Here is a 57,671-nt window from a genome sequence, read left to right as displayed (position 1 = left end):
TAGATGGCACAACAAAAAAGAGACTCTATGTTGATAGGGTCTCTTTTTTTATGGCTAGTAAATGGTTGCTAAAACGGTTGCTTTGAGGATAGCTATTTCAAAAGTAAAAGGCTTTACTCAGCTTTTTCTGTCTCTGCAACGTTAGATTCATCTTCATCTACCATTACGATGGCCACATCCTGCTGTTGCCGCTCGTCAATAGCATCTTGTTCTAATACTTCTTCAGTTGCCAGGATCGCACCGTCAGATTTTTGCGATTGGTACTTTAAGGTAGCGAGCGCACCAAGGACACCGACGACAAGTATGATGATAAGAATGACAGGATTCTTCCATAGTGGTGTAGAAGCTTCATACTCGATGGGCTTTTCACTAGTGGTGGTCGGTGTATTGTCATTATTGCCGCCGATTAATCCCAAACTTACTAAAGGCGGTTTAGGCGGATTGGCTGGTTCAGAATTAACGCGCAGTCGATTTCGGCTGAGATAGATATCTGAGATTTTGGCCAACTGTAACAACCAACGTTGATGTGGTAAGGCAACGGCATGCATCTCCGTAAATACCAGCATATCGTTATGACGACCTTGCTGTAGATTGTCAGGTGAGCGCCCAATGGCTTTTAAGTAATTGCCTGTTGCCATTTGCATATCTTGCACAGGTTCATAGTTTTCAGGTTTGAATCCAGTCAGCTCATACCAGTAAGGATCAAAAGAAGGTGGAGTGCTTGATAACTGAGCAGCATTTAATAACGTACGCTCCGCATTATTCTCTGAGTTGTTTTCTATCGCTTCAACAGCTTCAGTAGTTGATTCGGGCAGGTCACTATTGCTTTCTGTCTCAGCAGATGAGGTATGTGTATGCTCTGGGCTAAATCGTGCCACTGATAAAAACTGTGGTTGTAGCGCAAACCATTTATTGATCTCATCACTGTCTAGCTGACTGTATTCTGTCAGAATAGCCAATTCACGCAGCACAATCACGCACAAGGAGGTGAGTAGAGTTTGAGCCTGCTGCATCGTTGCATCAATCTTCTCAGCGATATGTTCGCTTGCCTTTATGACACGGGCGTTATCACTAAATACGGCATCTGCCGCATCGTGACGATGGTAGAGTGTGGCACTGATGGTTGCAAAGTTCATTGAGTTATACTGTCGTAACTCTTTGACAGCACCACGACCAAACAGCTTTTTGCTGACTGCTTGTCCCTGATGACGCTGCTGATAGGCGAGCAATGCACTTACGATGGCTTGTAGACTGGCATCCATCCCTAAGCGAGCTTGCGGTAGAGAGAGATGTGCTGCATCGGCCAAAAGTGACAGCATAGGCTTGGTATCATGATATAAAAAATCATACATCGACACACGTGTCGGTGAAATAGTCGTCATAATCTGCTAGCATCAAAAAGTGTGCCCCTATATTACGGTGCCAAAAGCGTTGACACAATCCCTTGATAATAGAAATTTTCAATCATTTTACTAATAACTTTGATAGTAATCTGATGAATGACTGATAGCTGGAAGCCTTTATGACAAATAATAAAACGCTTGATAAACAACTCGTGATTAATGTCGCTGAGCAAACATTAACGATATACCAGCAGCAAACTGAGGTTGGGCAGTATGTGATATCTACTGCAAAAAATGGTATTGGCAGTCAGCAAGATAGTGGCTGCACACCGCTCGGTAGGCATATCATTGAACAAAAAATAGGCGGTAATGAGCCGATAAATGCTGTATTTGTTGGGCGTGTACCGACTGGCGAGATATATGATTCCAATCTTGGTGAGCTACATCCCAATCGTGACTGGATATTAAGCCGTATTCTTTGGTTAAGCGGTCTTGAAGAAGGGTTAAACAAAGGTAGTAATGGCCAAGGTGGTTGCGATACTTATGAGCGCTATATCTATATTCACGGTACACCAGATACTGAACCAATGAGTATTCCGCTATCACATGGCTGTATCCGTATGCGTAATGAAGATATTGTAGAATTATTTGAGCAAGTAGAAGAGGGTATGCCTGTTACGATTGTGGCTAATTAGGACATGTTGTACATTTAGCCATGGCGCTGACAGAAGCTATTTGAACACAATAAAAAAGACAGCCTGTTATATAACAAGCTGTCTTTTTTATGGAGCGGTTTTATTCTATGAAAGCAGTATCCGTCATAAAAATAATATTTCTACTTCTACCAAAACGTTGAGCTGTCTGCAAATTTTTCTAAACGTGCATCAATGTGACTTTGTTCATCAGTCAGTATGGCCGTAAACCAACCCGAACCATATAAAGCATTAGCATCTGTTGTTGATTTAAATTCATAAAACTGCTGATATTGATTATTATCGTTCAGTTGTTCTAACGCTTTTTGCGCTTTTATCAGCCGTTTTAGCCAACGTTTGGTTTTTTTCTTAGCTTTTTTCTTACTTAGTAAAGATGCGGAAAATTCACTGATGTAACGCAAATCTCTTAACTGGTTGAGCAGCTCGCTTTCAGGTTGGTCATTATCAGCAATATCTGTGTTTGCATTTAGATCTATGTCATTGCTCACATGCTCAGTATCACCTACTTCGTCACTTACTTCGTCAGCTTTTTTATTGGTTTTAAGGCATTTTTTATATTGTTTAGAGAGGACTTTCGTTAGCTTATCGCGGGCAAGCTGGTCAGTCTGAGGTTCAATGCTAGGGTCGCTCATAGTAAAGGCAATCAGCTCTAGCAAGGTTATCTGAAAGTCATTAGCTTGCAGCGTATTGATAGGTGTGATTTTGATATTTTCAATATTTGCTGTCCAGTCGACGGCAGGCGCGCCACATGCTTGTAGCTCAGGTTCGATTTGTGCCTTAATATAAGCAAGTTGATAGTAATCGCTAAGCAAGGTTGCAGTTTGCTTTAGTATCGGCAGCCATTCAGGATTAATCTCATCAGAGAAGTCAGCAAATGCTTTCAACGCAGTACGCAAGCGATCAATACCAATCCGCAACTGTAGAATATGATCGTCATCTTTGCTGCCAGCGACGATAGCACTGCTATTTGGTAGTATCTGCAATAAGCAGTTATGTACGACCGCACGTATAAAAGCAGGTGCACTACTGTCTTTGTCTATTTGCAATTGACTTAGGTTTGCGTTGACCGCTGGACTGTGATTTTGTCCGTTAATAAGTAAACCGCCGTTTTCAGCTTTGGTAACAGTAGATAGACACAGCTTATAGCGCTTGCACCATGTTTTGGCAGTCGTAAATAGAAAATCTAAATCTCCTGACACCAGTTCAAACTCTATCTCTTGAATGGCTTTGCGTAGCGAGTCATCAGTACCATGAATAATCTCTCCTTGATCGTAAGCCATTTCGATACAGTTGTCGGTTTCATCCTCATTACTTTCTGTTAGCAACCGCGTAGTGCGCTCGACGTCAGTAACATAAAGTCGTGTCAGATTTTTCGCTAACTTTTTGAGTTTAAAATCAGCCAATGCCGCAGCGATTGGAGTGTCTTCATATATCGTCAAATCAGGTATCAGCTCATTATTATCGAGCATCGCTTGTACTTGAACATTATCGAGTACAGCATTGTGCTCCAAGCGTGCAGCAATTCCATCACCACCAGCTTTAATGGTTTGTACCCATGTATCGCCTTCTTTGCGAATACGCAGACCGATACCTGCCTGTGCAAGCTGTTGGTCATGCGTATCGTAATAATGTGCAGCCAGTTGCGTCACTTGTGAGGATTTAACGTGCGTCTGACGCATTAATCCCTTCAGTCGTGACTCTGGTACCAAAAACTTCAGCTCTATCTCTTGCATATTAGCTCCTAATAATTCTGACTGATGGCTCTGATCGGTAGTTGTGATAAACAGTTATTAGTCTACCATTCTCTTATTATTTAAACCGCAATAAAAAACCGCCCTACATGATGTAGGGCGGTTTTTTGATAAATACTGCTAGTGTGTCGGTTATTAGAACTGGTTCATCGTGTTCTTGCCGCCGCCAGCTTTCAGAGCGTTATCGCCTGAGAAGATTTCTTTGTGGTCATCGCCAAGGTCAGAACCAGCCATTGCTTGGTGTTTAACACAAGAGATGCCTTCGCGGATTTCTTTACGCTGTACGCCAGCTGCATAAGCAAGCATGCCTTCTTCACCGAAGTAGCCTTTAGCAAGTTCATGAACGCTAAGAGCAGTTGTGTGGTAAGTCGGTAGCGTGATTAAGTGATGGAATACACCAGCTTCACGTGACGCATCACGTTGGAAGTTCTTAGCGGCTACGTCAGCTGCTGCATCAAGCTCAGTACCGTCATAATCAGCACTCATCAAGTCATCTTTATTGTATGCAGAGATGTCTTTGCCTTCTTCTTCCCACTGAGCGATAACTTGCTTACGGAAGTTAAGCGTCCAGTTGAATGATGGGCTGTTGTTGTATACTAGCTTGGCTTTAGGCTGTTGCTCTTTGATACGGTCAACCATCATTTTGATGTGTTCTACGTCTGGAGTCGGTGTTTCGATCCATAGTAGGTCAGCGCCGTTTTCTAGAGCAGTGACACAGTCAAGTACAACACGGTCAATGTTAGTCTCTTCACGGAACTGATATAGACCGTTAGGTAGACGAACTGGACGTACTAGTTTGCCATTGTGCTTAAGTAGGCTGTCATTTTCTTGAGCATTTTCTAGCGTTACTTCTTCCATTTCGATGAAATCGATGTATTTAGAAGCAAGGTCGCCTGGCTCATTTGATACTGGGATTTTTTGCGTTAGTGATGCGCCTTCAGAGTCAGTACGAGCAACGATAACGCCGTCTTCAACACCAAGCTCTAAGAATGCATAACGGATAGCGTTTAGCTTAGAGATGAAGTCTTCATGCGGTACAGTGACTTTACCAGCCTGGTGACCACATTGCTTAGCATCAGATACTTGGTTTTCAACCTGAATGGCACAAGCACCAGCTTCGATCATTTGCTTAGTCAATAGGTAAGTAGCTTCTTCGTTACCGAAACCTGCATCGATATCAGCGATGATTGGCACAACATGTGAATCAAAGTTTTCGATTTTTTCTAGGATAGCTGAAGTATCTTGGCCAGCTTCTTCAGCAGCGTTTAGCTCACGGAAGTAGTCGTTCAATACTTTAGCATCTGCTTGACGCAAGAAAGTGTAGATTTCTTCGATTAGCTTAGGTACTGACGTTTTTTCGTGCATAGATTGGTCAGGTAGTGGACCAAACTCAGAGCGTAGGGCAGCTACCATCCAACCTGAAAGGTAGATGTAAGTTTTAGAAGTTGTACCGAAATATTTTTTCTTAGCGTACATAGTTTGCTGTGCAACAAAACCATGCCATGCACCTAAAGACTGCGTGTACTGAGACGTATCATTGTCATAATCTTCCATGTCTTGACGCATGATTTTTGCAGTATATTTTGCGATATCCAAACCCGTTTTGAAACGGTTTTGTGACATCATACGTGCAGCATCAACTTCGCTAATGTTCTGCCAGTTGCCGTGCTTTTGCTTTAATTCACGTACTAAGTCGATCGCTGATTTATATGCAGTTGACATTTATAGTCTCCTTGGTGGGGTGTAAAAACAAATAAATTAATTGTTAAAATAATGGGTCTGTCGTTTTACTAAAATCCGCTTTACTAAAACCTTTGTACTAAAAAGCAATATTCAAAATTTGGTCTATCATTTATCTATCGAAGCTCTATTTACCCTAAACAAACCGCTAGGCTATTACAAGAAATTTGCTGAACTCAACAGTTGAAAATAATTGATGATTTATAAATATTTATTGATTCTCACTATATGTCTAAAAGGTATCTGAATACTTAATAGGCAGTGATGTCATAATTGGTAGCAAGAGATGTTACAATAATGAGGTCAATTAACCGTATTTAACGACTGATAAAAACCATTAATATATTACTTAGCGACAATATTTAATCGGATGAAAACAGCTTATGAACCTAAAGTTCGTCCTCTATGCTGCAAATCCTTTATAGAACTCACTATAACCACCTTACCAAGATTTATCTAATTTATGATAGTTATCTTTGGTATTTCTGTATGATATAATGTTTATATAACAGGGTCTTACGATAGGTTGAAATGAGTTATCATACCTATCTATCAGAAAAAACTAGAACAAAATTAGTAGAAAATAATGAAATTATGCTGTTACAGCGCACAAATCATTGTAGCAGCACTACAAATGCCAGCCTTAATATGGCGTTTATTCAAAAGCCAAGAGAACCAAATATGAATTTGCAGCGGGTTGATTTAAATTTATTAGTCCATCTAGATGTGTTGCTACGAGAAAAAAACGTCACTCGCGCAGCCGAGCAGCTTGGTATTACCCAGCCTGCTATGAGTAATATCTTGCGCCGTTTGCGTAAGCTGTTTAATGATCCATTATTGGTACGCTCATCTGAGGGTATGACACCGACTGAACGCGCCCTTGAGTTACAGCCACGTATCCGCGAGATACTTGCTGACTTGACTCAAGTGTTGGAGCCACGTACTGAATTCCGTCCTTATAGTACCTCTCGTGTGTTCCGTATCATGACATCAGATTATGCCGAAGCGACCCTAGTACCTAAGCTGGTGAAAGCGCTACGTTCTGAAGCGCCTAATGTTATTTTGGACTTTTTGACTCCATCGGACGTCTCTTACCGAGATATGGAGCAGGGACGAGTTGATTTAGCGATTAACCGTTTTAATGAGATACCTCAAAGCTTCCATCAGGTTCTGGTATGGCGTGATACTTTTAGCTGCCTATTATCTTCTGACAGTCCTTATGCCAATCGTTTTAATTTGAAAAACTACCTTAAAGCACAGCACGTTTGGGTATCTAAAACAGGGATGGGCGTGGGCTTTGGGGTCAATCCAGAAAAATCTGGTGGACTAGGGTCTATCGATCAGGCCCTGCAGCGTCTTGGGCAAAAACGCCAAATCAGTGTCTTTACTCGACATTATCAAATGCCTGCTATGCTTGCAGCAAATAAAGATTTGATAGCGACTTTGCCCACGCGTGTGGCAAGAATGCAGGCAAACAATGACAGTATCATGATGGAAGATCCGCCGTTTTTTATTCCTGAGTTTGAGCTCACGATGGCATGGTCTCCTTTGTTGCAGCATCATCCAGCCCATCGCTGGTTACGTCAGTTAATTATGCATGTAGCGCGCCAAGTCGTTGCTGAAGAAGAAAATCCACCACAAGAGATACCTGTCATTAATCATTTGTTTTGATTGGTTTGTGTGAGTTGAACTTATCTACTATTAAAGTGACATGTTTCTTATTATTTAATTTTTTAATAAAAAAATTTTTCTTTAGCTCCCACTCTATATAGTTATTAGACCAGCCACTAGGCTGGTTTTTTTATGTCCTAAGGGTTAATAGTTAATATGTTGAATTTAGCTTTACTTAATAAGTCAGTCACACTATTAACATCTTCAACACACTTCACAATATATTGTAAAACTCTTCATCAAATAGCTTGTTAAGATAACGGCAGATAGAAAACGAGCTACCAATAGATTGTGCTATCGACGTAAATTTAATAATTAAAACTGTCACAGCAAAATAACTACAAGTGACAATAAACCCGATTATAAATCCCAAATATAAATTCGAATAATAAGGACAGTAACTATGTCAGACATTACTACTATTAACCCAACCACGGGCGAAGAAATCAGTAACTACAATTATATGAGCAACGATGAAGTCAACAAGATTGTCGACGCTTCACATAACGCATTTCTAGAATGGCGTACAGTAAGTCACGAAGAGCGCGGCCGTGTCATCAAATCTATCGGTGACAAGCTGATGGAGTATAAAGAAGAGCTGGCTAAGCTAATGACTGAAGAGCGCGGCAAGTTGTATAACCAGAGCATGCAAGAGATTGATCTCTGTAAAGCTATCTGTGATTACACTGCTGAAAACGGCGTTGCTTCTTTGGCTGATGATGTACGCGATATCGAAAGCATGAAGAAAGGGCTAGTGACGTACCAACCTATCGGTATTATCTATGGCATGCAGCCTTGGAACTTCCCAGCGTATCAGGTATTCCGTTATACCATCGCAAACTTGATGGCAGGTAACAGTGTTTTGCTAAAACACGCATCTAACGTCACGGGTTCTGGTCTATTGATTGAAAAAATTCTTCATGAGTCTGAATTACCAAGTGATTTGTTCCGTACGATTATTATTGATCATGACCAGTCAGAAGCATTGATTGGCAATGACAAAGTACGCGGCGTGACATTGACAGGTAGTGACAGTGCAGGTGCCCTTGTTGGTCAGCAAGCAGCTAAAGCGATTAAGAAAGCGGTATTAGAGCTAGGTTCAAACGATGCATTTATCGTATTAGAAGATGCTGATATCGAAACTGCTGTAGAAACTTGTACTCAAGCACGTTTAATTAATAACGGTGAAACTTGTGTAGCAGCCAAACGCTTTATCGTAGTCGATAGCGTATATGATGAGTTCCGTAAACGTATCGTTGAGAAATTTGAAGGTACTAAAGCGGGTGACCCAATGGATGATAGCTCAGATATCGGTCCATTAGCACGTGCAGATCTACGTGAGCAGCTACATGAGCAAGTAGAGCAAAGTGTGGCTAAAGGTGCAACGATTGCTGTTGGTGGTAAGGTACCTGAAGGTAAAGGCAGCTTCTATCCAGCAACTATCCTAGAGAACGTTGAAAAAGGTCAGCCTGCATATGATGACGAACTATTTGGCCCTGTCGCTTCATTGATTCGTGCCAAAGATGAAGATGACGCAATGCGCATCGCTAACGACAGTCGTTATGGTTTAGGTGGCGCGATTTTCTCTAAAGATGAAGAGAAAGCCGTTCGTCTAGCACGTGAGCAATTCGATACAGGTATGGTCTATATCAATGGTTATGGTCTTGCCAATCCTGCACTGCCATTTGGTGGCGTGAAAAACTCAGGTTATGGTCGTGAGCATGGTGGCTTCGGTATCAAAGAGTTTGTCAACATTAAAGCGGTTCATGTATTCTAAGAATGAACTAACTAGACAAATTAGCTAAATAGATAGTTATTTACGGTTTCAAATGATAGTAAATAATAAATAGTTATCAAATAAAAACGCCCAGTTACTCATTACGAGTAGCTGGGCGTTTTATTGCGCTATATAAAGTGGTATTAAAAGCAGCTTAATAAGCTGAAATTTTTATCCGTCTATAAGCAATTGCAAAGGCAACTTAGGCAAATAAGTTTCCGTTTGCGATGATGTATTATTTGCTTCAAGTGATAATACATTTTTTGCTAGTAGTAAAATCGTCCAAGGCAGCAATTGATGTTCAAGCTTCTGCACCCGTGACTGTAAGATCTCTGCGGTGTCGTTGATATCGACATCTAATACAGCTTGAGTCAATACCTGACCTGCATCAAGCTCCGCTGTCACTTTATGAATACTACATCCGTGACGACGTTCACCCGCTTGTATGACTCGTTTATGAGTATCTAAACCCTTATAAACCGGAAGTAGAGAAGGGTGAAGATTAATCATGGGCGCTGGTACATTATCGATAAATGAGCCACTTAGTACACGCATAAACCCAGCCAAGACGATCAAGTCAGGTTGCCATGCTATTAACTGCTCGTTGGCATGGGTTTCAAACGTCTTGATACCCATACGTTTACCACTAGCAACGTGTGACAATACCGCAACTGGAATATTGGCATCTTTAGCACGTGTCAACGCATAGGCATCTTCACGGTTACTAATGACACCAACGATTTCAATCGGTAGCGCACCTGCTTGCATGGCATTGATTAACACTTGCAGGTTGCTACCACTTCCTGAGACTAGAACAGCAATACGCAATGGTTTGATAGGCTGGCTTGCGTTATCAACTGACATTAACGGTACACCACTGCATCCGCCTGATCATCAGTGCTGCGTTTGACCATTTCACCTAGTTGCCAAGCTGTTTCGCCCGCATCAGTTAAAGTCTGGATAGCAGCTTCTGCTTTGTCTTTTGGCATAACGATGACAAAACCAACGCCGCAGTTAAAGGTACGGTACATCTCGCTCTGCGCGATATTACCTTGGGTCTGTAGCCAAGTGAATAGCTCTGAGAACTGCCAGCTATTAGTATCGATGCTAGCCGCTAGATTGTCAGGTAGTACACGTGGTAAGTTATCCGTTAGACCACCACCTGTGATGTGTGACATCGCATGTAAAGCTGAACTACCAAGCGTATCTTGTAATGCTTTGATTGCTTTTACATAGATACGGGTAGGAGCCATTAGAGCGTCTTGAATAGGCTGACCGTCTAGTTGCTCGTCACTACTTGTAACATCCACACCACTAACTTCGATGACTTTACGAACCAATGAATAGCCGTTTGAGTGCGCGCCACTTGAGGCAAGTGCAATCAGTACATCGCCTTCTGCAACATTTTCACCAGTGACGACTTCTGCTTCTTCAACCACGCCTACACAAAATCCAGCTAGATCGTAATCGTCGTCTTGATACATGCCTGGCATTTCAGCAGTTTCACCGCCGATAAGCGCACAGTTAGCTAATTTACAACCATCACCAATACCAGTCACGACAGTCGCCGCTACATCAACATCCAGCTTACCAGTTGCATAGTAGTCTAAGAAGAATAGTGGCTCTGCGCCGCAAACCAATAGGTCATTGACGCACATCGCGACCAAATCAATACCAATCGTGTCATGACGGTTCAGCTGTAGCGCCAATTTTAGTTTGGTACCGACGCCATCAGTACCAGAAACCAATAATGGTGAGGTATAACCTGTTGGGATACGGCATAATGCACCAAAACCGCCAAGTCCACCCACGACTTCAGGACGAGTAGTGGCTTTTGCAACGGACTTGATTCGCTGAACCAAAGCATCGCCTGCATCGATATCAACACCGGCATCTTTGTAGCTTAAAGAAGGCTTGTCACTCATAGTCATCTCACAGTTGGGGATAGATAATTGGGATTAGAAGGTAAAGTAATTGAGCACGCAAAAATTAGCGTTATAAAGTTCAAAAGCAAAGTTTAAAGACAGTGCGCGCATTATACCCAAAAACAGACCGTACTCGCAAAGCAACTTGCCAATATTTGACTAAGATTTGCATTAAGTGCCAAATAAGCGGTTAAGAAACAAAAAATGACTGATTTTTTATTGTACTCTGCGATAATAGAACGCTAAATTTATTGTCAATAATGGCCTTAATAAAAGTTCAAATGTGATTAACAGAATAAAGACTAATAAACATAAATTTATCAAAAATTAGATTTTTTAGGAACGTTGATACGTCTCAGTTTATCTAGCTAAAACTAATGAGAAAAAAGCAATTCGCCTAGTGACACATCGTGATGGCTATAGTTATATCATTTAGAAATCGCTATCACTGACTGACTCCCTGTCACTTTTTCAAACCTGTCAATTTTTAAACCTGTCCAACTATAGGATTACTTGCCATGATGAACCAACCAATCGATCCTTTTTTTCGGCGTTTATTTATTGTCGTGGCGTTAGTGGTGGCTGTGTTTCTTTTGTACTTGATGATGCCCGTCATCGTACCTTTCGTTTTTGCCTTTATGTTGGCTTACCTATTTAATCCTCTAGTCAAGCGCCTATCAAAATACATCAAGCGTTGGGTCGCGATTATTATCGTCTACTCGACGATTACCTTGGGGATGACGTTATTATTATGGTGGTTAGTACCGACATTGTGGCATCAGTTGCAAGCGGCGTGGGATTATTTGCCAAAGATATTTAATTGGTACAATCAAGTAGTACGAGAGTGGTTCAATAGTAATACTCGTATCAAACTGCCCGAACTAGAATCTAAAGAGTTTTCCGATACTCTTGTCGATTATATGCAAACGAACTATAAGTTTGCTGATGCTAGCACCATGATGAGCCAAATACTGACCTCAAGTATGAACTTCATCAATAATGCAGGTCTCATTGTATTGGTGCCTATTTTGACCTTTTACTTCCTATTTAATTGGGATCAGCGTTTGCATAACTGGAAGATGGCAATACCAGGTGCTTACTGTCAAAAAGTGACTGAAATAGCTAAAGAGTGTGATCTGGCATTGATGGCATTTATTAAAGGTCAATTGCTGGTGATGGTGTTGCTAGGCGCTATTTATGCTGTACAGTTACAGCTCATTGGGCTAGAGCTTGGGCTTATCATTGGTATGGTAGCAGGCATTGCCAGTTTTGTGCCTTACTTAGGATTCGGTATTGGTTTTATCGCGGCTATTATCGCGTGCTTATTTCAGTTCGGATTGGACTGGACGTATTTGTCATTGGTCGTAGGTGCGTTCTTGATTGGACAAGCAGCAGAAGGTTATATTCTACAACCATTGCTGTTAGGTGATAAGATTGGTCTATCGCCATTGTGGGTCATATTTGCTGTATTGGCAGGAGCCAGTCTATTAGGTTTTGTCGGTATGTTAATCGCCTTACCAGTATCCGCTGTCTTAAACGTCCTGTTCCGCCATGTATACAGCTATTATCGAACCACTGACTTTTATAAAGGTCGTAAACAACTGGCATTGTTTGAAAAAAGATAATTATCTTATTATTGAACATGCTAGATAAAGATTGATATGTAATATTAGGATAGGAACGCAATGATTGATAAGGCTTAATGGGTAAAAGACTTGTCAGTCATTTTGTAAATATGTTATATATAGGCGCAGTGTTGATAGTATCAACCGTTTTGGTACCAGTTTTGCTAACGTTGTTTTCGACAAAGTGACTGACCGATTTCTGCAAAGGCTATAGGGCCATTACTTACAGCTGTATCGACTAGTATTAATAGTAATGAATACAGCTCAAAGCAACCTATCTTTTTTATTATATTTTTTCATTGCACTACGCAACACGAGTTGATGATTCATGGCAGAAGCACAGCTAAGTCTCAATCTGGACATTAAGCATGATGCAAGTCTCAGCGACTTTGCCGGTCCCGGTTGGATGTCGATTATTGATGCAGTACGGCAGTTACATGTCGGCCTGATCGGTCAACTATATCTGTTTGGTAGCCCTGCTACAGGTAAGTCCCATTTGCTGTCTGCTATTTGCGAGTCATTTATCGAAATGGATAAATCGGCTATCTGTTTGTCCCTTAATGAGTTGATTCATACAGATGTTCACGTACTATCATCGTTAGAAAACTTTGATCTTATCGCCATTGATGATTTGGAAGTGCTTGAGCAGAGCAGCCAGTGGCAAGAAGCTTTATTTCACCTGATCAATCGTAGCCGAGAAGGGCAACGCCAGTTATTGTTTGCCGCTAATAAACCAGCCGACGACTTACCATTCCAGTTAAGAGATTTAATGACGCGTCTGGCACAGGCACCGACCTTTAAAGTGCCTACTGGTCATGATTTGGCAGACAGACAAGCATTATTACAGTCTATTTTGCGTCGGCGCGGATGGCAGTTTGACGATCGAATTATTGATCACTTACTAACTGATGGACCGCATCGTATCGGTGCGATGATGGAAGTACTTAATTATATTCAACCAATGTTTTCTAACCTTGGTCGCAGTAATATCTCAAAAGCAGTCATAAGTGATGCTCTGCGTACCATCGATGAGCAGACGCTAGCCGCGGAGCTGGCGGATATCGCTCAAGAGACGCAAGTGGATAACGACACGCCTGATCAAGACCAACATACGATGCCACTTGATTTTTAGCAGTAAGACTTTTAGCAGTAAGACTTTTAGCAGCAAAAAATGAATAACCGTAAGAATACAAATATTTTGTCCAACTCGCTTTTACTATTAATGGAATAACTTATGAAATCGAATGCTTCTTTGCTAAAAAAATTAACGATAGGTACGTTGTTGGCAGGGGCTGCCTCGGTCTCTATGTTGTCACAGGCAGCGGTTACTCTACAGGTTGATGACCATATAAAAGTAACTGCTATTAATGGGCAGGAAATTCAGCAGAGCGCTTTTCAGCCGCTACAAAAAACTTTTACGTTACAGCCTGGACAACATGCTATTACTGCTAAGTATGACCGTTTATATAACTTGCGTCGTGATGAGCATGATTATTTGCGTTCAGGTAATGTCAGTGTGACGGCACAATTGGCCGACAATCAAACGTATCGTTTGACTATGCCTAATCAACCAGAAGATTATGAAGCTGCTAGAGAATATGCCAAGCAGCCAACACTCGCTGTGCAACAGAACAATACTGTCATTGCTAGCCAGCAAAGTATGGCCGGTAACCAAGGTGGTCTATTTTCAGGCCTTGGTAAAGCGCTAGGCGGCGTATTCGGCGGTGCAGGTGATGCAGAGCTACAGAATCAACGTGCTATTGCCTCTTTAGATCAACCAGCAGTAAATACTACTAGCAACGTCAATACTAGTACGACCACTGTTAAGCAAGCTACTAGCGTAAGCACTTCTACTAGTACACTAGATACGTTTATGCAAGTATGGCTACAGGCCACACCTGCTGAACGTGAAAAAATGCGTCAATGGATCCAAAAATAAAACAGCCTTCTCTAAAAGATAGACAATAAAAAAGCACCTAATTAGGTGCTTTTTTATTTTTTAGAATTTGATGATCATTAGGCTTATTAAAATTTAGCCTAGTAAAATCTAACGACTATTAACCCAAAAACGCGTTGTACATCCATACCAGTTTTTCTTGCTCTTGTACATAAGCATCAACTAGGTCAGCTGAACCTTGGTCTTCGCTCTCTTCTGCTAGGGCTGATACTTGGCGCTGCTCTGCAATTAACGCTTGTAAGCCAGTGACCACACCTTTGACACAGCTTGTACCATCTTTAACGTTTTTATCTTCACTGATACTAGTATGCTGCGTAAAATCGCTGTAAGCGTGAAGTGGTGTACCACCCAAGGTTAAGATACGCTCAGCAATTTCATCAATTTGGAGTTGTAGTGACGTATACAGTTCTTCAAATTGTGGATGCAAAGTAAAGAAATGCTCACCTTTTACATTCCAGTGATAGCCACGTACGTTTAGATAAAACACGTGATACGTCGATAGTAGATTGTTTAATTGGGCGATGACTTCGCTCATGTCTGCTTTTTCTAGACCGATCTGGTTAGTAGCATTATTAGAATTACTCATAGTATTGTCCTTATAGTGTGAGTGTAGTTATATGATAATAAATAAAGAAGAATAAAGGCTCTAATGAATTGAAATACAGCGAAAAATACTTTAGTTTTCATCTGTATCTATCAATATAGACTCTATCTCTTCCTTTGATGCTTATAATAATAGCAAACTATTATTAATAAGTTAAATTTAATAAATACAATTTTACGATTGGTTTTATAAAACTTAAATCAAGTCTCTCTACTATTTTTCTAAACGATAGAGAAACCCCATTACATTTACGCTGGTGGCTGCAAGTTTTCAGGGTTTAAGCCTTTCATAGGAACCACTTCTTGTAAGTGTTGACGTATCGTATCGATAGGAAACTTCTGTGCTTGCAAGCGTTTCGGTACGATTTGGCTACCTTGTTGACCTTTTAGCTCAAACATCATAAAGATATAGTCGTCAGTCTCGTCCCAGCTCTTGATAGAGGTCCAAGGAATAACCGCTTGTTGAGTAGCGCCTGCACGCATCTGCATACCGCGCATTTGCGAGTTTTTCATCATATCAGGCTGGTTGCTTGGCATCGCCATGACTAGACCATGCTTTTGCACACCTAACTTCATCTGGCGCATTTCATCTGGCATCTCTTGGTCAGCCACTTGTTTGTCAAACTCTCTTTTTACGTACCATTTAAAACCTAAAGTACGTGCCAATAGATAAATCACCACACCAACCAGCATTAACCAAAATATAATGGTTGAATAGCCTGTGACAAAGATAAGTCCTGCAATAGCGAGTACCACAACCACGGCCATGATGATCCACTCTTTGGTCTTAAAGCTTGATAAACCAAAAGACGGGCTGGCACTGGCAAACAGTTCATACTGTGCTTGGTGAAATTCAGCCTCAGTTAGGTTTAAGGCGACAGGTTGGAGCGTGTAGGGGTACAGGGCCATAAAGGTTTCTCAAATACTTATATTAAAAGCGTTGGATTAAAACTGCCAAAGCGAAGCAGCGATGCTGTACTTGGCTAGAAGTGAATAAAGGTATGCGCTTATCTTACCGAAAAGTACTCCTAAATGAAACATATAAGCAAGACTGTTCACGGATAGATGTCATATTAATGACGTAGTTCACGCTCTATACTCAGCTTATTCAGACTAGACGAAAGTAAAAGTGAGAAATTAAAAACAGAATAATTTGCTATAAGCGATTAGCATAATGAACAAAAGCTAGTGAACGTCAGTTAAAAACAGGGAAAAGTAGCCAAAGATATCCAAAACATGGTCAAATCTGCCGTGTCTTGGTATTATAGCGTCTACCAGATATGTTGATTTAAACATAACGTCATAGCCAGTTATCACAAAGACCGTGATAGCGATACGCTAGGCAATTACTCTATTAATAATACTTTTAAACCTTTTACTCACCTTTAGTGTTACAGGCAACTACTATGATTGATCCGAAACTCTTACGCGGCGATTTAAGCGACCTACAGCAGCAGCTAGCCACCCGTGGTTATGAGCTTGATATGGAGTTCTGGCAGACGATTGAAAACGAGCGTAAGTCTCTACAAGTCAAAACTGAAGAGTTGCAATCGCGCCGTAATGCTGGTGCTAAGCAAGTAGGTGCCCTAAAAAAATCAGGCGAAGATGCCAGTGAGCTATTGGCTGAGATGCAAAGCGTTAGCGGTGAGATTAAAGCTGCGGAAGACGAGCTACGTACGCTACAAGAGCGTATCACTCAAGCGGCTTTGCAAATTCCGAATATTCCGGCGGCGGATGTACCAGTCGGTACGTCAGAAGATGATAACGTAGAAGTGCGCAAATGGGGCACGCCGCGTACGTTTGATTTTGAAATTCAAGATCATACGCATATCGGTGAGACGCTTGGTATGCTGGACTTTGAGGCAGCGACTAAGTTGACTGGTAGCCGTTTTAACGTGCTTAAAGGACAATTGGCGCAATTGCATCGTGCACTAATTCAATTTATGTTGAACACGCACACGATGAAGTACGGCTATCTTGAGACCTATGTGCCTTATATCGTTAATAGCGATAGCTTAAAAGGTACGGGTCAGTTGCCTAAGTTTGAAGATGATTTGTTTAAGCTAAGCAATCACACGAACAACGATGAGATGGATTTTTATTTGATCCCAACGGCTGAAGTACCAATGACCAACTTGGTACGCGGCGAGCGTTTGGATATCAAAGAGCTACCGCTAAAATTCACCGCGCATACGCCATGTTTCCGCAGTGAAGCGGGCTCACACGGGCGTGATACTCGCGGCTTGATTCGTCAGCATCAGTTTGAAAAAGTTGAAATGGTCAATGTCGGTACTAGCGATCAGTCTGATGACCTATTAGAAGCGATGACAGGGCAGGCCGAATATATTTTGCAGCAGCTTGAGTTGCCATACCGTACTGTACAGCTATGTACGGGCGATATGGGGTTTGCCGCACAAAAAACCTATGACATCGAAGTATGGCTACCAAGCCAAGATACCTATCGTGAAATCTCTAGCTGCTCTAACTGTGGTGATTTCCAAGCGCGCCGTATGGGTACGCGTGTCAAAGATGGCAAGCAAACCAGCCTCGCGCATACCTTAAATGGTTCAGGTTTGGCGGTTGGTCGTACGCTACTAGCAGTGATGGAAAATCATCAAAATGCGGATGGTAGCATTACGATTCCAGAAGTATTGCGTCCGTTTATGGGCGGTGCTGAGCGTATTGAAATTTGAGGGTAATGACGTTATGAATACTTTGTCTATAGTTGATAAATTGAATTACTCACAATATCTCATCTATGGTCAAAGTAGTGGCGACAGCTTGTTAGGCTTTGAAATGGATGCCAATATATTTTTCTGTTGTAAGGAAAACAATGTTGGCTGTGATTTTATTTATCAGGAACGTCATGATGACGCGAACTGCATGCTTACGTTGTATTGTAAATTTGCAAATAATATAACCTATCAGCAAATCGCAGATTATTTAGAGGAGAGATGGCTTCAGTATGTTTGCTATCAAGAATTTGAGAAACATTATATTGAAGTCGTTAACGATCAATTGATTTTTTATTATGTGACCCGATCAAGTCATGGACTAGGAGTAACAGGGAAAATTGTTGCTACTTAGTTTATAATGAGCCACCTATTTAGATATCTAAGCAAATTCAGTTCAATAACCTTTTTCATTCAAATAAATTTTCCTTTAATATTAGGACACGCTATGCCCACCCCAATTAACGAACGTAAACTAGCCAATGCCATCCGTGTACTGTCGTTTGACGCGGTTCAAAAAGCCAACTCTGGACATCCGGGTGCGCCAATGGGTATGGCTGATATTGCCGAAGTTTTGTGGCGCAAATTTTTGAAGCACAATCCAGCAGATCCTAATTGGCACAACCGTGATCGCTTTGTACTGTCAAACGGTCACGGCTCGATGCTTATTTATTCACTGCTACACTTATCAGGCTATGACGTCAGCGTTGATGATCTTAAAGGTTTCCGTCAGCTGCATTCAAAAACCCCAGGCCATCCTGAACTTGGTTATACGCCTGGTGTCGAGACGACGACGGGTCCACTAGGACAAGGTATTGCCAATGCTGTTGGTTTTGCGATTGCAGAAAAAACGCTCGCTGCTCAATTCAACCGCGACGGTCATAACGTCGTTGATCACCATACCTATGCATTCTTAGGCGATGGCTGCTTGATGGAAGGTATCAGTCATGAAGTGTGCTCGCTCGCTGGCACGTTGGGTCTTGGCAAACTGGTATTCTTTTATGATGACAATGGTATCTCAATCGATGGTAATGTCGAAGGCTGGTTCACTGACGATACCGAAGCGCGCTTTGAGTCGTATGGCTGGCAAGTGATCAAAGTCGACGGACATGATACTGATGCCATCACGCAAGCAACTGAGCAAGCGATTGCAGAGACTACTAAGCCAAGCTTGATCATTTGTAAAACCACCATCGGTGCTGGTAGCCCGAACAAACAAGGTCTTGCGGCAAGTCATGGCGCGCCACTTGGTGATGATGAAATCGCCTTAACCCGCGATGCGCTGTCTTGGAAACATGCACCGTTTGAATTAGACGACGAAATCTATGAAGCGTGGGATGCTAAAGCCAAAGGCGACGTACAGCAAAAGAACTGGGATGCAGGCTTTGAAGCGTACAAAAAAGCCTATCCAGAGCTTGCAGCAGAACTATCACGCCGTCTAAATGGCGAGTTGCCTGCTGACTTTGCTAGCCAAGCGCAATCCTATATTCAGCAAACGCAAGAAGCGGGCGGTGATGTCGCTAGTCGTAAAGCGAGTCAAAACGCTATCAATAGCTTGCAGCCATTATTGCCAGAATTGCTAGGCGGTTCAGCAGATTTAGCTGGCTCGAACCTCACGCTATTTAAAGGCGCTAAAGGCATCGAAAAAGACGCTGACGGTAACTATATCTATTACGGCGTACGCGAGTTTGGTATGACTGCGATTGCCAATGGTATTGCATTGCATGGCGGCTTTATCCCTTACGTAGCGACGTTCCTGATGTTTATGGAATACGCACGCAACGCCGTACGCATGGGCGCACTGATGAAGCAGCGCGTCATCCACGTCTATACTCATGACTCTATCGGTCTGGGTGAAGATGGCCCGACGCATCAGCCAGTTGAGCAATTGACTAGCCTACGTACTACGCCAAACCTACGTACGTGGCGTCCGTGTGATGCGACTGAATCTGCCAGCGCTTGGGTAGAAGCAATCAAATCAGAAAACAACCCATCAGCATTGATTTTTAGCCGTCAAAGCTTGCCACATCAAGCACGTGACAGCGAGCAAGTTGCAAACATCACTAAAGGTGGTTATGTACTGGCGAAAGAGCAAGGCGAGCTACAAGCTATCATCATCGCCACTGGTTCAGAAGTTGGCCTAGCGATGGAAGCGTACGAAACATTGAGCGCAAATGGTGTTGGCGTCCGTGTAGTGTCTATGCCATGTGCTGAGATTTTCGTGGAACAAGATGCTAGCTATCGTGAAAATGTATTGCCTGCCAATATCCGTGCTCGCGTAGCAGTTGAAGCCGCGCATGTAGATTACTGGTATAAGTTCGTTGGTCTAGATGGCAAAGTCATCGGTATGACCACTTATGGCGAATCTGCACCTGCCAGTGATTTGTATAAAGAGTTTGGTATTACGACTGATGCTGTGGTTGAAGCGGTAAATAGTTTGGTGTAATTAACCTGACTTAGTTTGTGTTTAAAAAGAGCTACTGGAGAAATCTGGTGGCTCTTTTTTTTAGACATTAATCATTTTATTTTATAATTAAATCAGTCTTGTCAGAGGTATTAAGATTATAAATAATATTAAAATATTTAAAGTCAATGTATAATAGTTACATTTCGTTTGATATTTGATAAAATAAATTTATTTAAAGTAGTTAATTAGTAGTCGCGTATCAATTTCTATAGGTTGGTATATCTTTAGTATATATACAAGTAATTAGTAAGTATATCTTAGATAAATAAAAAATATGAATCTAAGATATACTTACTAATTTTATACCTCAGTGTAATTTTCTAATAAAATTTAATAGTATTAAGGATAGAAGTATGACGAATAATAAGGTAATAGGAAATCGAATAATTCTTGGTATTCTTGATGAATTTGAATATGATTTTGAATTTAAGGATGATAAAGAGTCAAAATCTTTTGAAAAATTAGTAAATTATGTAGTGCTATCTAAAATAGATCCTGAGGTTTTTTCGGATTCATGCATATTCGATAGTGTCGATGTAGATAAAAAAGGTACTTTCGGTATTGATACATTTGCTTTATTTATCAATGATAATTTGATAACTAGTATAGCTGATATTGAGCAGCATCAAAAAACTAAGCGAATGGACATTCGTATTGTTTTTATTCAAACTAAAAGATCTTCATCTTTCGATTCTGGTGATTTCTTAAAATTTACTACAGCAGTAGAAAATTTCTTTTCAAGTGAACCTTCAATTCTTCTTTCTGAAGAACTCTCCTATTGTAAAGAACTAGTCGATGAACTTTTTCAGCCAAAAAATGCAAGATTGTTTTCTAATAGAAAACCGAAATGTGATCTATATTTTGCTATAACAGGCAATAATACTTGTGAAGAAAGTGTTTCAGGAATAATAGCGCAAGAAAAGAAAAGTCTTTGTCATAACGTGCCGGAAATGAGTGATTTTGATATTCGACTTATTGATGCGGACTATATAATTGATTCTTATAACGAACTCGAAAATAAACATAATGTTACTATTAATTTCGAGAAAAATATATCGTGTGGGAGCATTGTTAATGTTGAACAGTCGTTTATTGGGTATTTACCTGTTGTAGAGTTTCTGAAGTTGATAACTGGTTCAGATGGAAATATACGTAAAAACATATTTTATGAAAACGTTAGAGACTTTCAAGGACAAGATAATTCTGTTAATTCTGAAATATCTGAGACGTTACTTGATCCGCAAAAAATTGACCAATTTCTTTTACTAAATAATGGGGTAACAATTGTTGCCAAAGAATTTAAAAACATACGTTCAAGTGAATATGAAATCTGTGATTATTATATAGTAAACGGTTGCCAAACAAGTAATGTAATTTATAAGCATGCAAGTAATTTCGATGTAGACTCTAATCTAAATGTCCCCATTAAAATTGTGCATACTACAAATAATAATGTGATTACTAGCCTTATTAAGTCTACAAATCGACAAACTCCAGTTCCAGATGAAGCATTTGTCTCCCTCGAAAAGTTTCATAAGCGACTGCAAGAGTTCTACAAACGTTATTCTCAAGATTGTTTTGAGACACTCTATTATGAAAGGCGATCAAAAGAATTTAGTAATGGTTTTGATCGAATAGAAAAACCAAGAATAGTTAATTTACATGGTCAGATAAGATCATTTACTTCTATTGTTTTGGGTGAACCTCAATTAGCAATGAGTAATAATCCAACATCAATATTAAAAGAGCATGGTAAGAAAATGTTTCAAGACGATCATATTCATGAGCCTTATTTCTTGTCTTCATTGTTATTATATTTATTTTATTCGCTAAGACAAGATAGTAAGATTAATGGTAGGTATGTCATATCACGGTATTGGATTTGTTGGATAGCCAGAGTAATTTTATTCGAAAAGCTAGATATTGGTAATATGAATTCCGAAAAAACAAAAAAAATATGTGAAGTTGCAATTAATGAATTACAAGATAGAAACTTTGCTATTGCTCTATTTAAGCAGTCGTCTAACATTTTTGAGCATGCAAAAAAAATACATAGAGAGGAAAATGGCAGACAGAGAAATGCACAGCTTGTAAGATTAAAAGCATTTAGAGATATAACTAAGAATGAACTTCTTAAAAACATCTCGCAAACGAAGTGATTTCCTGAATATAAGTATTTTGAAAACACTTAATAAAATACGGAGCTTTAAAATTTACTCGACGTATTAAAATAAAGTTTTTTGTAAAAATTATCTATTGAATAGTAACTTAAATTTCTATTAATCTTGTAGTTTATAGTAGATTTACTTCAAAACCGATGAAGTGTGATTAGGCTGATTTTTTCATAGTCTCTGTGATAGCCGCAAGCAAGAAAATTTCAAATCAGTCACATATTACCACCAACAAATTGATTCAATATTAAACTGGCTATATTAAGTATGGTTTATATATGAGCTAATTATACTAGGATTAATAGACGTAAAAATGTCCTTAAAATCTAGCTTTAAAGGTTTCCTAGGTGAAACCGTTATCAACGTCGCCATGTGGCTTAAGCTTGAAAAAGACGTCTATCACCGATTAAACGGTATTACTTTGCCACGAGCCAATGGCGGCAGCACCCAAATCGACCATATTATTGTCTCCGTATACGGCATCTTTGTGATTGAAACCAAAAACTATAAAGGCTGGATATATGGTAGCGAGAACCAAAGACAGTGGACACAAGTTTTCCAAAATGGAAGTAAATTCAAATTCCAAAACCCATTGCGCCAAAACTACTTGCACATTAAGACGCTCGCAGATTTATTAGGCTTGGAGCTGAGCTACTTCCATTCGATGATTGCCTTTATCGGTGAGTGCGAATTAAAAACCCGTGATGAGTTACCTGAGCATGTATTGACGAGTGGTATGGTCTCGTATGTGAAGAAAAAGCAAGATAAGATACTCACTGAAGATGAGGTTGCATCTATCGTTGAGCAGATTAATAGCAATAGATTTAGTAAGTCTTGGCGCACCAATCGGCAGCATAAAGCCTATCTAAAAGACAAGCATAGCAATCCAAGCCAGTATACGAATAAGCAGCCTAGCGGTAACGCTAATGATAAACCAATTGCTAAAGTGGCTAATAAGCCTATACCAGAGCCGATAGTAAAAGAAACCGCTAAACGAGCTATTCTAAAAAGTAGAGAAGTGCATCGATGGTCTGGTCAGACTGAAATTGAATCTAGCAATTTACTAATTGATACTCTAAATACTCCGCAGGCAGTCATTCAGCATACAATTACATCGCACGATATTGCTGATCAGGTTTATCTTACGCCGTTTGAAGTTATGGAGCCTGAACTAGCAGCGAGTTCCTCTGCGACAGATGAAGTGATAGACCATACAGCTAATCTTGTCCAAATACCAACCTGTCCAAAGTGTAACGGTGAGATGATTAAGAGGGTAGCAAAAAAAGGCCTAAATCAAGGTCAGACCTTTTTTGGTTGTAGCCAGTTTCCTAAATGTTGGGGTGTGGTGAATATTGATTAATCGTTAATCATCTTAACCTTAATCATTTTAACCTTAATCACCTTAACCATATATTTCTTCCAAGCGTAAACAAGCAACCAATCGACCGTCCCATTCGCGCAGTTGTGGCTCTACTTCGCTGCATTGCTGTTTGGCATAGGGGCAGCGTTTATGTAGGGCGCAGCCACTTGGTGGATTAAGCGGACTTGGTAGCTCACCTTGTAGGGTCAAATCATTTTTATGGCCATTAACCGTTGGTGCAGCCGCCAGTAACGCGATGGTATACGGATGTTTTGGCGCGTTATAAATCGCTTCTTTGGGGCCGTGTTCAACAGCTTGACCCAAATACATGACCATCACATCATCAGCGACGTGGCGCACGACCGACAAATTGTGCGAGATAAAGACGTAAGCAGTACGATACTCATCCTGCAAATCCATAAATAGATTTAAGACTTGTGCTTGGATTGATACATCGAGTGCGGAAGTCGGTTCATCAGCGACGACGATTTTAGGGTTGAGCATCATGGCGCGGGCGAGGGCAATACGTTGGCGCTGTCCACCCGAAAACATATGCGGATAACGACCAGCGTGTTCTGGACGTAGACCGACATGTCTCATCATCTCGTTGATTTTGTCGCGCTTTTCTTCTTTGGACAGTTTGGTATGGATATCCAATGGTTCTGTCAATTGATAGCCAATGGTATGACGCGGGTTCAAGCTACCATAAGGATTTTGAAAGACCATTTGAATTTCAGTACGCAACTCTTTTAGCGCTTTTCTGCTATAGCCTGTGGTGCCTTCATCATTGATAAATAGCTCACCATGTGTAGGCGATTCGATCAGTGTCAACTGGCGGGCAAGGGTAGATTTTCCGCAGCCTGACTCACCAACTACGGCCAATGTCTTGCCAGCTTCAAGCTCGAATGAGACGCCATTGAGCGCTTTTACGTAGGCCTTTGCTTTGCCCAGACCTTGTGATACTGGGTAGTGCTTGTGTAGATTGTCTGCTTTTAGGACCACTTTATTACTCATACTTATGACTCCAAAGTAGCAGCGTGAGAGGGGCGAGAGGTAATATTAGAATCAATACAACGCACCTTGCCATTGGGCGTATCTAAAATAGGTGGCGGTACTTCGCAAGCAGGCTCTTTATAAGGGCAACGGGGAGACAGCAAACAACCAGCCGGCCTGTCATATTGACTTGGCACGACACCGGGCAAGCTGTTTAGACGGTCTTGACCGATAGCGAGCTCTGGGATGGCTTGCAGTAATGCCTCGGTATAAGGGTGAGCAGGATCTTGGAAAATCTCCGGTACGGTACTGGTTTCCACCACTTGTCCCGCATACATGACCGCGACATCACGCGAGTTTTGTGCGACCAGTCCCAAGTCGTGGGTGATTAGTACCATCGCCATTTGTTTTTCGCGTTGCAATCGGCTCAGCAAATCCATGATCTGCGCTTGTACCGTGACATCGAGCGCGGTGGTTGGTTCATCTGCGATCAGTAGTTTTGGCTCGCAAGCAATCGCCATCGCAATCATAACCCGTTGACTCATACCACCTGATAGTTGATGCGGATAGACCTTGAGACGATTCTTTGCATCGGGCATCTCGACTAACTCTAACAGCTCTAAGATACGTGTTTGTACTGCTGCGCCTCGTAAACCAAGGTGCTTGCGTAGCACTTCACCTAGCTGCATCTCAACAGTAAAGCTTGGATTTAGGCAAGACATCGCATTCTGAAAAATCATAGAGATGTCTTTGCCAATGATGCCGCGTCTCTCTTTGGCTGACATACTGAGCATATCTTTATTATCAAACACCACTCGTTGTGCGCGAACTGTTGCAGAAGGTGGCAATAGACCCATCAGCGCCATCATGGTGACTGATTTACCTGAGCCAGATTCACCCACGACAGCGATGACCTCCCCTTGGGTAATCTTTAATGACACATCATCCACTGCGCGAAAGGCACGCACTCCTTGTCCAAAAGTAACCGACAGGTTTTCAATATCTAGCAGCAATGGTGAGTCTTTTGTCGATGCGCCATTCATAGACGTGTGAGTGATAGGCGTATTAATTAATGGTTCAGTCATCTTAGGTCACCTGCTTTAATTTAGGATCTAGCGCATCGCGTAAGCCATCACCAGTCAGGTTAATCGATAATGCAGCCAAGAAAATAGCGACACCCGGCCAGATTGCTAGCCAAACATTACTTTGAATATATTGACGTGCCGTACCTAGCATCGCGCCCCATTCGGCATCTGGTGGCTGTACACCAAAGCCCAAGAAACCAATCGCACCTGCTTCTAAAATAGCAGACGAGAAAATCATCGTTGCCTGTACGATCAGTGGTGCCATACAGTTGGGCAAAATGGTGATAAACAATAAACGAAGCACGCCAGCACCCATCACTTGTGAGGCGATAAAGTACTCACGTTGCAGCTCCACCATTGCAGTCGCACGAGTTAATCGAATAAATGGCGGTGTACAGACCAGTGCGATTGTAATAATCGTATTGGTCATAGATGGCCCTAAGATAGCGGCAATGATAATGGCTAATAGCAAGCTCGGATATGACATCAAGATATCATTGACCAACATGACCGCTTTGCCCCAGACCTTTGGCCAAAACGCTGCACTTAGACCTAAAGAAATACCAACCAACATCGCCAAAGTCGTTGCACTTAGACCGATAAACAATGAATAACGCGCGCCATACATCACTCGAGATAATGTATCTCGGCCTGCATCATCAGTGCCTAGCCAAAACATCCCATTGCCACCATCTAAAAAAGCAGGCGGCAATTGCTCTTGACCAGTGAACAACTCATAAGGATCATGAGGGGCAATAGCAGGCGCGAGTATGGCAACTAGAACCATTAATGCCAGTACGATAAAACCAATCACGGCGCCTTTGTTTCGGCAGAACGTCGATAAAAATAGCTGCCAAGATGACGGCGGTGTGGCTGCCATCAGATTGACATCAGAGGGGAGAACAGAAGGCTTCATGAGCATTTCCTATAGTGGCTAGCGCATTGGACTCGTTTAGGCTTCTTTTTCTAACAATCATTAGAAATTTGCCAAAAACCTTTGTAACCATGTAAGCGCTAATCATCACTATTTATAATGTGAGTATTTATCAATGTTAAATTAAGAAGTATGGCGAATACGTGGATTGATCAGACCATACAAAATATCAATAAATAAACTAACCAAAATCAGAGCGGTGGCGACCAATAAAATACCATTTTGTACAATAGGGTAGTCACGAGTGAAAAACCCATCGAGTAGCCAATTACCAACGCCTGGCCAACTAAAGATAGTCTCGGTAATAATGGCGCCTGCGAGTAATGTCGCCATTTGCAAGCCAACGACTGTAACCACAGTAATCAGGGCATTACGCATCACGTGGACCAGTATCACTCGGCGTGGAGATAGGCCTTTGGCTCGCGCTGTACGCACGTAATCCTCGTCTAATACCTCTAGCATCGCAGAGCGTGTCATTCGCGCAATCATCGCTAACGGAATGGTGGACAAGGCAATAGAGGGCAATATAAAGTGTTTGACCACGTTCCAAAACGCGCCAGGTTCTCCTGAGCTTAGTGAGCCAAGTAACCATGAGCCATACAGTGGCTGCACATCTAAAAACTGTGCGACAGATATCACCCCAGCGACGGGCAGGAGACCTAAATAATGAGCGAAGATACCAGTCAGGATGGGGCCCAATAAATAGATGGGCATAGAGTATCCTGCCAACGCGCCTGACATGAGGGTGTAATCAATCCATGTACCACGGCGCAAGGCAGCAAAGATGCCTAAGCTGACACCAATGACACTAGCGATGACAATAGCGCATAATGCCAACTCTAAAGTCGGAACAAAGTGGGCAAAGAAGTCTTGTAATACGGGCGTACGAGTACGAAAGGACTGACCGAAATCACCCGTTAAGATACCAGTCAAATAATCCCAATACTGGGCAACAAGCGGTTTGTCTAATCCTAGCCTTTCTAAGGCACGAGCATGTAGCTCGGGATCGACCATACGCTCGCCCATCATAATCTCGACGGCATCTCCGGGTACGAGACGAATCAGAGTGAAAGTCGATAGCGTTAGGCCAAGATAGACGGGTATTAAAATGGCAATACGACGCAGAATATAAAGTAGCATGGGCTGCTCAATAGTTGTGGTTCAATGATTAGAGTATTAGCGATGATGAAGAGATCCGTGACAAAGCGCTTAATTCATATTGTTCATATCATTTATATAAATTCGGCTGGAGCAGAGTATCTGACCCAGCCGCACTTATATGAATGAATAAAATGAATAAATCGCGAATGTCGTAACGGAATTAATCAGTCAAGGTTATTCAACTTTTACACCATCGAAGCGTATTGAGCCAAGTGGGCTGATTTTATAATCGACCACGTTTGGTGCGGTGAATACGGTCACTACCGAGTGTGCCATTGTTGTCCAAGGAAGCTGTTCTTTGAATATCTGCTGAGCTTGCTCATATTCACTGACACGCTCATCTTGATTGTTAATCTGACGGGCATTGGTCACCAAATTATCGAAGTCTTTATTACACCAGCGCGAGTAGTTGTTACCACCGACCGCGTCACAAGACAATAACGAACCAAGCCAGTTGTCTGGATCACCATTATCGCCAGTCCAGCCTGCTAGAATGACATCAGGCTCACCTTTAGCAGCGCGTTTTAGGTACTCGCCCCACTCATAAGTCACAAGCTTGGTATCGACGCCAATCTTCGCCCAATCTGCTTGCAGCATTTCAGCCATTAGCTTGGCATTTGGGTTGTACGGACGCTGAACTGGCATATACCATAGATTGATAGAAAGGTTATCCGCGCCAGCTTCTTTGATCAGTGCTTTTGCTTTTTCAACGTCGTAAGGCGCGTCTTTAAGTGACTCGTCATAGCCCCACTGCGTTGGCGGCATTGGGTTGGTCGCTTTGAGGCCTTCGCTCTGATAAACCGCATTGATAATAGCGTCTTTGTTGATCGCCATATCTAATGCTTGACGCACTTTAAGATCGCTCAATTGAGGTTTTTCTACGTTATAACCGACATAGCCGACGTTGAAGCCAGGCTGATCAAGAACAGTGGCTTTACCTGACTTTTTGACAGATTCGATTTCAGCAGGTTTTGGATAGGCTGACACGTGACATTCCCCAGCTTGCACTTTCTGTGCACGAACTGCCGAATCTTTAGTGATGACAAACACTAGGTTGTCGATATAAATGTCGTCTTTATTCCAATAGTCTGGGTTTTTGGTATAACGAATTTGCGCGTCTTTTTGATAAGAAGTAAAGACAAAAGGTCCAGTACCGACGGGCTTAGTATTGATATCAGCAGCATTGCCAGAGGCTAGTAATTGATCTGCGTACTCAGCAGAACCAATATAAGCAAAAGGCATCGCTAGGTTCTGTAAAAACGGCGCATTGGTTTCGCTAAGGGTGATTTTTACCGTATAGTCGTCAACCTTTTCGATACTAGAGATAATATCAGGTAGTCCCATGCCGACTGAATATGGGAATTCAGCAGGATAAGCTTTGTTAAATTCAAAGTCAGGGTCAGTGATACGTTCTAGCGTAAAGACAATGTCATCCGCGTTGAAATCGCGAGTTGGAGTAAAATAATCAGTTGTACCGAATTTAACCCCTTTGCGTAGATTAAAGGTATAAGTCTTGCCGTCTTCGCTAATATCCCAGCTTTCAGCAAGTCCTGGTTGAATCTCAGTCTCCGCTCTTTTGAATTCTACCAAGCCATTATAGATAGGGAAGGCACTCGCATCAAAATCCGTACCTGAAGTATATTGCGCTGGATCGAATCCAGCAGGGCTACCTTCTGAGCAATATAACAATGTTTTGGCGGCTTTGGCATCTGAACTAGCAGCAGAGTCATCCGTAGTTTTGTTGTCTCCACTACAGGCGCTGATACCTAAGACAAACGTCGCCAACATTGTGAGTTTGAAGAGTGATTTTTGCATTATTACATCCTATGTAATGGTAGGTAGGTACTCATGTATCCATATGTTCGTACTCGATCATGAATACGATGAGAAAGCGTTTAGTGACCTCTAAATTATCTATCTATGCAGTATTTTATATATACAAAATAAAACATATTTAAGGTTGTCATAACTTTAAATTATATAGATAGAAACTAAAAATATAAACAAGTCGTTCGAATATACTCTCTTAATCTGTGGTAACGCAAGCAATAAATCGACTAATTTTGATAAAAAATGCACGGTTTTACCGTATTTAGTATCAATAAGATATTAAATACTAGATTCTATGGCTTTATGTTTATTCGATCTAAGTAGCAAAGAGACACGCTTTTAAATTGCTATCCAGTTACAATTTTACTAAGTGTAAACAATTAGAAATAATAAAGTTATGTCTCTTTAAAGCAATTAGCTATAAGCAGTCTGCCCAATACAGCATCAAATAGGGCCATGATTTGCCTTAATGAGATCGGCTATTTTTTCGGCAATCATAATAGTTGGCGCATTGGTATTGGCGCTAATAAGCGTTGGCATCACTGATGCATCGATGACTCGCAATCCACTCACACCTCGCACCTTTAATTCCAAATCAACCACAGAGCTGTCATCTGAGCCCATGCGGCAAGTGCCTACTGGATGGTAAATGGTGTCAGATTTATTTTGGATATAACCGAGCATGCCGTCTTTTTCGAGGTAAGGGGCAGGGTAGTCTTTAGTGATGTACTTAGCGAGTGCGGACTCTTGCATGATGGCGCGAGTACGCTCGGCACCAGCTACCATATACTCTACATCTTTTGGATGCGACAGATAGTTTGGATCGATCAAGACAGCATCAGAAGGGTCGGCTGAGTCCAACCTAACAGTACCTCGACTTTCAGGCCGTAAGTAGCAACTGTGACAAGAGACAGCGAAGCCGCGTCTGAGATCACGGCCATGCTCTATCACGCGCGAGATGACAAAGTGCAGCTGTGTATTTGGCCACTCCTTTGGGTCATCACCGACGCTAAAGAACGCACCTGCCTCTGCATAGTTGGTAGATAGCAGCCCTGTACCGTCTTTTCTCCACTGCCGAATACTTTTGGTTAATGTCGAAATCGATGCCATGCCAATACCGATGACATCAGTCGTATTGACCTCGTAATCAAAGACGACATCTAAATGATCCTGCAAATTACCACCGACTTCAGGTGCATCTACTACCACATCGATACCATGAGACTGCAAATGCTCTGCAGGGCCCATACCTGAGAGCATCAGAACTTTAGGTGAACCAAACGCACCACCTGACAGTAGGACTTCATGACGCGCCGTGACAGTATGTTCGACACCGTCTTTTTCGTAGACGACGCCTGTCGCTTGATTGTCTTCGATAATGACGCGGTTAGCCTGCGCATGAGTGATGACAGTTAGGTTAGAGCGGTTTTGGACAGGATGCAGATAGGCAGCCGCGGCAGAGCAGCGTTGGCCTTGTTTTTCACCATGGAAATGAGTGACTTGATACAACCCTGTACCGTCTTGCTTTTCGCTATTAAAGTCGGTGTTATGATCTAGGCCATTGGCAATCGCAGCTTCTACGAATGCTTTGGAGATGTCTCGCGGACTGAGTAGGTCGCTAACATGCAGCGGCCCGCTATCACCATGTAGGTCATCACTACCACGAACGTTGTTTTCAGCTTTGATAAAGTAGGGCAATACATCGTCAAACCCCCAGCCAGTACAGCCTTGCTCTACCCAGCGCTCATAATCTAGCTTGCTACCACGCGTATAGATCATGGCATTGATAGCTGATGAGCCGCCCAAACATTGTCCACGCGGCTGAAAACCTTTACGATTATTAAGGTGCTCTTGCGGGGTGGTATGAAAGCACCAATTGTTCAATTTAAGCGGTTTGCCAGGAACCATCAGAATCAGTCCAGCAGGCACGCGTACTGCTAGATCTTTGCCATCACCGCCGTACTCTAATAAACAGACACTGATATCTGGGTTTTCAGTGAGACGGCTGGCGAGCACGCAACCTGCTGATCCACCACCGACGATGACATAGTCAAATGTTGTGTCAAATTCCATTTCATATTCCTTATAGCATCCATGCTAATTAAAATAGGGTACGCTTTACAGTAACTATTATTCTGCTGAAATAATAAAATAAAAATGACTCTGCGGTATCTGTTTGCACCAATATCATAGGACAAGCGAAGACTGTTGTATTCGGTATATTATTTAAAATTAATGCTACTTAATGTTGCACCAAACGTCCTTATATCGCACAGATTTCTGAGCGTACGATAAAGCGTTTGCCTTCAGGGATTTCTAACGAAAAGCTCGCACCGCGACCATTGACGACATCAATAGTGAGATCGGTATGCTGCCATAAATTGTACTGTGCCTTGCCCATATAAAATGGACAGCCAGCAAGCTCACCAACCAGTACATCCTGACCACCTACTTTGAACTCTCCTAATGGATAGCACATGGGCGAGCTACCATCGCAGCAGCCACCTGATTGGTGAAACATCAGCTCACCGTGCTTGGATTTCAATAGCTCAATTAACGCTCTACAAGACTCTGTTGCCGTAATTTTCATAATGATTTCCTTATCTTTAGAGAATATTAATGTAATCCATAGTTTTATTGAGTAAGAATGCAAAAAGTCGTATCGATTTCAATCACATCATTTATAGCATGTGATTGAAATCGATACGACCTGTCGTTCACGATTATACCTGCGAATCATTAAAGCAGTATTAAAATGTCAAAAGACATGTCTACATACTATAGTCAATCACAATCCGTCCCTCGATTTTACCGTCACGCATACGCTGAAAAATATCATTGATGTTCTCAAGTGGCTCAGCGGCAACAGTCGCTTTTACTTTACCTGCTGCTGCCATCTCTAGCGACTCTTGTAAATCCAGACGGGTACCAACGATTGAACCACGAATAGTAATACCATTCAAAACGGTATCAAAGATTGATACTGGGAAATCACCAGTTGGTAGACCGTTACAGACTAAAGTACCACCGCGTCGTAACATACTTAATGCTTGATCAAATGCTTTGGTGGATACGGCTGTCACTAGTACACCATGGGCACCACCGATCTCTTGTTGTAGGAATTCACCCGGATCAGTGTTTTTTGCATTGATAGTGACTTTTGCGCCCAGTTTTTTGGCAAATTTGAGCTTCTCGTCGTCAATATCAACAGCAGCAACATTGAGTCCCATGGCAATGGCATACTGTACAGCCATGTGACCAAGGCCGCCTATACCTGAAATGACAACCCAGTCGCCTGGCTTGGTGTCGGTCATTTTAAGACCTTTGTATACCGTGACGCCCGCACATAAAACAGGGGCAATCTCAATAGAGTCGACACTCTCAGGGATAATGCCAACATAGTTTGCATCTGCTAGGACATATTCTGCAAAACTACCATTTACGGAGTAACCAGAATTTTCTTGCTTTTCACACAAGGTTTCCCAGCCACCCAAGCAGTGCGTGCAGTGTCCACAAGCAGAGTAGAGCCAAGGCACACCAACGCGGTCACCTTCTTTAACGTGATGTACATTGTCACCAACAGCAGTTATAAGCCCGACGCCCTCATGTCCCGGAATAAAAGGTGGACTGGGTTTGACAGGCCAGTCTCCCTCAACTGCATGTAAGTCAGTGTGACAGACACCTGATGCCTGCATCTTAACGACGATTTGACCAGCGCCTGGCGTTGGTATATCTACTTCTTCAATTTCTAAGGGTTGCCCGAACTTATGTAGCACAGCCGCTTTCATTTTTTGACTCATATGGCGCTCTCTTATGGATTAATTTTATATGCATAGCACAATACCTCTGTGCTATGACGTTATCTATAAATCGTCGCGTTAAATCAAATCTTAAAAGAAACCCATTTTTTTAGGACTGTACGAGACCAGCATGTTTTTAGTTTGCTGATAATGATCGAGCATCATTAGATGGTTTTCGCGGCCGATACCTGATTGCTTATAGCCACCGAATGCCGCATGTGATGGATATAGGTGATAGCAGTTGGTCCATACGCGGCCCGCTTGGATACCACGTCCGAAACGATAGGCTTTATGTACGCTACGTGTCCAAACGCCAGCGCCTAGACCATATAAGGTGTCGTTGGCAATTTGCATGGCTTCGTCGTCGTCTTTAAAGGTGGTGACAGCGAGTACAGGTCCAAAGATTTCTTCTTGGAACACGCGCATGTCGTTGGTGCCTTCAAAGATAGTTGGCTTAACATAATAGCCGTCTGCTAGGTCGCCATCGTGTTTGGCTTGATCGCCACCGACTAGGACTTTTGCACCTTCTTTTTTACCGATATCAAGATAAGATAGAATCTTCTCTAACTGATCTGAGCTGGCTTGCGCACCAATCATAGTCTCAGTATCTAGTGGATTACCCATTTTGATCGCTTCGACACGAGCGATACAGCGTTTGATAAATTCGTCATAGATGCTTTCGTGAACGAGTGCACGTGATGGACAAGTACAGACCTCACCTTGGTTTAGGGCAAACATGACTAGGCCTTCGACCGCTTTGTCCAAGAAGTCATCGTCTTCGTCCATGACATCGGCAAAGAAGATATTTGGGCTTTTGCCGCCAAGCTCTAGCGTCACTGGAATGATGTTTTCGCTGGCGTACTGCATGATGAGGCGACCGGTTGTGGTCTCACCAGTGAAGGCAACTTTATTGATACGCGGGTTAGAGGCAAGTGGTTTACCAGCTTCGACACCAAAGCCATTGACGATGTTTAACACGCCTTTAGGTAAGATGTCAGCAATACCGATCGCTTCTAACATATATAGTATCGATGCAGGCGTCTGCTCAGCAGGCTTCATGACGATACAGTTACCAGCGGCTAGAGCCGGAGCGATTTTCCATACTGCCATTAGAATAGGGAAGTTCCATGGGATAATCTGCCCGACAACGCCAAGCGGCTCATGGAAATGATAAGCAACAGTGTCTTCATCAATCTGGCTGATACCGCCTTCTTGGGCGCGGATGGCACTGGCAAAATAACGGAATTGATCGATGGCTAATGGAATATCTGCCATTAAGGTTTCGCGTACAGGCTTGCCGTTTTCGTAGCATTCAGCAATAGCGATCGCTTCTAGATTGGCTTCCATGCTATCTGCGATTTTTAATAATAAATTGGCACGTTCAGCGACGCTGGTTTTGCCCCAAGCGTCTTTGGCAGCATGCGCGGCATCTAGGGCTTTTTCGATATCTGCTTCTTTTGAACGGGCGACTTGGCAAATGGTTTTACCATCGATAGGGCTTGGGTTGTCAAAGTACTCGCCATCGACAGGAGGGGTCCACTCACCATTAATAAAGTTATCGTATTTTTCGCGGAATTGGACGGGACTGTTTTCAGTATTGGGATAAGCGTATAACATTAACCACTCCTTGTTGTGTATTATGGTTATTTAAAATATGGTTACTTACGTATGACCATTTAAAAATACATTCTTGGTCTTCCTAACCAAGTTATCATCCTATCGTACTGAGCTTTTTAGCAGAACGATAATGACTTTTTATAATGATATATTTCGTATCGTATAACTTTAAGTTATGTGATATGAGTCGGTTAAAATGGTTCGCAAACGGTATGCAGCTGTTATAATTGTGAGCGTCTAATTTGGCTGGCTATGGTTACTCGATTAATCATGGCGGCTTTCTTTTTGTACTATTTCTTCTTCATAATATTGGTTGGTTTGGATCTATGCGTCAATCTTCTGCTCTTGATATCCTAAAAACAGGTCAAAACGTCTTTTTGACCGGCTCAGCAGGTTCAGGTAAGACTTATACTCTCAATCAATACATAGATTATTTACGCGCTCGCCGCGTCCCTGTTGCGGTGACAGCCAGTACGGGTATTGCTGCCACGCACATGAACGGCACGACGATTCATAGTTGGTCAGGCATCGGTATCAAAGATGAGCTCACTGATCGAGATCTGTCTACCTTGTCACGCAAGCAGTTTTTAGCAGACAGATTGAAAGATACTGCGGTATTGGTCATTGACGAGATATCAATGCTACATGCCAAACAGCTTAACTTGGTTAGCCAAGTGCTCAAGCATATTCGCAAAAATGACAAAGCGTTTGGTGGTATTCAGGTCGTAGTCGCAGGAGACTTTTTTCAGTTACCACCGATTGGCAGTAAAGGTGAGACGAATCGTGAAAAATTTGCGTTTATGTCTGATGCGTGGCTCGATGCCAAGTTCCATATTTGCTACTTGTCTGAGCAGCATCGTCAAGTCAGCGATGCAGCCAATGGTGGTCTGGACTTAGACGATATTCTTAACCAAATCCGCCGTCAGGAAGTAACCTTTGAGGCGATTGCCGCTTTAGAGGCGACTTATGACCAAAGTGTCGATATCAAGCGTACGCGTCTGTATACCCATAACCTCAACGTCAATAAAATCAATGACAAAGAACTGGCGTCTCTAGATGGCGAGATGATGCGTTTTGAAGCGACGGCGACAGGCGATAGTAAGCTGGTTGAAACGCTAAAAAAGACCGTACGTACCCAAGACGAGCTGATTCTCAAAGTCGGTGCCAAGGTGATGTTTATCAAAAACAATGCCGAGCTTGGTGTCTCTAACGGGACGATGGGCGAGTTGATAGGATTTGCCGCTGTTAAAATAGACGATAAGGAAAGTAGTGACGCGTTAATCGAAGATGATAGCAACGATGACGTTGATGAGGATGCTGCTGGCGAAAAAACGACAAAAGGTAAAAAGTCCGTTGCTAAAAAAGACAAAGAAAAACCAAAGTCAAAGAAACCAACAACCCAAAAAATGCCTGTCGTGCGGCTTAATTCAGGACGAGAAGTCATCGCTGAGCCTGAAGAATGGATTATCGAAGATGAAACGGGTGATGTGCTAGCAAGTTACTTACAAGTGCCGCTCTGTCTGGCATGGGCGATTACCATTCATAAATCGCAGGGCATGACCCTCGATGCGGCTGAAATCGATTTATCGCGTACTTTTGAGTTGGGACAAGGTTATGTGGCATTATCACGCCTCAAATCGCTATCTGGCCTACAGCTGCTGGGTATGAACGACATGAGCTTGCAACTCGATCCATTGGCTCGCGGCGCGGACAAGCGGTTTCTAGTACTGTCTGAAGAAGCGGATGCCAACTATGCGATGCTAGATGAAGAAAGCATGCAGCAGGCACATGAAAAATTCGTGCTGAAGTCAGGTGGGACATTGAGCAAGTCGGTAATCGATGCTTATGCTACGCTGCAAAAGAAGCGCCGCGAACAACAGCAAGCGAAAATCGATAAAAAACAGAAATTAGGCAATCAGGTCTCTGACAAATCAGACAGTACTCTACTTGCGACCAGAGTGTTGTTAGAAGAGAGTTTGACCATTGCAGAGATATCACAAGCGCGTCAGTTGTCACAGTCGACCATCATGCGTCATATTGCTGACCTAAAATCACAAGATCCGAGTCTTGCCTGCGATCATCTGCGTCCAGATGATGAGGTGATGACAGCCGTAGGTAATGCCTATGTCGCCATTAAAGTCGCCAATAATCCAAATGACTTCAATGATGACGGTAGCATCAAGCTGCGTCCGATATATGATCATCTCAAGCAAAGCATTGACTACAATACCATTCGCCTCGCATTGATTTTTATCACTCCATAGTTTTGCTGCTTATAATTTTATTGCCTATAACTTTGTCACCTTTATTTTTATAGGCTTTATTTTTGCTATTTCTTAGTATTCAGCAATCATTAGCGCACTCAACGTGATAACGCTCAGTTTTTACCCTCATTTATAGCGATACCCTTTATGTCCAATGTTATGCCTGATTTTTCGAGCGCTACTTATCAATTGACCTCTGACCCGATAGCGGCGACGTTCCGTACTACTGGTGAGCATACACAGCCACTGAGAGTCGCTATCAATGGCTTTGGTCGTATAGGGCGCAATGTACTTCGTGCTTTGCTAGAGCGCTTTGAAGTGTTGGGCCGTGCGATTCATGTAGTGGCAATTAATGACTTAGCACCAGCGGATATCTTGTTGCATTTATTAAAATTTGACAGCACACATGGCCGCCTCAGTCGATTAGGTGTAAATGCTGAGATTGTAGAGAGTGAGTCAGGTGATATTAGCAAGACTGAGCTCTGTCTGACCAAGAACAACCTGACTTATTGCATCAATATGCTATCAGAGCCTGATCCTAAAAATTTACCTTGGCAGGCGCTGGGTGTCGATGTAGTTTTAGAATGTACTGGGCATTTTCGCTCGTATGAACAAGCGACGCTACATATCGATGCTGGCGCGCAGCAAGTGATTATCGGTGCCGCGCCATTTGACGATGTGGATGCTTGTATCGTGATGGGCGTGAATACCGATGCGCTCACGCTTGAGCTACCGATTATTTCTAGTGTTTCTTGCACCACGCAGGCATTGGTACCGTTGATTGATACGCTAGATAAGGCGTTTGGTGTGCAGTCCGCCATGATGACAGAGATTCATGCAGTTACTGCTGATCAGACAGTGCTAGATCAAGCACATCGAGATCCAAGACGGGCGCGCGCTTCTGGCTATAATATCATTCCAACGACATCTAGTAGTATCGCTGCGACAGAGCGGGTGCTACCAGCAATGGTCGGCAAAATAAACGGACATTCGATACGGGTGCCCACTATCGACGTGGCTGCGATTGATGTCACCTTTGTATTTGATACGCCAGATGTCGATGTCGAGACAGTTCGAGAAGTACTCAAATCTGCCAGTCAGGCGCATTTGCAGGATATTATGGCTTATACCGATGAGCCATTGGTATCTAGTGATTTTATCCATCAGACTGAATCGCTTATCATTGATGGTCAGCAGCTTATGCAAGTAGGCGAGCAGTACAAGGTCTTTGCTTGGTATGACAACGAATGGGGGTATGCCAATAGGCTGCTCGATATGTGCTTACATCTGGCTTCAAGCAAGCGATAATGCACCAATTTACAAGTATTCGAAAATTAATTGAATTTTTTTAGTTTAGGGGCTTGCATTATAAAATGATATCTATATAATGATGCACCAATGGAGACGTGGCAGAGCGGTTGAATGCACCGGTCTTGAAAACCGACAAGGGTTAATAGCCCTTCGAGAGTTCGAATCTCTCCGTCTCCGCCAAATTCGAAAAAGCCCCTATCAGCAATGATTGGGGCTTTTTTTTATGGTATTGATAAAAGTATTAATTAGTACCTTCTATAAGATCCTCAATAGTAGGTTATACAGCTACTTCACCAGTGAGTTTTCAAATTCGATTGTCTGATCATCTATTAAGGTAAGCGTGCCTTTATTAATCTCAATAGTGATGCCACTAGCATTTTTGATAGCGCGCATGACATTGATATCCTCAATACTGCTTTCAATAATGATCTTGCCAGACTGTTCTGGTGCGATAGGTGGATCAAACGTTGTCAAAGGCACATTAAAGTTTTTACCATTTGTCAGGTTGGCATCTTTCATGGTTAGCGTCCCTTTAAAGCTTTTTATCGCGCCTTTGCCATGATTAGATAGCATAAACTGCATTTTGACTTGATTTAAGCTATCGCTATCACTGGTTTTCACAGGGAGCAGGGCGACAGGGTACATCTGTGCAGTAGCATTAGCTGCCTGACCTTTGACGATAGGACTTTTCTTACCCGTTGGATTGTTTGGATGCAGACGTTCATATTCACGCTGTTGTATCAGCGCTTGCTTGATAGTGGTGCGCGGCATAGCTCCTGATTCATAAGCATCGCTCAATTTCATGCGCAGCATATATCGGCTGAGTACTTGTTGATCGGCCTCAGACAATTGCTCAAAAGTTTGTCCTAGCTTTTTTTGCCATTGGTCTGAATCTGTCGGTATCGTTGTTTTATTTGGATCAGTCTGCGGCGATGAGCAGCCAGTCGCAAGCACTAGCATTGCTACCGTCATGGTTGAAAACAAAGTTTTGTTGAAACGCTGATGTAAGCCCGTCATCGTAACCCTCCTTGCAGATCTTTATTATGTTGAAACCTTATAAATAGTCGCGACTATCTTCTTAATATACCTTGTTTAAACATCTGTTGTGTTTAATTATGGCTAACTAGCATTGCAAATATCGCAGAGTATTTAAAAAAAATATTTACTGTAGATGAGATGGAAGCAGGGCGTAACAAGAGGAGAGTTAGAAAAATATCAATAATGCTTTAACTTTTATAACAGCCACAAAAAAGACCAAGCTCGCGTCAGCAAACTTGGTCTTTTTTATTTTAATATTATCTAGCAGCGTTACTATTAATTAGCAACGACACTATTAATTGTTTAATCGTTGTCTTGCAGCTCAGATAGCGGATGAGTGATGTTATTATTATGCGTCACTACAATCGCTTCATCAATAATATGCTGGCTAACGCCGCGCTTACGTAGCGTTTCGATGAATACTTCATCATGGGCAAGCGTATAATCTTGATGGTCACGATCCAAGCCCTGACGAATATAAAGACGAATAAGCCCTTGAATGCGCTTAAAGCCTAAGTCTGATGACGTCGTTTCTAATAGACCAATCATTTCTTCAGACAAACGAATACTAATCGGGCGCATAATCTTTTGCGGATGATCAGAAAACTTATTTTTTATACGTACAGGTATCATAATAAACCATTACTTTTAGTGAGTAAGAGCGAAGCACTCAAACAAAAACGAACCCAATCAAAACTAATCTTACCATACAACAAAAATGTCTAAAAGAACACCACAGCCGTGCTAATATTATTAGAAGTAAATATAAAAGACGCAGCAATAAAAAAACCTCCATCAAATTATGATGAAGGTTTTTAGTATATGGCTCTCCAACCTGGGCTCGAACCAGGGACACACGGATTAACAGTCCGTTGCTCTACCAACTGAGCTATTGGAGAATAGCTGGTCATAACAGCAAGTTATTGACGCTTTATATTAAAGCAGTTAATTAGCTTGTTTGCGTTATGTGGGGCACATTTTAGCCAAGTCATTACAGGCTGTCAACCTTATTATGCGTTTAATTATAAATATTATTGCAATTATTGAAAATTAACGCCAATCCCTTATCAGATAGGCTATTTCAAGGCATAACCTAGTAGAAAATGACGACAAATGTGTTTTAAAAATAAAATGTGCTTTGGAAATAAAAATTATTTTCAGAGAATTTTATATGGCACCTGGACAAACGATAAGAATATAGAACCAGATATCAATTCGGCAAAGTAAAACTGGATCTAATGCTCTATATATTTGAATATGAAAGTGATGCGACACCGTTTGACACAATAAAGTTGCAAGACAACCCTTCACATTAGCAATAGAGTTCTATAAAATACCGACCATGTGGTTTCTTTGCTATGTTTTTTCATAGCATGCGTTGAACAAAAGCGGGTGTTCTAAAGATGAGTCCTACTACGATTGCTTACGGTTATCTGACTATTGCCATTATATGCGAAGTGGTGGGTACGACTTTTTTGGTAAAGTCAGAACAGTTCACCCGTTTGGTGCCAACTTTGATGATGGGCGCGCTCTATGCGGTTTCATTTTATCTACTGGCTCAGACGCTCAAAACCATACCGCTAGGCATTGCGTACGCACTGTGGGGCGGGCTTGGGATTGTGCTGACATCACTCGCTGGTGTGGTGCTATTCAAGCAGAATCTCGATACAGCAGCAGTGGTCGGTATTGCGATGATCGTCGGCGGTGTTGTTGTGATGAACTTATTGTCTAATTCTGTGGTGCATTGATATGGAAAATGCTTATAAGCGTAAAAAACAGCCAGAAGTCATTCGTCGTGCGTTGTTAGATCAGGCAGCACGTATCACATTGGAGCAAGGCCTATCTAAAGTGACGTTTCAGGCAGTCGCTGATGCGGTTGGGGTGACAAAGGGTGGTGTGATGCATCATTTTTCTACCAAAAATGCGCTCGTGCTAGAAGTTTTCAATGATGCAATGGCTAAGTTTGAGGCAGAAGTAAACGCAGCAATGGCTGACGATCCTGTTAAGTACGGTTCATTTACCCGCGCTTATATAGATGCCACTATCAGCCTCGGCGAGCAAGGTCAGGAAGAATACGATAACCAAGCAACCTTATATGTATTGATGCTAGGTGATAGTGAGCTGCGTGAGTTGTGGGCTAAGTGGGCGAATGAGCAACTCAAAAAACATGCGGCAACGGATAATACCGAGACATTATGTATGGTTCGCCTTGTCGCTGACGGTATTTGGCTCTCAGACTTTTCAGGTATCGATATCGCAGACAAACAATCATTACGTGATCGCCTGATAAAAATGACACAACAAGACTTTGATTTATAAGACAACACTGATTTATAAAATAATTTTTACTTTACTACTTAAAGACTAAATTTCTTAAAAACTAGATTTCGAAACTTAACTAACGACGACACTATTCGGCTTCAGTACTTTTACATAGTTACTTTTATATAGCTGCTTTTGCCAATCGTCCTAAGGAGAATTTATGACTGATTTTAATAATTTGACAGATATTATCGATTTAGACCAAGTACAAACAGCCTATATCAACGGTCGTTATCTAGCGGTTGATGAATCGCTGACGACTTTTGAAGATATCAATCCAGCCACTGGTGAAGTATTGGCAACGATTCAGCAAACCAGCAATGAGCAGATTGATGAAGCCTTAAAAGCCGCCCATAAAGGTCAAAAAGTTTGGGCCGCGATGACAGCGGTCGAGCGTGGTCGCATCTTATCAAAGGCTGTTGAGATATTGCGCAATCGCAATGATGTGTTGGCACTACTTGAGACCAAAGACACAGGTAAAGCCTACTCTGAGACGAAGTACGTCGATATCGTCACTGGTGCTGATGTCGTTGAATACTATGCAGGTCTGGCACCGATGATTGAGGGTCGTCAGATTCCATTACGTGATACTAGCTTTGTCTATACTCGCCGCGAGCCACTTGGCGTGGTTGCAGGTATTGGCGCATGGAACTATCCGATTCAAATCGCGATGTGGAAAGCGGCACCTGCATTGGCTGCTGGTAATGCGATGATTTTTAAACCATCAGAAGTGACGCCGTTGACGGCATTGAAACTGGCAGAAATATTGACAGAAGCTGGATTGCCAGACGGTGTGTTTAACGTCGTACAAGGTAACTATGAAGTGGGTCAAGCGCTGACCGAACACCCAGATATCGCAAAAGTATCGTTCACAGGTGGCGTACCGACTGGCAAAAAAGTCATGTCGAGCGCGGCAAGCTCATCTCTAAAAGACGTAACCTTAGAGCTTGGTGGTAAATCGCCATTGATCATATTTGATGATGCAGATATCGATACCGCTGCTGACATCGCTATGATGGCCAACTTCTATAGTACGGGTCAGGTATGTACCAATGGTACGCGCGTATTTGTTCCTAAAGCGCTACAAGCGAAGTTTGAGCAAGCTATCTTAACCCGTGTTGAGCGTATTAGACTGGGCGACCCTATGGATGAGAACATCAATATGGGTCCACTGGTTAGCTTCCCGCATATGGAGCGCGTGCTTGGCTATATCGAGCAAGGTAAAAAAGGCGGCGCACGTCTGCTAACAGGTGGCGAGCGCGTTACAACGAACGAGCTTGCAAACGGCGCATTTGTCGCACCTACAGTATTTACTGATTGCACAGATGATATGACTATCGTACGCGAAGAAATCTTTGGCCCAGTGATGTCGATATTGACGTACGAGACCGAAGAAGAAGTTATTCGCCGAGCCAATGATACCGATTATGGCTTAGCGGCTGGGGTTGTGACTGCAGATCTAAAACGCGCGCATCGAGTCATCGCTCAGATAGAAGCTGGCATCTGCTGGTTGAATACATGGGGCGAGTCAGCAGCACAAATGCCAGTAGGCGGCTATAAGCATTCTGGTATCGGCCGCGAAAACGGTATCGAAGCGCTCGAACACTATACTCAGACCAAATCTATCCAAGTAGAGTTGGGTGCGTTTGAATCTGTCTTTTAATCAATCTTATTGAGAAAAACGAAGCCAGTAAGGTTGCTTATTAGCTTTTATTTAGCTTTTTCAGGACACCTTACTGACCCTAAACGATTTATGTTTTTTCAATATTATGGAGTATGTTATGACATCAACCACACCTGAGTATGACTATATTATTGTCGGAGCAGGCTCAGCAGGAAATGTGTTGGCCACACGTCTGACCGAAGATGCCAATATTAAGGTACTGCTGTTAGAAGCAGGTCGTCCCGATTATCGTTTTGACTTCCGTACCCAAATGCCAGCTGCACTTGCCATGCCGCTACAAGGGACGACTTATAACTGGGGTTACAAGACAGATCCTGAGCCATATATGAATAATCGTGTCATGGACTGTGGCCGCGGTAAAGGGTTAGGTGGCTCATCATTGATTAACGGTATGTGCTACATCCGTGGTAATGCGTTAGATTTTGATGATTGGTCTAAGATAAAAGGCCTGTCAGACTGGACGTATTCGGATTGCCTGCCTTATTTTAAAAAGCTAGAAAACTGTGACGCTGGCGAGAATGACTATCATGGCGTGGGCGGTCCTGTTGAAATGACTACCTCAAAGCCAGGAGTCAATCCACTGTTCCAAGCTATGATTGAAGCGGGCGTACAAGCGGGCTATCCACGTACCGAAGATCTAAACGGCTATCAGCAAGAAGGTTTTGGTCCGATGGATCGCTTTGTCACGCCTAACGGTCGACGTGCATCAACGGCTCGCGGCTATCTTGACCGTGCTAAACCACGTAGCAATATCACGATTTTGACGGGTGCATTGACTGACGTAATTTTATTTGACGGCAAGCGCGCTGTCGGTGTCAAAGTCGAGCACGAAGGCCAGACCAAGAACTTCCATGCCGCTCGTGAAGTGATTGTCTCTTCTGGCGCGATTGCTTCACCGCAACTGCTGCAGCGTTCAGGTATCGGCCCAGGTCAGTGGTTAAAAGACGCTGGCGTGACCGAAATATTTGATCTGCCAGGGGTTGGTAATAATTTACAAGACCATCTAGAGCTGTATATGCAGTATGAATGCAAACTGCCAGTGTCGATTGCGCCTGCCAATAAATGGTGGAATAAGCCTGCGATTGGTGCCGAATGGTTGTTCAATGGCACAGGCCTTGGTGCGTCTAACCAATTCGAAGGTGGCGGTTTTATCCGTACCGATGAGAAGTTTACCCATCCAAATATTCAGTATCATTTCTTGCCACTAGCCGTACGCTACGATGGCCGCAGTGCTGTGAAATCGCATAGCTTCCAAGCACACGTCGGCTCACTGCGCTCACCAAGCCGTGGCCGCGTCAAGCTAAAATCACGTGATCCGAAAGCACATCCAAGCATCTTGTTTAACTATATGTCGCATGATCAAGACTGGCAAGAGTTCCGTGCTGCAATGCGTATCACACGTGAGATCATGCATCAGCCAGCACTGGATCCTTATCGTGGTCGCGCGATTGCACCGACCGATGATTTGGTCACCGACGCCCAGTTAGATGAATACGTACGCAATCATAGTGAGACGGCTTATCATCCATCTTGTACTTGTGCGATGGGTGAAGATAACGATTCGGTAGTAAACGGCGAAGGTCTGGTACATGGTATTGATGGCTTGCGAGTCGTCGATGCGTCTATCATGCCAAACATTATTAGTGGTAATCTCAATGCTACGACTATTATGCTCGCCGAAAAAATCGTCGATAAGATGAGAGGCGTACAGTTGCCACGTTCAACGGCAGATTATTATGTGGCCAATGGTGCACCGCTGCGCTCAGAGCCAATGCGTGATTATCTCTCGACGGTGTAGGCTGCAATATAAGCCTGCATGCAGGATACTGAATAAATAACGATATAAGAAAATTTTAACCAAAAGGCCTTTCCAAGTAGAGGCCTTTTCTATCAGCGCTAACGTATTAGAATAATGAATACCGTTCAGGTTGAATTTGTTTATAATTTTATTAGCTTTTTATTTATTGGTACTGCTTTGTCCGTCATGCGGTTGGTTCCACGTATACGGTTATAGATCATCAGTCTACTATTAGACGATGCCGGACAAAGCAATATCGGACCCTGTTTAATTTACCTATTGAGGTCTTTTATGTACAGTTCGCCATCACAAGATGTGACGAAACCTCTGACCCTAAACAAAACGGTGTTTATGGGCTCAGCTATTATTTCTATTTTATTGATAATCTGGACCATCGCTTTTCCAGATTATAGTGAGGCCTTGTTGAGCGCCAGCATGACTTGGGTATCAGACAAGTTTGGCTGGTATTATATGTTGGTGGTTGCCGCTTATAGTATCTTTGCGTTGTTTGTTGGTTTTTCTAAGTACGGCGATATAAAGCTTGGTCAAGACCACGAAAAAGCACAATTTCCGTTTTTAGCGTGGGCGGCCATGCTGTTTTCAGCGGGTATTGGTATTGACCTGTTATTCTTTGGTGCCTCTGAGCCTTTGATGCATTATTTGACACCGCATACAGGCCTAGAGCCTGCGAGTGCTGAGGCCATGCGCGAAGCACTTGCGCAAACTTTCTTGCACTGGGGTCTACACGGTTGGGGTATTTATGCGCTGATCGGTATGGCGCTGGCTTACTTTGCTTATCGCAAAAACATGCCACTCGCGCTACGCTCGCCGTTGACTCCGATATTTGGTGAACGTTTAATCAAAGGCTGGTTGGGCGATGGTATTGATACCTTTGGCGTCGTCTGTACGTTGATGGGTATTGCGACCAGTTTGGGTATTGGGGTATTACAGGCCAATGCTGGCTTGACCCATGTGTTCGGTATCGAATCTAGCAAAATGGTTCAGGCACTCATCATCGTCGGCGTTGTCGCGGCTGCTGCTGTCTCTGCGATGACAGGTGTTGAAAAAGGCGTTCGTCGTCTATCTGAATTCAACATGCTGTCGTCAATACTGTTGTTGCTTGCCATATTGGTAATGGGCAATACGGTGTATCTATTAAATACCTTTACTCAAAATATCGGTCAATATTTCCAAACCATCGTTTATAAAACCTTTGATGTTTATGCTTATGACGGTGCTGCTGGTGCCGAGTGGAAATCTTGGTGGACGATATTTTTCTGGGCATGGTGGGTTGCTTGGGCACCATTTGTAGGTCTATTTATTGCACGTATTAGCCGTGGCCGTACGTTGCGCGAGTTTGTATTTGGCGTGATGTTTATTCCGCTTGGGTTTATTTTTGCATGGTTCTCTATTTTTGGTAATTCAGCGATAGACTTGGTTGCCAATGGCGCAACAGAGCTGGGCGAAATCGCGGTCAATGATGCGGCAATGGGCATGTTTGCGCTGTTTGAGTACTTCCCTTACAGTGAAGTATTGTCATTTGCTGGTGTGGTTATTGGTCTTATTTTCTTTGTGACCTCTGCTGACTCAGGCGCTTTAGTATTAGCGAACTTGAGCTCAAGAGGTATGACCAATGATACCGATGCTCCTGTTTGGTTACGTCTGTTTTGGGCAGCAGCCACTGGTCTTATTACGTTAGGATTATTGTTTGCAGGTGGTTTTTCTTCACTACAGTCTGTCTCTGTCATTGCAGGTTTGCCATTCTCTATCATTCTTGTGCTCTACATGATGTCTATGTGGAAGTCGCTAAAAGAAGAAGGCAACAAGCGTAAAGCCAGTACAATCGGCACGGCAAATGTGTTGGACAGTGGAAAGAGCTGGAAAGCGCGTTTGCAACGTATTGTGAGTTTCCCAGGACATGCACAGGTTGAAAAATTCTTGCATACGGTCGTTATGCCAGCGATGTCTGAGGTCGAAAAAGAGTTTAAAGCAGGTGGTCTCAAAACCTCGTTAGATACCAAAAACCTTGCTAGTATCGGAGAAGGTATCGATGCAGGCATGGACCAAGATAGTGGTCAGGTAGACGGTCTAAAACTACGTGTTGGTCATGGCGATGAAGATGACTTTATTTATGAAGTCAATCTGATTAAAGCTCACCGTCCTAACTTTACATTGAGCACATCTACCAAGCACGCAGAGTATTACTACCGTGCGGAAGTGTTCTTGAGCGAAGGCTCGCAAGAGTATGACTTGGTTGGCTACTCAAAAGAGCAGGTATTGGTTGATATCTTAAATCAGTACGAGCGTCATTTGCAGTATCTGCATTTAGAGCGTTAATCAGACACACTTTTTGAGTGAAACTATCAGTAAAAATGTCCCCATAAGTTGCACGCAGCTTATGGGTTTTTTTTATGACTAACTATTTATAAATAACTATCGTTTTAATTGAGGGTATATCTCAAACAAGTGCAAAACAAGTACTGCAAATATAAGGTAAAATTCCCTAAGATTAAATTGATCGACTGATACGCTGCAACGTATTAGCAAAGGATACACTTGTGAACAAATTAAAGTACATAGCGCATTACTCAGAGCAGATTCAAACTCAAGCTGCTCAGCTTATAACTGAGGATAGGTTAGGCGAGTATCTGGAAAAAAAGTACCCGACTCAACATCAAATCCAAAGCGACAAAGCGCTCTATCAGTATATAAATGAGATAAAAACCCAATACATGCGTAAGATTGGTCAGCTATCAAATGTCAGCTATAGCAGTAAGCTCAAGGTTTTAAAACATGCACTGGGTATCCATACGACGCAATCGCGCGTACAGGGGAGTAAGCTCAAATCGCACAATAGCATCACGGTAGCTAGCCTATTTAAAGACGCGCCGCCAGAGTTTTTGCGCATGATAGTGGTGCACGAACTTGCCCATTTCAAAGAGCATGAGCATAACAAAGCTTTTTATCAGTTATGCTGCCATATGGAGCCTGAGTATCATCAATTTGAGCTGGATACGCGACTGTGGTTGCACTGGCGAGAGTTGTAACCCCAATATAGTCAAGTCTATATAAATCCGCTACATCGTCATCCTCGCTAAGCATACTAATATATAACTTGCACTCGGTTGCCTTGTGCTGCTTTTAAATTGAATCGACTATAGTATGAATAGCAACCTTAATAAGGTTCATAGTAATCTTAATAACAGCCACATAAATATCGTGTTCTTCTCTGTAGCAATCATCTGAGCCGCTAGGGCGTGTCCTCAATTCAATTGGTCATATCTAAACGGGCTAAAAATGGCTAAATTTTGCCAAACATCGTTAAATAGCTGATTAATATCCCGATATTATCTACGCTATTTTCCTTGTTTGACTGCAATTTATCTCATTTTTATCACCATTTTTAAAATGAGGACACGCCCTAGAATTACGTTATAATCCTAACCACACACGATATATTCCCTAAAAGGTTGTAAACAATGATTAATACCAAAATATATAAAGCCATTTACACCTTAGCTGAAGAGTTATTAGAAGCGGATCGCAGAGGCAATCAAGAAAAATTTGATTCGTTATATGCTGAACTAAACGCCATTTGTACTGATAATGAAGGTACTGACAAAGACCACCCAGAACAATGGGAGACGCTTGCTGACTTCACAGAAGATTTGGACGCGGCATTGGTTATTTATGACAAAGCATTGGCAAAAGCTACTGCCATTAACTCAAAAGATCACATGTCATCAATTGCTTTTTCTATGGCGGTGCTACAGCTTGAGACAGGTGAAAAAGAAGCCGCTATCCAAAGTCTGCAAAATGCCAAAATCACAGCCAATAAAATTGAAGACAAAGAGTTCAAGGTTGAGATTGATGAGATGCTTACTAAGCTATTGGCAGAGTAGTTTGGATTATAGTCAATCCTCTATAAATTGGGTACGATGTCAGTCTCGCTTAGCCTACTACTTGTAGTACTTTCACTCGACTTCCTTGTATCCAATTTACATTGAACCGACTATAAATAGGGCAATCAGATATGCAAGACATACCTGTGGTAATCGTTGGTGGTGGATTAAGTGGATTATATGCTGCCTTCTTATTAGAGCAAAAAGGTATAGCGTATAGACTGCTAGAGGCGCGTGATACCTTAGGTGGTCGCATTGCAGTTGCTAAATATTCAGATGCACCTGCTACTAATAACAATACTGATATCGATCAAGCAGAATCAAGCGCCGCGTTCGACTTGGGACCATCTTGGTTTTGGCCTGATTATCAAACGCAATTAAGTAGTCTGATTGAGTCGTTAAATTTATCACGTTTTGCGCAGTTCGAAGAAGGCGATATGATGGTTGAGCGCGCTGCCAATCAGCCACCCGTGCGTATGCAAGGTTACAAAAGCGCACCACCTTCTATGCGGCTAGTCGGTGGTATGGCCGCTTTGATTGAGGCGCTATATGCTCGCTTAGATGCTAGTTGTATCATGACCAGTCAAACCGTACAGGAATTAAATAAGACATCTCAATATATTGAAGTACAGAGCGAAGATACTTCTGGACATGTGACCGGGCATGTGATGACGTTCCGAGCGCAGCATGTGCTACTTACGTTACCGCCTCGATTGGTAGAAGGTCGGATAGCATTTCAGCCAGCGCTACCGCGAGACTTAAGTGGACAGTGGCGCGAGACAGCCACTTGGATGGCGCCCCATGCCAAATATGTCGCTGTTTATGAATCACCATTTTGGCGTAATACTGGTCTCTCGGGTGCCGCGCGCAGTGCGATAGGGCCGCTCACTGAGATACATGATGCCTCTACGCTAGAGGGTGATGGGGCATTGTTTGGTTTCTTTGGTGTTCCTGCTCAAGTACGACAGAGTGTCTCTGATACAGTGCTAAAAGAACATTGCCGTGCCCAGTTCGTGCGACTATTTGGTGCGCAGGCAAGTACTCCAAAATCTGAATATCTCAAAGACTGGGCACAAGACCCATTAACAGCGATGCCCGCTGATGCTAGCGGCAACGGTCAGCATGCAGTAGCCCCGCCATCCAAGCCAAAGACAGGCGTGTGGCAAGACTGTCTAACAGGTTGTGGTAGTGAGTGGTCGGCGCAGTTCCCTGGCTATGTCGCTGGGGCAATTGATGCAGCAACCGTCGCTATACAAAGCCTACCTGCTACCATTTTGCGCCAGTAGCTATTAGGGTGCTGCTATAAGTTATTACAAAGGCCATCAAACATGATTAAGAAAGTTCATCATCCAATAGGATAGTCGATGAATGACTCGCTCAAGCAAGAGACTTCTCACAAAACCACTTGGCTGGTGCCTTTTGTTTGTCTACTGGCAGGCGGCGCACTCACTGGTATCTCGACCAATGTGGCAAAGTACGCTATCGATGTCGGTCTGACCCCATTAGGGTTTTTATTTTGGTCGATTACCGGCGCTGCTGTTATTTTATTTATAACAGCGCTCATCAGAAAAGAACTCCCTCCTCTTAATGCGCGCAGCTTAGAGTATTACTTTGTCGCGGCGCTTGTCAGTGTCGCGGCCGCCAACTTATTGTTATTTTCTGCCATTCCTCATGTGGGCGCAGGTTTTGTCGCCTTAATTCTTTCATTACCGCCACTGCTAACGTATCTTGGCGCGTTGATACTACGTATAGAGCAATTTTACATTGTCCGTGCGCTTGGGGTCATCGCAGCACTCATCGGGGCAGGAACATTAGCCGTGCATAAATTCTCTGCGCCAGATTCTAGTGTGTTTTGGATTTTAATCGCGCTTTGTGGTCCAGTGCTACTTGCTATTGGTAATATATATCGGACATTACGCTGGCCTGATAATGCGTCTTCTGGCGCACTCGCTCCAGGTATGTTGATTGCGGCAGCGCTGCTGCTAGGTTTGTTTAGTATGATGTCAGACTTCTCTATTGCTGTACCTTTAGAGGATTGGCTACCGCTAAGCATGATAGCTATACAAGCAGGCGTATTTGCTGGACAGTTTTTACTGTTATTTTTATTGCAAAAGACAGGTGGGCCCGTGTTGCTGAGTTTGTTAGGTGCGGTAGGGGCCATTGTCGGCGTACCCGTCGCTATTTTTTTGCAAGGGGAGAGTCCACCAGAAGGTTTATTTTTAGGCGCTACTTTGATTGCTATTGGCGTGGCATTGGTGACATGGGGCGGTGTAAAAATAGCAAAAGTAAAAGAAGAGGTTTAATAAATGTGTATAGGCGATAGCATTAAACTATAGAGTTATTAAAACCGTTACTTCCTAATGGGCACTTCTTATCTCGCTCTGGTTATCAGTATCTAACTTATCAACACCTGCTATGACTCAATAATTGGTTACGATTAACTTAAATCACTTTTTGTGGATATGATAAAAAAGGAGTATAAGTATCGTGGTTATTGTTGTCATGGACTCAGGCTATGAATGCAGCCACGCGTTATCGATTATTAAACAATTTTACGATTCTCATTAGTGTCATCGGAGTAGCGATTGCCTTGTTAGATAGTGGTTTTACACTACCAACATGGCTCCAGCAAGTATTCCATATTTTCTATTTGGTCATCATCTTTCTCAGCTTTATGGTGACCGCTGGTCGTTACATCTATACCAAAAAGCCATTAACCTTCAATAAAGTCGCCGTCTTTGACGCACTGACTAGCATTGCCATTATCATTTTATTGACCGCGCATTTTACGGACTTAGTACGTTCGGGCCTGTCCGCTGCTGTTGATGGCTTTGTCGCGATAAAGATAGCCGTGTTTGTCACTTTCGTCCGTGAACTCTCCGATCATAATTTTAATCTCAATCGTACCTTTCTACATCCTGCCCAGTTTTTTATTCTAAGCTTTTTAGTCGTGGTGCTGGTTGGTGCCTTGCTATTGATGATGCCCAATGCGACGACGCAGCCACTGTCTTTTGTTGATGCGCTTTTTACTGCGACTAGCGCGGTCTGCGTAACAGGGCTTATCGTAGTGGATACTGCTACCTATTTTACGACTTTTGGCCAAGTCATTATTATGGGTCTGATACAAATTGGCGGCTTAGGTATTTTGACCTTTGTGACCTATTTTAGTTATTTCTTTAAGGGCGGTGTCAGCTATGAGACACAAGCCAGCATCAGTGAGATGTCTTATATGCGCGGTATGGGTGATGTGGTGTCGACACTCAAGTCTATCTTATACGTCACATTTGCTGTCGAGGCGGTAGCGGCTGCGCTGATTTATATCAGTATTTATGACATACCCAATATGGATTGGTCTGAGCAGCTATTTTTTTCGGTCTTTCATGCGATTTCTGCTTTTTGTAATGCTGGGTTCTCTACCTTTAGTGCTGGCTTGTACGATGATTCGCTACGTTTTAATTATTCGCTACAGCTGATTCTGGCGATGACATTTATCTTCGGTGGTATGGGTTTCACCATCGTGGTCAATGTGCTTAGATATTTACGTTATCGTGCTCAGCGGCTGATAAATCGCCATGACCAACGCTATATTCATCAGCCTTGGTTACTTAATATCAATAGCCGTATTACTTTGATTACCACAGGCGCATTATTGCTAGTCGGTCTGATTGGGGTGATGATATTTGAATACAATAATGTGCTCGCTGACCATACCAGTTTCCTTGGCAAGCTGGTAACAGGGTTTTTTACGGCGGCTACCCCGCGTACGGCAGGTTTTAATGTGATTGATATGGGTGAGCTGACGTTTCCAACAGTGATGCTGACGATATTTCTGATGTGGATTGGGGCGTCACCCAACTCGACAGGTGGTGGTATCAAGACCAGTACCTTTGCGATTGCGTTATTGAATACATTGAGCCTAGCTCGTGGACAGACCAAGATAGAGGTGTTTAAACGGGAGATTGCTGAGATTTCCGTTCGTCGCGCATTTTCTATTATGTGGCTGTCGCTACTGGTCATCGGTACGGGCGTGACGCTCATCAGTTATGATCAGCCAGAGCTTGATTTGATTAAAGTGGTGTTTGAGTGCTTCTCAGCTTATAGCACGGTGGGCCTAAGTTTAAACTTGACGGCAGACTTATCAGATTTCAGTAAAATCGTGGTTTCGGTCATTATGTTCGTTGGCCGCGTCAGTATGCTGACGATATTTATCGCGCTACTAAAAAATATGCGCCAACGCAATTATCGCTATCCTACTGAAGAGATTACGATTAACTAATCCGTCGTAAACAGTTATCTAATCCATCGTAAACAGACTATGTCGTTCTTAATAAATAGCAAAAAATATTAAAAAAGGTTGTTTAAGTTATGAAGTACATCATCGTAGGACTAGGAAATTTCGGAGCATCGTTAGGCTCGGCATTGACCAGTCAAGGGCATGAAGTGATTGCTATTGATAGTAGTATGCAACGGGTTGAAGCTTACAAAGAAGTGATCTCGCATACGCTATGTATGGATGCCACGGACGAGTATACGGTTAGCGGATTACCAATCGTTGATACTGATATTGTCATTGTGGCAATTGGCGAAGATCAAGGTGCCAATGTTATGGCAACAGCGCTATTTAAGACGTTAAAAGCCAAGCGTTTGATCAGCCGTAGTATCAATCCGCTACACGAAAAAGTCCTACAAGCCATCGGCGTGGATGATTTGATTCACCCTGAAAAAGAGGCGGCCAATCGCTGGGCCAAGCGTCTGTCACTACGCTATTTTGTCGATTCGTTTGAATTGAGCGATAACTTCAGCATGGTAGAGATTAAGATTCCAAATGTGTTGATTGGTAAGACTGTCGACGACTTACAGTTAGAGCAAAAGTTCAATATCCGATTGCTTAGTACGTTGCGCTATGAGTATTATGAAGACAGCTTTGGTCGTACGCAGAGCAAGCCTAGTATCCAAGGTTTGGCAACGCCTGAGCAAGTATTGCAAGAGCGCGATGTACTGGTGATCTATGGTGCCAACAAACACATCAATCAGTTCTTACGTAGTGTGGGTGTGAAAATCAAATAGCAGCTTGCCATCGCAGTGATACCAGAAGGTATAGGGAAATGATTATGAATAAGCGAAGTATATCTGTCCTACTGATCGCTATAATGGCACTACTGTCAGGTTGTGATCAGTCCGCGCAAGACCCGAACGTTCTTCTGTCCGAACATCAAAAAGACCCGATTGAGGAGTTGGCGATTACCTCAGACGTGGATCACAGTCAGTTTGGTTACAAGCAAACCTTTTATGTGCCGATTTATTCTGATATCTATACCGATAGAGACGCTCGCAAAGTGCTGCTATCGGCGACGCTGAGTGTACGTAACACCACGCTCAAAAAGTCACTGTATATCAATAAAATTGATTATTACGATACAGATGGGGCATTGGTCAAGTCATATCTAGATAAGCCTATCGAGCTACCAGCGATGGCCACACTCAACTATATCGTCGAAAAAGAAGAGGACAAAGGTGGTTCTGGTGCCAACTTTATCATCGAAGTCGAAGGTGTAGATGAGACAGTCAGACCAGTGATAGAAGCGGTCATGATTGGCAACTTTAGCAATAAAGGATTTGCCTTTAGTACAGAAGGCACGCCCGTGATACATTGAGATATGTATAGTCGGTACGTAGTTTAGAATATTAAAAGAGCACTGTAGTATAGGCGAAAATAGTTTCGATTTTGCTAACTAGCGATGATCGTATAAAAGTATTAAACGAATCAACATGGACAGTTCAATTCAAGGAAGAGTTATGTCTGCAACCAAAGAAGAAATCAACGCCTTTATGGCACTCGAGTTCCCACAAACCAAATGCGTCGTCGAGGCGGTCAGCGAAAATGGCGCGACCTTATCGCACGAGATTGGCATAAACGAGCTGCGTCCCGGTGGTACAGTTTCGGGACCTGTCATGATGGCTGTCGCTGATGTCGCTATCTATGTGGCGATCCTCGGAAGAATCGGTATTGTCCCGTTAACGGTGACGACGAGTTTGACCATCAATTTCTTGCGTAAGCCATCAGCAAGTGCTCGTATTATCGCCGAATGTACCTTGATGAAAGTAGGACGTACGCTGATAATTGGGGAGGTATCTCTTTATTCAGAAGGCTCTGATGACATTGTGGCTCATGTGGTTGGCACGTATTCGGTGCCGCCTAAAAATTAATTATCATAGCGTTGAGTTAATTGAACTCGCTTGTGTATGAAATTTATTGATATGAAGGTATTTTTTAAAGATTTTTAACGAAATTTTGAGACTATGACTTCTTTATACTCATAAAGCAAAGAGATTGTTTTTAGTCTAAAATTATAATAGATAGCGTATCCTATTTATGGAATATAGAACAGTACTATACTTTTGTAAAATGACTGAAAAAAATGATTGGATTTTAAAATATTTTAATAAAAATAATAACTTAAAGGGTTTTTTTTTGAATAAAAATCGACGAATGGTCGATAAGATGGCTTGATTTAACTATGGTTAAGTTATAAAAAACAGTATTATAAAAGATATAAATGAGTCAAGAAAAAGCTCATTAGAGACTTATCTAGACCAAATGACATTGGGATAGTCTTCGATAATCAAACAGCCTAGCATGCACTTACATCAATCGAATTAAACGATAAAAAGCGAAAGGTAGAAATATGAACACTATCATGGTTAAGACCAATAATACGACTCAAACCGTAGCCGAAGTGGCCGTTGTCACTAAAGATGGAAAACCAACCATCATCCAAGCTATGGAGAAAGTCAATTACGAGTTCCATGATATGGCGATCGGTCGAGCGCCCAATCATATTATTACCAAACGCATCAAAAATGATCTGCACGTCTCATTTGAAGAAGACGGCAAAGACAGTGATTTAATTATAGAAGGTTTTTATGACAGCGCAGACAGCGCATTAGTCGGTATTGCAGAAGATGGCGACTATTACTACTACATTCCAGATACGGGTGAAACCTACGATTATGTGAACCAACTGGAAGTCGGTGATGTAGAAGGGCAGGCGTTAGGCGGTGAAGAATATGTGGCGGCGGCAATACCTTGGTGGGTACCTGTCGCTGCAGGACTTGGATTGGCAGGTTTGATTGCGGGTATCAGTAGTAGTGATAGTGATGATCGTCCTGCACCTGCACCTGCACCCATCGTCAGTCTCAGTGGTGTCAAAAGCTTAAGTGAAGCCACGGCAACGAATGACGCAAACACTGCGTTATATAGCATTACTCTAGATAAGGCCAGTGATGTTGATACCAGTGTGACAGTCACCATTACGCCTGGTTCTGCCGATGGCGGTGACTATACGGCACCAATGACGCAAACCATCACGATTCCAGCAGGACAAACCTCTGTTAATTTTAGCATACCAATTGTAAATGATAACGTCTACGAAGGCGCTCAAAGCTTTATGGTTGCTATAACCAGCGTCAGTGCGGGTAAGGCCACTATCGACCCTGTTAAAAACGAGGTTACTACAACTGTTTATGATGATGGCACCATTGACGGAACGACACCAGTTGACCCAAATGACCCAACAGTGGGTGATGACACGCCAATTGTAAGCATCAAAGGTACAGTAAACCTAAGCGAAACAGCTGCTGATGGTAGTGTTAATAGCGCAACGTATACTGTGAGCTTAAGCAATCCAAGCGCAGTTGATACGACTATCAGCTATATTATTAGCGATGGCAGTACAGAAGGTAGCGATGACTACGTCGCACCAACTATAAAGACTGTCACGATTCCTGCTGGGCAGACCTCTGTTGATTTCAGCTTACCAATGGTAGATGACAGTATTTACGAAGGTGCCGAGGACTTTACGGTCACTATCACTGGTACCACTGCTGGTACAGCTAACATTAGTGCGGATAATGACAGTGTCACCACGACTATTTATGACAATGGAACCACTGATGGCACCACACCGGTTAATCCTGCTGACCCAACAGTAGGGAATGATATCCCCGTGGTCAGCATTGCGGCAACCGACGCGCAAGCGATTGAAGGGGTAGACAACACCCTCATCTTTAGCGTGACTCAGACCAACCTTAGCAACC

45 protein-coding genes and 2 tRNA genes are annotated in these 57,671 nt (G+C 42.7%); 28 read left to right on the top strand and 19 right to left on the bottom strand.

Features of this window, described 5'->3' with window-relative positions; translation table 11 throughout:
* Positions 1-113: 113 nt before the first annotated feature.
* Positions 114-1,382, bottom strand: coding sequence for a hypothetical protein (locus ACIGBM_RS09615; protein WP_397477599.1), 1,269 nt, complete (start codon positions 1,380-1,382; stop codon positions 114-116).
* A 140-nt stretch (positions 1,383-1,522) separates the two neighbouring features.
* Between ACIGBM_RS09615 and ACIGBM_RS09610 the strand changes: the two genes are divergently transcribed.
* Complete coding sequence (locus tag ACIGBM_RS09610; RefSeq protein ID WP_397477598.1) at positions 1,523-2,038, top strand: L,D-transpeptidase family protein; 516 nt, start codon at positions 1,523-1,525, stop codon at positions 2,036-2,038.
* 146 nt (positions 2,039-2,184) lie between these two features.
* Here ACIGBM_RS09610 and ACIGBM_RS09605 read toward each other — a convergent pair whose 3' ends face one another.
* Entirely contained in the window at positions 2,185-3,789 is a 1,605-nt protein-coding gene (locus ACIGBM_RS09605) for a CYTH domain-containing protein (protein WP_397477597.1), read from the bottom strand.
* 153 nt (positions 3,790-3,942) lie between these two features.
* Positions 3,943-5,529 carry an isocitrate lyase gene (locus ACIGBM_RS09600; RefSeq protein WP_101206309.1) on the bottom strand — a complete coding sequence of 529 codons (1,587 nt, stop codon included), beginning with the start codon at positions 5,527-5,529 and terminating at the stop codon, positions 3,943-3,945.
* Between the two features lie 699 nt (positions 5,530-6,228).
* Here ACIGBM_RS09600 and ACIGBM_RS09595 point away from each other — a divergent pair.
* On the top strand, positions 6,229-7,218 hold the full coding sequence (locus ACIGBM_RS09595; protein WP_057761159.1) for a LysR family transcriptional regulator: 990 nt from the start codon (positions 6,229-6,231) through the stop codon (positions 7,216-7,218).
* A 403-nt stretch (positions 7,219-7,621) separates the two neighbouring features.
* On the top strand, positions 7,622-8,995 hold the full coding sequence (locus ACIGBM_RS09590; RefSeq protein ID WP_397477596.1) for an NAD-dependent succinate-semialdehyde dehydrogenase: 1,374 nt from the start codon (positions 7,622-7,624) through the stop codon (positions 8,993-8,995).
* A gap of 171 nt (positions 8,996-9,166) precedes the next feature.
* On the opposite strand, the gene purN is transcribed toward ACIGBM_RS09590, so the two are convergent.
* Together purN and purM are read right to left on the bottom strand one after the other, a co-directional pair.
* Entirely contained in the window at positions 9,167-9,859 is a 693-nt protein-coding gene (purN, locus tag ACIGBM_RS09585; protein ID WP_397477595.1) for a phosphoribosylglycinamide formyltransferase, read from the bottom strand.
* Entirely contained in the window at positions 9,859-10,920 is a 1,062-nt protein-coding gene (gene purM / locus ACIGBM_RS09580; protein WP_101206312.1) for a phosphoribosylformylglycinamidine cyclo-ligase, read from the bottom strand. Before purM ends, purN begins: the two co-directional genes overlap by 1 nt.
* 518 nt (positions 10,921-11,438) lie before the next feature.
* Between purM and ACIGBM_RS09575 the strand changes: the two genes are divergently transcribed.
* The 3 genes from ACIGBM_RS09575 to ACIGBM_RS09565 all read left to right on the top strand — a co-directional run bounded on the left by ACIGBM_RS09575 (position 11,439) and on the right by ACIGBM_RS09565 (position 14,484).
* Positions 11,439-12,545, top strand: coding sequence for an AI-2E family transporter (locus ACIGBM_RS09575; RefSeq protein ID WP_397477594.1), 1,107 nt, complete (start codon positions 11,439-11,441; stop codon positions 12,543-12,545).
* Between the two features lie 328 nt (positions 12,546-12,873).
* Positions 12,874-13,677 carry a DnaA regulatory inactivator Hda gene (hda, locus tag ACIGBM_RS09570; protein ID WP_102093670.1) on the top strand — a complete coding sequence of 268 codons (804 nt, stop codon included), beginning with the start codon at positions 12,874-12,876 and terminating at the stop codon, positions 13,675-13,677.
* Between the two features lie 102 nt (positions 13,678-13,779).
* The gene (locus tag ACIGBM_RS09565; RefSeq protein WP_394124967.1) at positions 13,780-14,484 is read left to right on the top strand and encodes a DUF2057 family protein; all 705 of its coding nucleotides are present in this window, start codon (positions 13,780-13,782) and stop codon (positions 14,482-14,484) included.
* 118 nt (positions 14,485-14,602) lie between these two features.
* Here the strand turns inward: ACIGBM_RS09565 and ACIGBM_RS09560 are convergent, their stop codons facing one another.
* Positions 14,603-15,088, bottom strand: a complete 486-nt coding sequence (locus tag ACIGBM_RS09560) for a Dps family protein (protein ID WP_296208355.1) — start codon at positions 15,086-15,088, stop codon at positions 14,603-14,605.
* Positions 15,089-15,354: 266 nt separating this feature from the next.
* A complete protein-coding gene (locus ACIGBM_RS09555; RefSeq protein ID WP_296208352.1) occupies positions 15,355-16,014 on the bottom strand; it encodes a YcxB family protein in 660 nt (219 codons plus the stop codon).
* Positions 16,015-16,511: 497 nt separating this feature from the next.
* On the opposite strand from ACIGBM_RS09555, the gene serS reads away from it, so the two are divergent.
* The 5 genes from serS to ACIGBM_RS09530 all read left to right on the top strand — a co-directional run bounded on the left by serS (position 16,512) and on the right by ACIGBM_RS09530 (position 23,835).
* On the top strand, positions 16,512-17,798 hold the full coding sequence (serS, locus tag ACIGBM_RS09550) for a serine--tRNA ligase (RefSeq protein ID WP_397477593.1): 1,287 nt from the start codon (positions 16,512-16,514) through the stop codon (positions 17,796-17,798).
* A gap of 13 nt (positions 17,799-17,811) precedes the next feature.
* A complete protein-coding gene (locus ACIGBM_RS09545; protein WP_397477592.1) occupies positions 17,812-18,192 on the top strand; it encodes a hypothetical protein in 381 nt (126 codons plus the stop codon).
* Between the two features lie 93 nt (positions 18,193-18,285).
* The gene (gene tkt, locus ACIGBM_RS09540; protein ID WP_397477591.1) at positions 18,286-20,283 is read left to right on the top strand and encodes a transketolase; all 1,998 of its coding nucleotides are present in this window, start codon (positions 18,286-18,288) and stop codon (positions 20,281-20,283) included.
* Positions 20,284-20,657: 374 nt separating this feature from the next.
* Complete coding sequence (locus ACIGBM_RS09535; RefSeq protein WP_397477590.1) at positions 20,658-22,463, top strand: AIPR family protein; 1,806 nt, start codon at positions 20,658-20,660, stop codon at positions 22,461-22,463.
* A gap of 325 nt (positions 22,464-22,788) precedes the next feature.
* The gene (locus ACIGBM_RS09530; protein WP_397477589.1) at positions 22,789-23,835 is read left to right on the top strand and encodes an NERD domain-containing protein; all 1,047 of its coding nucleotides are present in this window, start codon (positions 22,789-22,791) and stop codon (positions 23,833-23,835) included.
* A 42-nt stretch (positions 23,836-23,877) separates the two neighbouring features.
* Here the strand turns inward: ACIGBM_RS09530 and ACIGBM_RS09525 are convergent, their stop codons facing one another.
* The 9 genes from ACIGBM_RS09525 to ACIGBM_RS09485 all read right to left on the bottom strand — a co-directional run bounded on the left by ACIGBM_RS09525 (position 23,878) and on the right by ACIGBM_RS09485 (position 35,255).
* Positions 23,878-24,849: a peptide ABC transporter ATP-binding protein gene (locus ACIGBM_RS09525; RefSeq protein WP_238052083.1), complete on the bottom strand. Its 972-nt coding sequence runs from the start codon at positions 24,847-24,849 to the stop codon at positions 23,878-23,880.
* 2 nt (positions 24,850-24,851) lie between these two features.
* Positions 24,852-25,913, bottom strand: a complete 1,062-nt coding sequence (locus ACIGBM_RS09520) for an ABC transporter ATP-binding protein (protein ID WP_397477588.1) — start codon at positions 25,911-25,913, stop codon at positions 24,852-24,854.
* A gap of 1 nt (position 25,914) precedes the next feature.
* Positions 25,915-26,829, bottom strand: a complete 915-nt coding sequence (locus tag ACIGBM_RS09515; RefSeq protein ID WP_397477587.1) for an ABC transporter permease — start codon at positions 26,827-26,829, stop codon at positions 25,915-25,917.
* A 141-nt stretch (positions 26,830-26,970) separates the two neighbouring features.
* On the bottom strand, positions 26,971-27,987 hold the full coding sequence (locus ACIGBM_RS09510) for an ABC transporter permease (RefSeq protein WP_057761126.1): 1,017 nt from the start codon (positions 27,985-27,987) through the stop codon (positions 26,971-26,973).
* A 195-nt stretch (positions 27,988-28,182) separates the two neighbouring features.
* A complete protein-coding gene (locus tag ACIGBM_RS09505) occupies positions 28,183-29,823 on the bottom strand; it encodes an ABC transporter substrate-binding protein (protein WP_397477586.1) in 1,641 nt (546 codons plus the stop codon).
* A 459-nt stretch (positions 29,824-30,282) separates the two neighbouring features.
* Positions 30,283-31,911 (bottom strand): GMC family oxidoreductase, encoded by a 1,629-nt coding sequence (locus ACIGBM_RS09500; RefSeq protein WP_397477585.1) that lies wholly within the window; start codon positions 31,909-31,911, stop codon positions 30,283-30,285.
* A gap of 190 nt (positions 31,912-32,101) precedes the next feature.
* Complete coding sequence (locus tag ACIGBM_RS09495; RefSeq protein ID WP_397477584.1) at positions 32,102-32,428, bottom strand: DUF779 domain-containing protein; 327 nt, start codon at positions 32,426-32,428, stop codon at positions 32,102-32,104.
* 181 nt (positions 32,429-32,609) lie between these two features.
* Positions 32,610-33,638, bottom strand: coding sequence for an alcohol dehydrogenase AdhP (gene adhP, locus ACIGBM_RS09490; protein ID WP_397477583.1), 1,029 nt, complete (start codon positions 33,636-33,638; stop codon positions 32,610-32,612).
* Between the two features lie 90 nt (positions 33,639-33,728).
* The gene (locus ACIGBM_RS09485) at positions 33,729-35,255 is read right to left on the bottom strand and encodes an aldehyde dehydrogenase family protein (RefSeq protein ID WP_397477582.1); all 1,527 of its coding nucleotides are present in this window, start codon (positions 35,253-35,255) and stop codon (positions 33,729-33,731) included.
* A 326-nt stretch (positions 35,256-35,581) separates the two neighbouring features.
* Here ACIGBM_RS09485 and ACIGBM_RS09480 point away from each other — a divergent pair, with 326 nt between their 5' ends.
* The 3 genes from ACIGBM_RS09480 (at position 35,582) to ACIGBM_RS09470 (ending at position 39,010) form a co-directional block, all read left to right on the top strand.
* Positions 35,582-37,519, top strand: coding sequence for an AAA family ATPase (locus ACIGBM_RS09480; RefSeq protein WP_397477581.1), 1,938 nt, complete (start codon positions 35,582-35,584; stop codon positions 37,517-37,519).
* Between the two features lie 159 nt (positions 37,520-37,678).
* Positions 37,679-38,827 (top strand): type I glyceraldehyde-3-phosphate dehydrogenase, encoded by a 1,149-nt coding sequence (locus ACIGBM_RS09475; RefSeq protein ID WP_397477728.1) that lies wholly within the window; start codon positions 37,679-37,681, stop codon positions 38,825-38,827.
* Between the two features lie 92 nt (positions 38,828-38,919).
* Positions 38,920-39,010, top strand: a tRNA-Ser gene (locus ACIGBM_RS09470).
* 105 nt (positions 39,011-39,115) lie between these two features.
* Here the strand turns inward: ACIGBM_RS09470 and ACIGBM_RS09465 are convergent.
* The 3 genes from ACIGBM_RS09465 to ACIGBM_RS09455 form a co-directional block, all read right to left on the bottom strand.
* The gene (locus tag ACIGBM_RS09465; protein ID WP_397477580.1) at positions 39,116-39,847 is read right to left on the bottom strand and encodes a hypothetical protein; all 732 of its coding nucleotides are present in this window, start codon (positions 39,845-39,847) and stop codon (positions 39,116-39,118) included.
* Positions 39,848-40,171: 324 nt separating this feature from the next.
* The gene (locus tag ACIGBM_RS09460; protein WP_057761113.1) at positions 40,172-40,501 is read right to left on the bottom strand and encodes a hypothetical protein; all 330 of its coding nucleotides are present in this window, start codon (positions 40,499-40,501) and stop codon (positions 40,172-40,174) included.
* A gap of 190 nt (positions 40,502-40,691) precedes the next feature.
* Positions 40,692-40,767, bottom strand: a tRNA-Asn gene (locus ACIGBM_RS09455).
* A gap of 504 nt (positions 40,768-41,271) precedes the next feature.
* On the opposite strand from ACIGBM_RS09455, the gene ACIGBM_RS09450 reads away from it, so the two are divergent.
* From ACIGBM_RS09450 to ACIGBM_RS09385, 14 genes are all read left to right on the top strand, one after another.
* Positions 41,272-41,616, top strand: a complete 345-nt coding sequence (locus ACIGBM_RS09450; RefSeq protein WP_057761111.1) for a multidrug efflux SMR transporter — start codon at positions 41,272-41,274, stop codon at positions 41,614-41,616.
* Between the two features lies 1 nt (position 41,617).
* Positions 41,618-42,187, top strand: coding sequence for a TetR/AcrR family transcriptional regulator (locus tag ACIGBM_RS09445; protein ID WP_218870191.1), 570 nt, complete (start codon positions 41,618-41,620; stop codon positions 42,185-42,187).
* A 163-nt stretch (positions 42,188-42,350) separates the two neighbouring features.
* Positions 42,351-43,853, top strand: a complete 1,503-nt coding sequence (gene betB / locus ACIGBM_RS09440; RefSeq protein WP_397477579.1) for a betaine-aldehyde dehydrogenase — start codon at positions 42,351-42,353, stop codon at positions 43,851-43,853.
* 118 nt (positions 43,854-43,971) lie between these two features.
* Positions 43,972-45,672, top strand: a complete 1,701-nt coding sequence (gene betA, locus ACIGBM_RS09435; RefSeq protein ID WP_397477578.1) for a choline dehydrogenase — start codon at positions 43,972-43,974, stop codon at positions 45,670-45,672.
* Positions 45,673-45,963: 291 nt separating this feature from the next.
* Entirely contained in the window at positions 45,964-48,009 is a 2,046-nt protein-coding gene (gene betT / locus ACIGBM_RS09430) for a choline BCCT transporter BetT (RefSeq protein ID WP_397477577.1), read from the top strand.
* Between the two features lie 221 nt (positions 48,010-48,230).
* Positions 48,231-48,719 carry a M48 family metallopeptidase gene (locus ACIGBM_RS09425; RefSeq protein ID WP_397477576.1) on the top strand — a complete coding sequence of 163 codons (489 nt, stop codon included), beginning with the start codon at positions 48,231-48,233 and terminating at the stop codon, positions 48,717-48,719.
* A gap of 432 nt (positions 48,720-49,151) precedes the next feature.
* A complete protein-coding gene (locus ACIGBM_RS09420) occupies positions 49,152-49,574 on the top strand; it encodes a tetratricopeptide repeat protein (protein ID WP_238051768.1) in 423 nt (140 codons plus the stop codon).
* A gap of 131 nt (positions 49,575-49,705) precedes the next feature.
* Positions 49,706-50,860, top strand: coding sequence for a flavin monoamine oxidase family protein (locus tag ACIGBM_RS09415; protein ID WP_397477575.1), 1,155 nt, complete (start codon positions 49,706-49,708; stop codon positions 50,858-50,860).
* A gap of 78 nt (positions 50,861-50,938) precedes the next feature.
* Positions 50,939-51,877 (top strand): DMT family transporter, encoded by a 939-nt coding sequence (locus ACIGBM_RS09410; protein WP_397477574.1) that lies wholly within the window; start codon positions 50,939-50,941, stop codon positions 51,875-51,877.
* 212 nt (positions 51,878-52,089) lie between these two features.
* A complete protein-coding gene (locus tag ACIGBM_RS09405; RefSeq protein WP_397477573.1) occupies positions 52,090-53,850 on the top strand; it encodes a TrkH family potassium uptake protein in 1,761 nt (586 codons plus the stop codon).
* 89 nt (positions 53,851-53,939) lie between these two features.
* Positions 53,940-54,641: a TrkA family potassium uptake protein gene (locus tag ACIGBM_RS09400; RefSeq protein ID WP_057761091.1), complete on the top strand. Its 702-nt coding sequence runs from the start codon at positions 53,940-53,942 to the stop codon at positions 54,639-54,641.
* Between the two features lie 44 nt (positions 54,642-54,685).
* The gene (locus ACIGBM_RS09395; RefSeq protein ID WP_397477572.1) at positions 54,686-55,228 is read left to right on the top strand and encodes a DUF3124 domain-containing protein; all 543 of its coding nucleotides are present in this window, start codon (positions 54,686-54,688) and stop codon (positions 55,226-55,228) included.
* A 142-nt stretch (positions 55,229-55,370) separates the two neighbouring features.
* Positions 55,371-55,781, top strand: a complete 411-nt coding sequence (locus tag ACIGBM_RS09390) for a PaaI family thioesterase (protein WP_397477571.1) — start codon at positions 55,371-55,373, stop codon at positions 55,779-55,781.
* 479 nt (positions 55,782-56,260) lie between these two features.
* On the top strand, positions 56,261-57,671 hold a 1,411-nt coding region (locus tag ACIGBM_RS09385; protein WP_397477570.1), incomplete at its 3' end, for a Calx-beta domain-containing protein.

Origin of the sequence: Psychrobacter sp. NPDC077938 (assembly GCF_044542635.1) — a bacterium.
GTDB lineage: Bacteria > Pseudomonadota > Gammaproteobacteria > Pseudomonadales > Moraxellaceae > Psychrobacter.
This window is presented reverse-complemented; position numbering and strand designations above follow the sequence as displayed.

Coding starts and splice junctions, on each gene's coding strand:
- purN (WP_397477595.1), bottom strand. CDS start 9,859: ATGTCAGTTGATAACGCAAGCCAGCCTATCAAACCATTGCGTATTGCT.
- ACIGBM_RS09410 (WP_397477574.1), top strand. CDS start 50,939: ATGAATGACTCGCTCAAGCAAGAGACTTCTCACAAAACCACTTGGCTG.
- ACIGBM_RS09535 (WP_397477590.1), top strand. CDS start 20,658: ATGACGAATAATAAGGTAATAGGAAATCGAATAATTCTTGGTATTCTT.
- purM (WP_101206312.1), bottom strand. CDS start 10,920: ATGAGTGACAAGCCTTCTTTAAGCTACAAAGATGCCGGTGTTGATATC.
- betB (WP_397477579.1), top strand. CDS start 42,351: ATGACTGATTTTAATAATTTGACAGATATTATCGATTTAGACCAAGTA.
- ACIGBM_RS09555 (WP_296208352.1), bottom strand. CDS start 16,014: ATGGCCCTGTACCCCTACACGCTCCAACCTGTCGCCTTAAACCTAACT.
- ACIGBM_RS09600 (WP_101206309.1), bottom strand. CDS start 5,529: ATGTCAACTGCATATAAATCAGCGATCGACTTAGTACGTGAATTAAAG.
- adhP (WP_397477583.1), bottom strand. CDS start 33,638: ATGAGTCAAAAAATGAAAGCGGCTGTGCTACATAAGTTCGGGCAACCC.
- ACIGBM_RS09510 (WP_057761126.1), bottom strand. CDS start 27,987: ATGCTACTTTATATTCTGCGTCGTATTGCCATTTTAATACCCGTCTAT.
- ACIGBM_RS09485 (WP_397477582.1), bottom strand. CDS start 35,255: ATGTTATACGCTTATCCCAATACTGAAAACAGTCCCGTCCAATTCCGC.
- ACIGBM_RS09415 (WP_397477575.1), top strand. CDS start 49,706: ATGCAAGACATACCTGTGGTAATCGTTGGTGGTGGATTAAGTGGATTA.
- ACIGBM_RS09465 (WP_397477580.1), bottom strand. CDS start 39,847: ATGACGGGCTTACATCAGCGTTTCAACAAAACTTTGTTTTCAACCATG.
- ACIGBM_RS09400 (WP_057761091.1), top strand. CDS start 53,940: ATGAAGTACATCATCGTAGGACTAGGAAATTTCGGAGCATCGTTAGGC.
- betT (WP_397477577.1), top strand. CDS start 45,964: ATGTACAGTTCGCCATCACAAGATGTGACGAAACCTCTGACCCTAAAC.
- ACIGBM_RS09475 (WP_397477728.1), top strand. CDS start 37,679: ATGCCTGATTTTTCGAGCGCTACTTATCAATTGACCTCTGACCCGATA.
- ACIGBM_RS09590 (WP_397477596.1), top strand. CDS start 7,622: ATGTCAGACATTACTACTATTAACCCAACCACGGGCGAAGAAATCAGT.
- ACIGBM_RS09500 (WP_397477585.1), bottom strand. CDS start 31,911: ATGGAATTTGACACAACATTTGACTATGTCATCGTCGGTGGTGGATCA.
- ACIGBM_RS09605 (WP_397477597.1), bottom strand. CDS start 3,789: ATGCAAGAGATAGAGCTGAAGTTTTTGGTACCAGAGTCACGACTGAAG.
- ACIGBM_RS09520 (WP_397477588.1), bottom strand. CDS start 25,913: ATGACTGAACCATTAATTAATACGCCTATCACTCACACGTCTATGAAT.
- ACIGBM_RS09560 (WP_296208355.1), bottom strand. CDS start 15,088: ATGAGTAATTCTAATAATGCTACTAACCAGATCGGTCTAGAAAAAGCA.
- ACIGBM_RS09495 (WP_397477584.1), bottom strand. CDS start 32,428: ATGAAAATTACGGCAACAGAGTCTTGTAGAGCGTTAATTGAGCTATTG.
- ACIGBM_RS09575 (WP_397477594.1), top strand. CDS start 11,439: ATGATGAACCAACCAATCGATCCTTTTTTTCGGCGTTTATTTATTGTC.
- ACIGBM_RS09615 (WP_397477599.1), bottom strand. CDS start 1,382: ATGACGACTATTTCACCGACACGTGTGTCGATGTATGATTTTTTATAT.
- ACIGBM_RS09405 (WP_397477573.1), top strand. CDS start 52,090: ATGAATGCAGCCACGCGTTATCGATTATTAAACAATTTTACGATTCTC.
- ACIGBM_RS09515 (WP_397477587.1), bottom strand. CDS start 26,829: ATGAAGCCTTCTGTTCTCCCCTCTGATGTCAATCTGATGGCAGCCACA.
- ACIGBM_RS09505 (WP_397477586.1), bottom strand. CDS start 29,823: ATGCAAAAATCACTCTTCAAACTCACAATGTTGGCGACGTTTGTCTTA.
- ACIGBM_RS09525 (WP_238052083.1), bottom strand. CDS start 24,849: ATGAGTAATAAAGTGGTCCTAAAAGCAGACAATCTACACAAGCACTAC.
- ACIGBM_RS09565 (WP_394124967.1), top strand. CDS start 13,780: ATGAAATCGAATGCTTCTTTGCTAAAAAAATTAACGATAGGTACGTTG.
- ACIGBM_RS09480 (WP_397477581.1), top strand. CDS start 35,582: ATGCGTCAATCTTCTGCTCTTGATATCCTAAAAACAGGTCAAAACGTC.
- ACIGBM_RS09460 (WP_057761113.1), bottom strand. CDS start 40,501: ATGATACCTGTACGTATAAAAAATAAGTTTTCTGATCATCCGCAAAAG.
- ACIGBM_RS09595 (WP_057761159.1), top strand. CDS start 6,229: ATGAATTTGCAGCGGGTTGATTTAAATTTATTAGTCCATCTAGATGTG.
- serS (WP_397477593.1), top strand. CDS start 16,512: ATGATTGATCCGAAACTCTTACGCGGCGATTTAAGCGACCTACAGCAG.
- ACIGBM_RS09390 (WP_397477571.1), top strand. CDS start 55,371: ATGTCTGCAACCAAAGAAGAAATCAACGCCTTTATGGCACTCGAGTTC.
- ACIGBM_RS09530 (WP_397477589.1), top strand. CDS start 22,789: ATGTCCTTAAAATCTAGCTTTAAAGGTTTCCTAGGTGAAACCGTTATC.
- tkt (WP_397477591.1), top strand. CDS start 18,286: ATGCCCACCCCAATTAACGAACGTAAACTAGCCAATGCCATCCGTGTA.
- hda (WP_102093670.1), top strand. CDS start 12,874: ATGGCAGAAGCACAGCTAAGTCTCAATCTGGACATTAAGCATGATGCA.
- ACIGBM_RS09610 (WP_397477598.1), top strand. CDS start 1,523: ATGACAAATAATAAAACGCTTGATAAACAACTCGTGATTAATGTCGCT.
- ACIGBM_RS09420 (WP_238051768.1), top strand. CDS start 49,152: ATGATTAATACCAAAATATATAAAGCCATTTACACCTTAGCTGAAGAG.
- betA (WP_397477578.1), top strand. CDS start 43,972: ATGACATCAACCACACCTGAGTATGACTATATTATTGTCGGAGCAGGC.
- ACIGBM_RS09445 (WP_218870191.1), top strand. CDS start 41,618: ATGGAAAATGCTTATAAGCGTAAAAAACAGCCAGAAGTCATTCGTCGT.
- ACIGBM_RS09395 (WP_397477572.1), top strand. CDS start 54,686: ATGAATAAGCGAAGTATATCTGTCCTACTGATCGCTATAATGGCACTA.
- ACIGBM_RS09450 (WP_057761111.1), top strand. CDS start 41,272: ATGAGTCCTACTACGATTGCTTACGGTTATCTGACTATTGCCATTATA.
- ACIGBM_RS09545 (WP_397477592.1), top strand. CDS start 17,812: ATGAATACTTTGTCTATAGTTGATAAATTGAATTACTCACAATATCTC.